The sequence below is a fragment of the Arthrobacter sp. TJ-238 genome, from assembly GCF_058269215.1.
On the sequence record NZ_JBZCNH010000001.1, the window covers coordinates 395,481 to 451,319 of the forward strand.

At 70.0% G+C, this 55,839-nt stretch carries 57 protein-coding genes and 1 tRNA gene (2 of these 58 running past the window's edge); 20 read left to right on the top strand and 38 right to left on the bottom strand.

Going from position 1 to position 55,839, the window contains the following annotated elements; all coding sequences use genetic code 11:
- Positions 1-628, bottom strand: partial view of a PucR family transcriptional regulator gene (locus tag AC4D2O_RS01875; RefSeq protein ID WP_490904889.1) — the 5' portion only. It extends 572 nt beyond the left edge of the window; 628 of the gene's 1,200 nt are visible here — the first part of the coding sequence; the start codon lies at positions 626-628; its stop codon lies off the left edge, out of view.
- Between the two features lie 98 nt (positions 629-726).
- Here AC4D2O_RS01875 and AC4D2O_RS01880 point away from each other — a divergent pair, with 98 nt between their 5' ends.
- Together AC4D2O_RS01880 and AC4D2O_RS01885 are read left to right on the top strand one after the other, a co-directional pair.
- Positions 727-1,839 carry a ferredoxin reductase gene (locus tag AC4D2O_RS01880; RefSeq protein ID WP_490904891.1) on the top strand — a complete coding sequence of 371 codons (1,113 nt, stop codon included), beginning with the start codon at positions 727-729 and terminating at the stop codon, positions 1,837-1,839.
- 21 nt (positions 1,840-1,860) lie between these two features.
- Positions 1,861-3,006, top strand: a complete 1,146-nt coding sequence (locus AC4D2O_RS01885; protein WP_490904893.1) for a fatty acid desaturase family protein — start codon at positions 1,861-1,863, stop codon at positions 3,004-3,006.
- A 61-nt stretch (positions 3,007-3,067) separates the two neighbouring features.
- On the opposite strand, the gene AC4D2O_RS01890 is transcribed toward AC4D2O_RS01885, so the two are convergent.
- Complete coding sequence (locus AC4D2O_RS01890; protein WP_490904895.1) at positions 3,068-3,568, bottom strand: SRPBCC family protein; 501 nt, start codon at positions 3,566-3,568, stop codon at positions 3,068-3,070.
- Between the two features lie 12 nt (positions 3,569-3,580).
- The gene (locus tag AC4D2O_RS01895) at positions 3,581-3,925 is read right to left on the bottom strand and encodes an ArsR/SmtB family transcription factor (RefSeq protein WP_490904897.1); all 345 of its coding nucleotides are present in this window, start codon (positions 3,923-3,925) and stop codon (positions 3,581-3,583) included.
- A gap of 191 nt (positions 3,926-4,116) precedes the next feature.
- On the opposite strand from AC4D2O_RS01895, the gene pta reads away from it, so the two are divergent.
- From pta to AC4D2O_RS01910, 3 genes are all read left to right on the top strand, one after another.
- Positions 4,117-6,195 (top strand): phosphate acetyltransferase, encoded by a 2,079-nt coding sequence (gene pta / locus AC4D2O_RS01900; protein ID WP_490904899.1) that lies wholly within the window; start codon positions 4,117-4,119, stop codon positions 6,193-6,195.
- A gap of 75 nt (positions 6,196-6,270) precedes the next feature.
- The gene (locus AC4D2O_RS01905; protein WP_490904901.1) at positions 6,271-7,386 is read left to right on the top strand and encodes an acetate/propionate family kinase; all 1,116 of its coding nucleotides are present in this window, start codon (positions 6,271-6,273) and stop codon (positions 7,384-7,386) included.
- Positions 7,387-7,411: 25 nt separating this feature from the next.
- Positions 7,412-7,750, top strand: a complete 339-nt coding sequence (locus AC4D2O_RS01910; RefSeq protein WP_490904902.1) for a YnfA family protein — start codon at positions 7,412-7,414, stop codon at positions 7,748-7,750.
- A 7-nt stretch (positions 7,751-7,757) separates the two neighbouring features.
- On the opposite strand, the gene AC4D2O_RS01915 is transcribed toward AC4D2O_RS01910, so the two are convergent.
- Together AC4D2O_RS01915 and AC4D2O_RS01920 are read right to left on the bottom strand one after the other, a co-directional pair.
- Positions 7,758-8,069 (bottom strand): AzlD domain-containing protein, encoded by a 312-nt coding sequence (locus AC4D2O_RS01915; RefSeq protein ID WP_490904904.1) that lies wholly within the window; start codon positions 8,067-8,069, stop codon positions 7,758-7,760.
- Positions 8,066-8,812, bottom strand: a complete 747-nt coding sequence (locus AC4D2O_RS01920) for an AzlC family ABC transporter permease (protein WP_490904905.1) — start codon at positions 8,810-8,812, stop codon at positions 8,066-8,068. Before AC4D2O_RS01920 ends, AC4D2O_RS01915 begins: the two co-directional genes overlap by 4 nt.
- 97 nt (positions 8,813-8,909) lie before the next feature.
- On the opposite strand from AC4D2O_RS01920, the gene AC4D2O_RS01925 reads away from it, so the two are divergent.
- Positions 8,910-10,100, top strand: coding sequence for a zinc-dependent alcohol dehydrogenase (locus AC4D2O_RS01925; RefSeq protein WP_490904906.1), 1,191 nt, complete (start codon positions 8,910-8,912; stop codon positions 10,098-10,100).
- Between the two features lie 94 nt (positions 10,101-10,194).
- Here AC4D2O_RS01925 and AC4D2O_RS01930 read toward each other — a convergent pair whose 3' ends face one another.
- Both AC4D2O_RS01930 and AC4D2O_RS01935 read right to left on the bottom strand, forming a co-directional pair.
- On the bottom strand, positions 10,195-12,027 hold the full coding sequence (locus AC4D2O_RS01930; protein WP_490905172.1) for a glycoside hydrolase family 15 protein: 1,833 nt from the start codon (positions 12,025-12,027) through the stop codon (positions 10,195-10,197).
- Positions 12,028-12,048: 21 nt separating this feature from the next.
- A complete protein-coding gene (locus AC4D2O_RS01935) occupies positions 12,049-12,915 on the bottom strand; it encodes a glycerophosphodiester phosphodiesterase (RefSeq protein WP_490904908.1) in 867 nt (288 codons plus the stop codon).
- 130 nt (positions 12,916-13,045) lie between these two features.
- Between AC4D2O_RS01935 and AC4D2O_RS01940 the strand changes: the two genes are divergently transcribed.
- Entirely contained in the window at positions 13,046-14,293 is a 1,248-nt protein-coding gene (locus tag AC4D2O_RS01940; RefSeq protein ID WP_490905173.1) for a DUF445 domain-containing protein, read from the top strand.
- Here the strand turns inward: AC4D2O_RS01940 and AC4D2O_RS01945 are convergent.
- Positions 14,290-15,078, bottom strand: a complete 789-nt coding sequence (locus tag AC4D2O_RS01945) for a hypothetical protein (protein ID WP_490904909.1) — start codon at positions 15,076-15,078, stop codon at positions 14,290-14,292. The two genes, AC4D2O_RS01940 and AC4D2O_RS01945, sit on opposite strands and share 4 nt — an antisense overlap.
- A 184-nt stretch (positions 15,079-15,262) precedes the next feature.
- Positions 15,263-15,532, bottom strand: coding sequence for a GlsB/YeaQ/YmgE family stress response membrane protein (locus AC4D2O_RS01950; protein WP_490904911.1), 270 nt, complete (start codon positions 15,530-15,532; stop codon positions 15,263-15,265).
- Between the two features lie 343 nt (positions 15,533-15,875).
- On the opposite strand from AC4D2O_RS01950, the gene AC4D2O_RS01955 reads away from it, so the two are divergent.
- From AC4D2O_RS01955 to AC4D2O_RS01975, 5 genes are all read left to right on the top strand, one after another.
- Entirely contained in the window at positions 15,876-16,130 is a 255-nt protein-coding gene (locus AC4D2O_RS01955) for a DUF6458 family protein (RefSeq protein WP_334208414.1), read from the top strand.
- A 198-nt stretch (positions 16,131-16,328) separates the two neighbouring features.
- The gene (locus AC4D2O_RS01960) at positions 16,329-17,096 is read left to right on the top strand and encodes a DeoR/GlpR family DNA-binding transcription regulator (RefSeq protein WP_490904913.1); all 768 of its coding nucleotides are present in this window, start codon (positions 16,329-16,331) and stop codon (positions 17,094-17,096) included.
- The gene (locus AC4D2O_RS01965) at positions 17,093-18,115 is read left to right on the top strand and encodes a 1-phosphofructokinase family hexose kinase (RefSeq protein ID WP_490904914.1); all 1,023 of its coding nucleotides are present in this window, start codon (positions 17,093-17,095) and stop codon (positions 18,113-18,115) included. The genes AC4D2O_RS01960 and AC4D2O_RS01965 overlap by 4 nt, the downstream gene beginning before the upstream one ends.
- On the top strand, positions 18,115-20,238 hold the full coding sequence (locus AC4D2O_RS01970; RefSeq protein ID WP_490904916.1) for a PTS fructose transporter subunit IIABC: 2,124 nt from the start codon (positions 18,115-18,117) through the stop codon (positions 20,236-20,238). The genes AC4D2O_RS01965 and AC4D2O_RS01970 overlap by 1 nt, the downstream gene beginning before the upstream one ends.
- Positions 20,239-20,290: 52 nt before the next feature.
- Complete coding sequence (locus AC4D2O_RS01975) at positions 20,291-20,569, top strand: HPr family phosphocarrier protein (RefSeq protein ID WP_104181094.1); 279 nt, start codon at positions 20,291-20,293, stop codon at positions 20,567-20,569.
- A 306-nt stretch (positions 20,570-20,875) separates the two neighbouring features.
- On the opposite strand, the gene AC4D2O_RS01980 is transcribed toward AC4D2O_RS01975, so the two are convergent.
- From AC4D2O_RS01980 to AC4D2O_RS02000, 5 genes are all read right to left on the bottom strand, one after another.
- Positions 20,876-21,598, bottom strand: coding sequence for a hypothetical protein (locus tag AC4D2O_RS01980; protein WP_490904917.1), 723 nt, complete (start codon positions 21,596-21,598; stop codon positions 20,876-20,878).
- Positions 21,595-22,329, bottom strand: coding sequence for a hypothetical protein (locus AC4D2O_RS01985; RefSeq protein ID WP_490904918.1), 735 nt, complete (start codon positions 22,327-22,329; stop codon positions 21,595-21,597). Before AC4D2O_RS01985 ends, AC4D2O_RS01980 begins: the two co-directional genes overlap by 4 nt.
- A 152-nt stretch (positions 22,330-22,481) precedes the next feature.
- Positions 22,482-22,742 (bottom strand): hypothetical protein, encoded by a 261-nt coding sequence (locus AC4D2O_RS01990; protein ID WP_490904919.1) that lies wholly within the window; start codon positions 22,740-22,742, stop codon positions 22,482-22,484.
- A 227-nt stretch (positions 22,743-22,969) separates the two neighbouring features.
- Entirely contained in the window at positions 22,970-24,244 is a 1,275-nt protein-coding gene (locus tag AC4D2O_RS01995; RefSeq protein WP_490905174.1) for an endonuclease/exonuclease/phosphatase family protein, read from the bottom strand.
- Positions 24,245-24,281: 37 nt separating this feature from the next.
- Complete coding sequence (locus tag AC4D2O_RS02000; protein WP_490904920.1) at positions 24,282-24,926, bottom strand: hypothetical protein; 645 nt, start codon at positions 24,924-24,926, stop codon at positions 24,282-24,284.
- A gap of 198 nt (positions 24,927-25,124) precedes the next feature.
- On the opposite strand from AC4D2O_RS02000, the gene AC4D2O_RS02005 reads away from it, so the two are divergent.
- Entirely contained in the window at positions 25,125-25,880 is a 756-nt protein-coding gene (locus AC4D2O_RS02005) for a ZIP family metal transporter (RefSeq protein ID WP_490904921.1), read from the top strand.
- A gap of 42 nt (positions 25,881-25,922) precedes the next feature.
- Here AC4D2O_RS02005 and AC4D2O_RS02010 read toward each other — a convergent pair.
- Positions 25,923-25,999 (bottom strand) — tRNA-Lys (locus AC4D2O_RS02010).
- Positions 26,000-26,145: 146 nt separating this feature from the next.
- Between AC4D2O_RS02010 and AC4D2O_RS02015 the strand changes: the two genes are divergently transcribed.
- From AC4D2O_RS02015 to AC4D2O_RS02025, 3 genes are all read left to right on the top strand, one after another.
- A complete protein-coding gene (locus AC4D2O_RS02015) occupies positions 26,146-26,793 on the top strand; it encodes a hypothetical protein (protein WP_334208404.1) in 648 nt (215 codons plus the stop codon).
- A gap of 224 nt (positions 26,794-27,017) precedes the next feature.
- Positions 27,018-27,635, top strand: a complete 618-nt coding sequence (locus AC4D2O_RS02020; RefSeq protein ID WP_490904922.1) for a DUF47 domain-containing protein — start codon at positions 27,018-27,020, stop codon at positions 27,633-27,635.
- Positions 27,636-28,646 (top strand): inorganic phosphate transporter, encoded by a 1,011-nt coding sequence (locus AC4D2O_RS02025; RefSeq protein ID WP_490904923.1) that lies wholly within the window; start codon positions 27,636-27,638, stop codon positions 28,644-28,646.
- 124 nt (positions 28,647-28,770) lie between these two features.
- Here the strand turns inward: AC4D2O_RS02025 and pstB are convergent, their stop codons facing one another.
- The 4 genes from pstB to AC4D2O_RS02045 all read right to left on the bottom strand — a co-directional run bounded on the left by pstB (position 28,771) and on the right by AC4D2O_RS02045 (position 32,880).
- Positions 28,771-29,550, bottom strand: coding sequence for a phosphate ABC transporter ATP-binding protein PstB (gene pstB, locus AC4D2O_RS02030; RefSeq protein ID WP_490904924.1), 780 nt, complete (start codon positions 29,548-29,550; stop codon positions 28,771-28,773).
- A 30-nt stretch (positions 29,551-29,580) separates the two neighbouring features.
- On the bottom strand, positions 29,581-30,687 hold the full coding sequence (pstA, locus tag AC4D2O_RS02035; RefSeq protein ID WP_490904925.1) for a phosphate ABC transporter permease PstA: 1,107 nt from the start codon (positions 30,685-30,687) through the stop codon (positions 29,581-29,583).
- Positions 30,687-31,592 (bottom strand): phosphate ABC transporter permease subunit PstC, encoded by a 906-nt coding sequence (gene pstC / locus AC4D2O_RS02040; RefSeq protein ID WP_490905175.1) that lies wholly within the window; start codon positions 31,590-31,592, stop codon positions 30,687-30,689. The genes pstA and pstC overlap by 1 nt, the downstream gene beginning before the upstream one ends.
- Before the next feature lie 169 nt (positions 31,593-31,761).
- The gene (locus AC4D2O_RS02045; protein ID WP_490904926.1) at positions 31,762-32,880 is read right to left on the bottom strand and encodes a phosphate ABC transporter substrate-binding protein PstS; all 1,119 of its coding nucleotides are present in this window, start codon (positions 32,878-32,880) and stop codon (positions 31,762-31,764) included.
- 223 nt (positions 32,881-33,103) lie between these two features.
- Between AC4D2O_RS02045 and AC4D2O_RS02050 the strand changes: the two genes are divergently transcribed.
- The 3 genes from AC4D2O_RS02050 to disA all read left to right on the top strand — a co-directional run bounded on the left by AC4D2O_RS02050 (position 33,104) and on the right by disA (position 36,989).
- A complete protein-coding gene (locus tag AC4D2O_RS02050) occupies positions 33,104-34,231 on the top strand; it encodes an FUSC family protein (protein WP_490904927.1) in 1,128 nt (375 codons plus the stop codon).
- 53 nt (positions 34,232-34,284) lie between these two features.
- A complete protein-coding gene (radA, locus tag AC4D2O_RS02055; protein ID WP_104048531.1) occupies positions 34,285-35,670 on the top strand; it encodes a DNA repair protein RadA in 1,386 nt (461 codons plus the stop codon).
- Positions 35,671-35,912: 242 nt separating this feature from the next.
- The gene (gene disA, locus AC4D2O_RS02060) at positions 35,913-36,989 is read left to right on the top strand and encodes a DNA integrity scanning diadenylate cyclase DisA (RefSeq protein ID WP_104048530.1); all 1,077 of its coding nucleotides are present in this window, start codon (positions 35,913-35,915) and stop codon (positions 36,987-36,989) included.
- A 44-nt stretch (positions 36,990-37,033) separates the two neighbouring features.
- On the opposite strand, the gene AC4D2O_RS02065 is transcribed toward disA, so the two are convergent.
- Positions 37,034-37,789, bottom strand: coding sequence for a hypothetical protein (locus AC4D2O_RS02065; protein ID WP_490904928.1), 756 nt, complete (start codon positions 37,787-37,789; stop codon positions 37,034-37,036).
- 69 nt (positions 37,790-37,858) lie between these two features.
- Between AC4D2O_RS02065 and AC4D2O_RS02070 the strand changes: the two genes are divergently transcribed.
- Positions 37,859-38,899, top strand: a complete 1,041-nt coding sequence (locus tag AC4D2O_RS02070; RefSeq protein ID WP_490904929.1) for an HhH-GPD family protein — start codon at positions 37,859-37,861, stop codon at positions 38,897-38,899.
- 46 nt (positions 38,900-38,945) lie between these two features.
- Here AC4D2O_RS02070 and dhaM read toward each other — a convergent pair whose 3' ends face one another.
- From dhaM to folP, 18 genes are all read right to left on the bottom strand, one after another.
- Positions 38,946-39,689: a dihydroxyacetone kinase phosphoryl donor subunit DhaM gene (gene dhaM / locus AC4D2O_RS02075; RefSeq protein WP_490904930.1), complete on the bottom strand. Its 744-nt coding sequence runs from the start codon at positions 39,687-39,689 to the stop codon at positions 38,946-38,948.
- Entirely contained in the window at positions 39,686-40,342 is a 657-nt protein-coding gene (gene dhaL, locus AC4D2O_RS02080) for a dihydroxyacetone kinase subunit DhaL (protein WP_490904931.1), read from the bottom strand. The genes dhaM and dhaL overlap by 4 nt, the downstream gene beginning before the upstream one ends.
- Entirely contained in the window at positions 40,339-41,340 is a 1,002-nt protein-coding gene (gene dhaK, locus AC4D2O_RS02085) for a dihydroxyacetone kinase subunit DhaK (protein ID WP_490904932.1), read from the bottom strand. Before dhaK ends, dhaL begins: the two co-directional genes overlap by 4 nt.
- 237 nt (positions 41,341-41,577) lie before the next feature.
- Positions 41,578-41,754: a CsbD family protein gene (locus AC4D2O_RS02090; RefSeq protein ID WP_490904933.1), complete on the bottom strand. Its 177-nt coding sequence runs from the start codon at positions 41,752-41,754 to the stop codon at positions 41,578-41,580.
- A gap of 122 nt (positions 41,755-41,876) precedes the next feature.
- A complete protein-coding gene (locus AC4D2O_RS02095; RefSeq protein WP_490904934.1) occupies positions 41,877-42,386 on the bottom strand; it encodes an amino-acid N-acetyltransferase in 510 nt (169 codons plus the stop codon).
- A 36-nt stretch (positions 42,387-42,422) separates the two neighbouring features.
- Entirely contained in the window at positions 42,423-44,447 is a 2,025-nt protein-coding gene (locus AC4D2O_RS02100) for a S9 family peptidase (protein ID WP_490904935.1), read from the bottom strand.
- A gap of 161 nt (positions 44,448-44,608) precedes the next feature.
- Positions 44,609-47,116, bottom strand: a complete 2,508-nt coding sequence (locus tag AC4D2O_RS02105) for an ATP-dependent Clp protease ATP-binding subunit (RefSeq protein WP_490904936.1) — start codon at positions 47,114-47,116, stop codon at positions 44,609-44,611.
- Between the two features lie 124 nt (positions 47,117-47,240).
- The gene (locus tag AC4D2O_RS02110) at positions 47,241-47,576 is read right to left on the bottom strand and encodes a histone-like nucleoid-structuring protein Lsr2 (RefSeq protein ID WP_490904937.1); all 336 of its coding nucleotides are present in this window, start codon (positions 47,574-47,576) and stop codon (positions 47,241-47,243) included.
- 79 nt (positions 47,577-47,655) lie between these two features.
- The gene (locus tag AC4D2O_RS02115) at positions 47,656-47,853 is read right to left on the bottom strand and encodes a hypothetical protein (protein ID WP_490904938.1); all 198 of its coding nucleotides are present in this window, start codon (positions 47,851-47,853) and stop codon (positions 47,656-47,658) included.
- A gap of 2 nt (positions 47,854-47,855) precedes the next feature.
- The gene (lysS, locus tag AC4D2O_RS02120) at positions 47,856-49,358 is read right to left on the bottom strand and encodes a lysine--tRNA ligase (protein ID WP_490904939.1); all 1,503 of its coding nucleotides are present in this window, start codon (positions 49,356-49,358) and stop codon (positions 47,856-47,858) included.
- Between the two features lie 53 nt (positions 49,359-49,411).
- On the bottom strand, positions 49,412-50,344 hold the full coding sequence (panC, locus tag AC4D2O_RS02125) for a pantoate--beta-alanine ligase (RefSeq protein ID WP_490904940.1): 933 nt from the start codon (positions 50,342-50,344) through the stop codon (positions 49,412-49,414).
- 86 nt (positions 50,345-50,430) lie between these two features.
- Positions 50,431-51,369: a Rossmann-like and DUF2520 domain-containing protein gene (locus AC4D2O_RS02130; RefSeq protein WP_490904941.1), complete on the bottom strand. Its 939-nt coding sequence runs from the start codon at positions 51,367-51,369 to the stop codon at positions 50,431-50,433.
- The gene (locus AC4D2O_RS02135) at positions 51,356-53,242 is read right to left on the bottom strand and encodes a PH domain-containing protein (RefSeq protein WP_490904942.1); all 1,887 of its coding nucleotides are present in this window, start codon (positions 53,240-53,242) and stop codon (positions 51,356-51,358) included. The genes AC4D2O_RS02130 and AC4D2O_RS02135 overlap by 14 nt, the downstream gene beginning before the upstream one ends.
- Positions 53,239-53,754, bottom strand: a complete 516-nt coding sequence (locus AC4D2O_RS02140) for a PH domain-containing protein (protein WP_490904943.1) — start codon at positions 53,752-53,754, stop codon at positions 53,239-53,241. Before AC4D2O_RS02140 ends, AC4D2O_RS02135 begins: the two co-directional genes overlap by 4 nt.
- The gene (locus AC4D2O_RS02145) at positions 53,747-54,232 is read right to left on the bottom strand and encodes a DUF3180 domain-containing protein (protein WP_490904944.1); all 486 of its coding nucleotides are present in this window, start codon (positions 54,230-54,232) and stop codon (positions 53,747-53,749) included. The genes AC4D2O_RS02140 and AC4D2O_RS02145 overlap by 8 nt, the downstream gene beginning before the upstream one ends.
- A 6-nt stretch (positions 54,233-54,238) precedes the next feature.
- Entirely contained in the window at positions 54,239-54,733 is a 495-nt protein-coding gene (folK, locus tag AC4D2O_RS02150) for a 2-amino-4-hydroxy-6-hydroxymethyldihydropteridine diphosphokinase (protein WP_490904945.1), read from the bottom strand.
- Entirely contained in the window at positions 54,730-55,137 is a 408-nt protein-coding gene (gene folB / locus AC4D2O_RS02155) for a dihydroneopterin aldolase (RefSeq protein WP_490904946.1), read from the bottom strand. The genes folK and folB overlap by 4 nt, the downstream gene beginning before the upstream one ends.
- Positions 55,134-55,839, bottom strand: partial view of a dihydropteroate synthase gene (folP, locus tag AC4D2O_RS02160; RefSeq protein ID WP_490904947.1) — the 3' portion only. Its footprint extends 206 nt past the window's final position; the window shows 706 of its 912 coding nt (coding positions 207-912); its start codon lies beyond the right edge, outside the window — the gene reads right to left on this strand; it ends in the stop codon at positions 55,134-55,136. The genes folB and folP overlap by 4 nt, the downstream gene beginning before the upstream one ends.

Genomic DNA, 55,839 nt, shown 5'->3' on the forward strand with positions numbered 1-55,839 from the left:
GGGTCACCACGGCTACCTGCGCAGGCACCGACCAGTCCGCGAGCGACGCCGCCTGCCGCAGCGCCGTCTCGTCCGCCCGGCCGAGCAGCAGCAGTTCCAGCAGTTCGGCGCGGCGCCGGTCCACGGCCCCGGCCCGCTCGGACTGCTCGAACGCGTAGGCCTCGGCGCTCACGGCGGAGAGTTCGTCGATGTAAGCCATGATCGACTCCCCGAGGTCCACCACGACGGCGGGGCCGAGGCCCTCCTCCATGGAGCGGCGTGACATCTCCCGGAACGTGACCCGTGCGCCCATCCGGTAGGCACCGAGCAGTGCATCCATGCTGCGTCCCTGCCGGACCTCGCCCCGGCCGAGGCCTGCAACGAGCTGGCGGCTCTGCTCCGACAGCGCGGGCAGGCTGGTGCCAGGCAGTTCGAGGAACCGCTCGAGGGCAGCGGCCACTCCGCGGCGCAGGCCGCGCCCGAAGTTCCCCTCGATGGGCCGGGCGTATGCGGGGACCAGTTGCGGCACCGCCTCGATGATGGCCTCGACGAGGTCCGGGGTGAGCGGCCTCAGCCGGTCGCTGACCTCAGGAGGGAGTGCGAGCCACGGCGGCTCCGGTGGCGCCGCCAGCATCTCGTCAGAACTCACGAAACCAACCCCAATCTATTTCGTCAAGATAATTCTTCTCCGTCAACTCTACGCTTGCAGCGCAGTGTTTTATCGGGAGAGGCTATATCGTTGGTTCAATGATCCGGTTTTCGAAGTTGGCGCGCGTAACCGCGGCGCTGACCACCCCGCTGACGGCGGAAGACTTCATGGCGCTCTTCAATCCCGTCTACTCCTCGCGCCAGCTCCGCGGCGTCGTGACGCGCGTGGTGCATGAGACCGCAGATTCCGCCACCATCTATTTCCGCCCCGGGAACGGCTGGCATGCGCACCAGGCCGGCCAGTGGGCGCGCATCGGCGTCGAGCTCGACGGCGTCCGCCAGTGGCGCTCCTACTCCCTGAGCAACGCGGCCGGGCATGACCCCGCCATCACCGTCAAGGACGCCGGAGCCGTGTCCCACGTGCTGGTCCGCGACACGAAGGCCGGCGACGTCCTGTTCCTCGCCCCGCCCCAGGGGGACTTCGTGCTCCCCGAGCACCCGCGCTCCCTGCTCATGCTCACCGCCGGCAGCGGCATCACGCCGGTCATGTCCATGATCCGCACGCTGATCCCGCGCAGGCCGGATGCCGACGTGGTGCTCATCAACTCCAACAGCACCCCTGAGAAGAGCGTGTTCCGTGAGGAGCTCGACGAACTCTCGGACCAGTTCCCCAACCTCACCGTCCGCCATTGGTTCACGAGCACTCGCGGCCGGCTGGAGTTCAAGGCCAAGGCCATCGCGGAACTCTGCCCCGACTGGCGCTCACGGGCCGCCTACGCGTGCGGGCCCGAAGGATTCCTCAACGACGCCGAGGACCTGTGGGAGCGCGAGGCCGCCCTGGAGCGATCGCGCACCGTGCCGGACGTCACCGCCGGAGCCGAGGCGCAGACCGCCCGCACCGGGACGCTCACGATCGAGCGGTTCAGCACCGACCTGACGGCGGGCGCCGGCCACGACGGCGGACTCGTCACTTTCGAACAGTCCGACCGGGAGGTGGAGGCCGACGGCGACACGCCTCTGCTCGACATCGGCGAGGACGCCGGTGTCCTCATGCCGAGCGGTTGCCGGATGGGCATCTGCCACAGCTGCCTGATCCCGCTGCGCGCCGGCCAGGTTCGCGACCTCCGCACCGGCGAACTGCACAACACCCCCGGCGAACTCATCCAGACCTGCGTCTCGGCTGCCGCCGGACCCGTGAACCTCGACCTTTAATCCCCCACCAGAGGAGTCCCCATGACCGACACCCTGACCCGCCCCGGTGCCCTCGCGGCCTCGGGCCACCCCCTGGTCCGCCCCGACGCCGCGAAGCACCTGACGGACGAGCAGGTCGAGGAGCTGGGCCGCGAGCTCGACGCCGTCCGCGACGACATCCTGGCCAAGCGCGGTGCTACCGACGCCGCGTACATCCGCCGCGTCATCAAGCTGCAGCGTTCCCTCGAGTTCGCCGGGCGCGGCACCCTCCTGTTCAGCAAGTACAAGCCGGCCTGGTTCGCCGGCACGGCCATGCTGAGCCTCGCCAAGATCCTCGAGAACATGGAGATCGGGCACAACGTGCTGCACGGCCAGTGGGACTGGATGCGCGATCCGGACATCCACTCCACCACCTGGGAGTGGGACTTCGTCACCCCGGCGCGCTCCTGGCAGCACACGCACAACGACCTGCACCACCGCTGGACCAACGTCATCGGCAAGGACAGGGACATCGGATACAACCTGCTCCGCATGGACCCCGACCAGCCGTGGAGGCCGTTCAACCTCGGCAACCCCCTGTACAACGCCATACTGGCGCCGGTCTTCGAGTGGGGCATCGCCCTGTACGACCTCGAGATCCCCGAGTACAAGGAGGGCCTCAAGTCCAAGGAGGCCATGAACCGCGACCTCAAGGCGGTGGGCGTCAAGGTGGTCAAGCAGTTCTCCAAGGACTACGCCGCCACGCCGGCCGTCGCGATGCTGACCGGTTCCGGCAAGCAGGCGCTGTACGGCACCCTTGCCGCCAACGCCATCCGCAACTTCTGGGCGCACGCCGTCATCTTCTGCGGCCACTTCCCCGACGGGACGGACACGTTCACGGAGGAGGAGGTCGACGGCGAGACGCGCGGTGACTGGTACGTCCGCCAGATGATCGGCTCGGCCAACATCTCCGGCTCGAAGCTCATGCACTTCCTCACAGGCAACCTGTCCCACCAGATCGAGCACCACTGCTTCCCGGACCTGCCGTCCAACCGGTACGCCGAGGTGGCGGTCAGGGTCCGCGAGATCTGCACCCGCTACAAGCTCCCCTACACCACGGGTCCCCTGCCCAAGCAGGTAGGCTCCACCTGGGCGAAGATCTTCAAGCTCGCCCTGCCGCCCCGCAAGGCGAGGACCGCGACGGTGTAGACCGCACAGGCACGAAGGCGCCGTCGTCCCTTTCGGGGACGGCGGCGCCTTCGTGTGTCCGTCAGGCGGCGGCGTCCTGCTCGGCGAGGACGGCGTCCACCTGCCCCAGGGCGCCCTTCAGCCCCTCCTCCATGCCCATCCCGACCATCTGGTCGAGCTGCTGGAGGGACTCGAACCCGGTCACCAGGGTCATGCGGGTACGGCCACCGAGTTCCTCGAGCGTGACGACGGCGTGTGTCCGGCCGAGCTCGTCCATCGGCTCACGGTTCTCGTTCGCGAAGCCGTCGTCGAACGAGAGGCGCGTGGGGGCGTCGATGCCGGTGATGGCCCACCAGCCGTGCGCCTTCTCGCCGTCGGGCCCGGTCATGTAGTACTCCGCGCGCCCGCCGACCGCGAAGTCATAGGTGTCGAACGTCGCGGGCCAGGTGGGCGGGCCCCACCACCGCTCGAGCTGCCGGGGATCCTCCCAGATCCGCCAGACCCGCCTCACGTCGGCGTCGAACTCGGCGACGATCCGGAAGTTGAGCTCCTGTGTGTCCTTGTCTGCGCTGATGACCGCCATGATGCTGCCTTCCTAGTTCCGATCCTCGTCTTCGGCGAGGATGTCCTCGATCCGGTCGACCCGCTGCCGCCAGATCCTCTCGTAGTCGTCGAGCAGGCGGCGGGCCCTCTGCACGCCGTCGACCTCTCCGCGCACGATCTGCTCCCGTCCGCGCTTCTCCTTGGTGACGAGTGATGCCCGCTCGAGCACTGCCACGTGCTTCTGCACGGCGGCGAAGCTCATGGCGTACTGCTCGGCGAGTCGGGACACCGAAGAATCGGCGACCAGGACGCGCGCCACGATGTCCCTCCGTGTCACGTCGGCGAGTGCCTGGAACAGGCGGCTCACCTCGTCCTCGTTCAACTTATCTACAACCATGTGGTTGTACGTTACGCCGGACGCAGGGAACCGTCAATGCCTCGGGGGCGTCCTCCGCGCCGGGACCGCAGGAACGACCGGGCACGGTGTCCCCAGGTGATCGTTGCTGCCGTCGCGACTCCGCGGCCGGGCGGAAGGTGAGCGTGACACCCGTTATGGCGGCCCTCCCGGGAGCCTGCAAGACTGGGCCCATGACCCGCGGAATCTATGTGAGCGCCATGACCAACGGCTCCGGCAAGGCCCTGATCTCCCTGGGCCTCGCCGACATGCTGCACCGGCACGCCGACCGCGTGGGCTTCTTCCGGCCCATCGTCGAGGGCAGCGACCCCGCCGAGGACCCGATGGTGGGCCTCATGCAGCGCGCCTTCAACCTCCCCGCGAGCCGCGCCCGCGGCGGCCTGACCCGGGCGGAGGCGCGCGCCCTGCTCGTGGCCGGCGACCGCGCCGAGATCGACGCGCGCTGCGTCGCGATCTACAGCGAGATCGCGGCGGAGTGCGACGTCGTCATCGTGGAGGGCACGGACCTCTCGGGCAACGACGCCGCGGTCGAGTTCGACCTCAACGCACGCCTCGCCAACAACCTCGGCGCCATGGTGCTCGCGGTCGTCAGCGCGAAGGACATGTCCGTGGACGAGGCCGCCGACGCCGTCGACGTGGCCCGCCGTGAACTCGACGCCGCCAAGGTGTCCCTCCTTGCGATGATGGTCAACCGTGCGGCGGACGACGCCGTCGCGGCCATCAGCGAGCACGTGCGACCGGGGAAGTCCGGGCGCCCCGTCTACGTGATCCCGGAGCTCGCCGAGATCTCCCAGCCCACCGTCGCCGAGGTGTCCCTCGCGCTCGGTGCCCGGCAGATCGCGGGCAACTCCAACCTCGAACGCGATGTTACGAGCATCCGCGTGGCCGCCATGAACGTGGGCAACTTCCTGCACCTGCTGAAGGACGGCGCCCTCGTGATCGTGCCCGGCGACCGTGCCGATGTGCACGTGGCGACCCTCGCGTCGTCGTTCTCCCCCGAGTTCCCCGTGCCGTCCGGCATGATGCTGACGGGCGGGCTCGCCCCCGAACCCAGCATCCTCGCCCTCCTCGCCCAGGCACCGTTCCCCGTCTTCGCGCTCGACGACGACACCTACACCGCGGCACGCCGCGTCAGCGAGGTGCGGGGGGAGATCGCGAGCGGACTGCGCCGCAAGGCCGCCGCAGCCCTCGGCGCCTGGTCGCGGCAGGTGGACGAGAACGAACTGCTCGAGCGCCTCGAACTCCCCCGACCCGTCAGCATGACCCCGCTGCGCTTCCTCCACGAGCTCATCCAGCGGGCACGGGCCGAGCGCCGGCACATCGTGCTCCCGGAGGGCGAGGACGTCCGCGTGCTGAAGGCCGCCGAGATCCTGCACCGCCGGGACGTCTGCGACCTCACGATCCTCGGCCCCGAGGCGAAGGTGCGGGAACTCGCTACCGGGCAGGGCATCGACCTCACCGGGATCACGCTGATCGATCCGGCCACCTCCGAGCTGCGCGACGAGTTCGCGGCCGAGTACGCCCGCCTCCGCGCGCACAAGAACGTCTCCATCGACCAGGCCGGCGAACGCATGCTTGAAGGGGCATACTTCGGGACCATGATGGTGCAGCTCGGGAGGGTGGACGGCATGGTCTCGGGGGCCGCCCACACCACGGCCAACACCATCCGTCCCGCGCTCGAATTCGTGAAGACGAAGGACGGCGCGAAAATCGTCTCCTCCGTGTTCCTCATGCTCCTCCAGGACCGCGTGCTCGTGTACGGGGACTGCGCCGTCAACCCGGACCCCGACGACGAGCAGCTGGCGGACATCGCCGTGGCCTCGGCGGAGACCGCGGCCCAGTTCGGCGTGGAACCGCGCATCGCCATGCTCTCCTACTCCACGGGCGAGTCGGGCACCGGTGGTGCTGTGGACGAGGTGCGCCGCGCCACGGAGATCGTCCGGCGGCAGCGGCCGGACCTCGCCGTGGAAGGACCCATCCAGTACGACGCGGCCGTCGACGCCTCGGTCGCGGCCTCCAAGCTCCCCGGCTCGACGGTGGCCGGGCAGGCGACGGTGTTCATCTTCCCGGACCTCAACACGGGCAACAACACCTACAAGGCCGTGCAGCAGTCGGCCGGCGCGGTCGCCGTCGGACCCGTGCTCCAGGGCCTCCGCAAACCGGTCAACGACCTCTCGCGCGGCTGCACCGTCGAGGACATCGTCAACACGGTCGCCATCACCGCCGTCCAGGCCCAGCAGCCCACCTCCTGACCACCTCCTGACCACCTCCTGACCACCTCCTGACCACCTCCTGACCGTCTCCCGCCTTCTCCCCGACAGGACCCCATGATCATCCTCGTCATCAATTCCGGTTCATCCTCGCTCAAGTACCAGGTCCGCGAGGGGGACGACGTCCTGGCGGAGGGGCTGGTGGAGCGCATCGGCGAGGCCGAGGTACCCGACCATGCGGCGGCCCTGGACCGCGTGGACGGCGAGGTCGCGGCGGCACTCGGAGACCGCACGATCGACGCCGTCGGGCACCGCGTGGTGCACGGCGGGGAACGCTTCAGCGAGCCCATGCTGATCGACAACGAGATCACCCGGGCCATCGAGCGCCTCAACCCGCTCGCACCCCTGCACAACCCCGCTGCCGTCACCGGTATCCGGGCCATCACCGAGAAGTGGCCGAGCATGCCGCAGGTGGCCGTGTTCGACACGGCGTTCCACCGGACCCTGCCCGAGCACGCCTGGCGGTACGCGGTTCCCGACGAGCTCTACCGGCGGTTCGGTATCCGCCGGTACGGCTTCCACGGCACGTCGCACGCCTACGTGGCGCGCGGCGCCGCGGGACTGCTCGGCGAGGACACCTTCACCGGGGTGATCGCGCACCTCGGCAACGGCGCCTCGGTCACGGCCGTGCGCGACGGCGAGAGCATCGACACGTCCATGGGCTTCACGCCCCTCGAGGGACTGGTCATGGGCACCCGGTCGGGCGACATCGACCCGTCGATCCTCCTGTTCCTGCTCCGCGAGGGCTACTCGGAGCAGGACCTGGACACGCTCCTCAACCGCAACAGCGGGCTCAGGGGCCTCGCCGGCACGAACGACATGCGCTCGGTGACCGAGGCCGCGGACGGCGGCGACCAGCGTTCGGGACTCGCCCTGGAGGTGGCCTCCTACCGCCTCGCGAAGTACGTGGGCGGGTACCACGTGGCGGTCGGCGGGGCACGCGCGCTCGTCTTCACCGCGGGTATCGGCGAGAACTCGGCCACCTTCCGCAGCGCCGTCGTTTCGAAGCTCGGTGCCCTCGGCCTCGAACTCGACGAGGAGAAGAACGGCGGACGCAGCAAGGAGGCCCGCTCCATCAGCACCGGGGCGTCGGCCTTTCCGGTCCTCGTGGTGCCCACCGACGAGGAGGCGGCGATCGCGGAGGCGACGGCCGCCGTCGTCGACGCCTCGTAGCGCACCGCTCGGGCAGACTGGAGCCATGACGATCCTCCGCATCGCCCTCCTGTTCGTGCTGGCCGCCGTCGCGGAGATCGGCGGGGCGTGGCTCATCTGGCAGGCCGTCCGTGAGGGGAGGCCCTGGTGGTGGGCGGGGCTGGGCATCATGGCGCTCGGCGCGTACGGGTTCGTGGCGACGCTGCAGCCGGACGCGCACTTCGGGCGGATCCTCGCCGCCTACGGCGGGATCTTCGTGGCGGGGTCGCTGGCCTGGGGGGTCCTCGTGGACGGCTTCCGGCCCGACCGCTGGGACGTGATCGGTTCGGCGGTCTGCCTGGTCGGCGTCGCGCTCATCATGTTCGTGCCGCGTCCGACGGCATGAGCCGCCCCTAAGCCGCCCCCAGCAGCCTCGCCAGGCCGGCTGCGAGCGCACCCACGGCGACGACGGCGAGGAACGGCGCCCGCAGCCACAGCGCGACGCCGGCGGCCACCAGGGCGACCACGCGGGCATCGACCACGAGCTGCTGACCCGACGCGAACGCATTGACGGCTGTCAGGGCGGCCAGCAGGCCGATGGTCAGGGACCCCGCGACGCGCAGCATCCGCGGGTTGTCGAGCAGCTTCGCGGGCACCAGGTAACCGGCGAACTTCGTGGCGACCGATACCGCGCACGCCAGCAGGATCCAGCCCCACAGGTTCATGCGTCGCCCCGCGGCGAGCGGGCAGGGCGGTCGGAGCCGGAAGGGTACGGCTCGACGTCGGGCTCCAGCCCTTCGGTGGCTGGCCCGAGACCCGCGAGCCCGAGGACCGCGGCCACGACGGCCGCGATGAGGATCGGGACTCCCGCGGGCACGAGCGGGACGGCGATGAGCGTCACCACTGCGCAGACGACGGCGATGGCGGCCGGTTCCTTCGTGCGGATCCGGGGCCAGAGCAGCCCGAGGAACGCGGCGACCGCCGCGCCGTCGAGCCCCCAGCGGGCGGGGTCGCCCATGGCGTTGCCCGCGAGCGCGCCGACGAGCGTGAAGAGGTTCCACAGCACGAACACGCCGATGCCGGCAGCCCAGAACCCGCGGCGCTGCTCGTCCGGGTCGGTCTGGCCCGTGGCCGTGGCCACGGACTCGTCGATGGTGAGGTGCGCGGCCGGCAGCTTCCGCCACCGGGTGGGGCGCAGCAGCACGTTGACCTGCATCCCGTAGACGCCGTTGCGGATGCCGAGCAGGGCGGCGGCGGACATCGCCGAGAACCCGCTCCCACCGCCGGCGATGACGCCGATGAATGCGAACTGCGACCCGCCGCTGAACAGGAGCAGGCTGAGCGCCACGGTCTGCAGCAGATCGAGGCCCGCGGCGACGGACAGCGCGCCGAACGAGAGCCCGTAGAGACCGGTCGCCACGGCGACCGAGAGGGCCACACGGACCGCCGGGGATTGGAGAAGCACCACCGGACAAGGCTAGGCGAGGCTGTCCTCGGCTTCCTATCTGTGACGAACCGGTGAATAGTAGGAAAGGAAAGCCTACTTACTACCCAGGGAGCAACACATGAAGGCAGTGACATGGCAGGGCAAGCGCAACATCAGCGTGGAGAACGTCCCCGACCCCACCATCCAGGAGCCGAGCGACGCGATCATCCGCATCACGTCGACCGCCATCTGCGGTTCCGACCTGCACCTCTACGAGGTCCTCGGCCCCTACATGCACAAGGGTGACATCCTCGGGCACGAGCCCATGGGCATTGTCGAGGAGGTCGGCGCGGGCGTGACCAACCTGAAGGTCGGCGACCGCGTCGTCGTGCCGTTCAACATCTCCTGCGGGTACTGCTTCATGTGCACCCGCGGGCTGCAGTCCCAGTGCGAGACCACCCAGGTGCACGAGAAGGGGTCCGGCGCGTCGCTCTTCGGCTTCTCGGAGCTGTACGGCTCCGTGCCCGGCGGGCAGGCCGAGTACCTGCGCGTGCCCTTCGCCGACTACGGGCCCGTCAAGGTCGGTACGGACCTGCCCGACGAGCGCTACCTCTACCTCTCGGACATCCTGCCCACGGCCTGGCAGGGCGTGCAGTACGCGGACGTCCCGGAGGGCGGCGTCCTCGCGGTCTACGGCCTCGGCCCCGTGGGCCAGTTCGCCGCGCGCATCGGCAAGTACCTCGGCCACCGGGTGATCGCCGTCGAGCCTGTCCCCGAGCGCCGCGCCATGGCCAAGCGCCACGGCATCGAGACCATCGACTTCACGAAGAACACCGCCGAGGAGCTCCGCAGCATGACCAACGGCCGCGGGCCGGACGCGATCGTGGACGCCGTCGGCATGGAGGCGCACGGTTCCCCCGTCGGTGCCTTCGCGCAGAACGCCGTCGGCATCCTGCCGGACAAGGTCGCCCAGAAGGTCATGGAGACCGGCGGCAGCGACCGCGTGGCGGTCCTCCACTCGGCGATGGACGCCGTCCGTCGCGGCGGCACGGTCTCCCTCAGCGGCGTGTACGGGGGATCAGCGACGCCCATGCCCCTGATGAGCATGTTCGACAAGCAGGTCCAGTTCCGCATGGGCCAGTGCAACGTGCGCCGCTGGACCGACGAGCTGCTGCCGGTCGTCGAGGAGCCCTCGGACCCGCTGGGCGTCACGGACCTCATGACGCACGAGGTCTCGATCGACGAGGCCCCGGCCGCCTACAAGAACTTCCAGAAGAAGACGGACGGCACCATCAAGGTGGTCCTGAAGCCGCAGGGCGTCACGGTCTAGCAGCAGCAACAGCCCCGGGACGACGGCGGGAGCCCGGCCATGCGGCCGGGCTCCCGGTGCGTCCGGCCGCGGTGACCGGCGGCTGCCACTCCCGCTACTCCCGCGCGATCAACTCGTGTGTAGTCGCCTCGCCGCGGGCCAACTGCAGCGCATCGGCAGCACGCACGAGGGCGAGGTGCGAGAAGGCCTGCGGGAAGTTGCCCGCCATGCGCCCGTTCTCGGCGTCGTACTCCTCCGAGAGCAGTCCCAGCTCGTTGGAATACCCGACGAGCTGGTCCATGAGGCGGGTCGCATCGTCGAGCCGGCCGCCGTGCGCGTACTGCTCCACGAGCCAGAAGGAGCACGCGAGGAACGGGTGCTCGCCGGGTTCCAGGCCGTCGTCGGACTCGCCCGTCCGGTACCGCAGCAGCAGGCCCTGGGGATTCAGCAGATGCTGCTCGATCCGCTCGACGGTGCCCAGCATCATCGGGTCGTCGTAGTCGATGAAACCCACCTGCGGGAGCTGCAGCAGGGAGGCGTCGACCTCCGTGCCGTCGTAGACCTGCGTGAACGAGTTGAGTTCCCGATCGAACCCGTGCTCGAGGATCTCGGTGCGCAGCCCGTCCCGCAGTCCGATCCAGTGATCCAGCGGACCCGGGAGGCCGTGGTCCCGCACTGCGCGGACGGCGCAGTCGAACGCCGCCCACATCATGACGCGGGAGTGCGTGAAGTACTGCAGGTCGCCACGCATCTCCCAGATGCCGTGGTCCCGGTCATCCAGGTGCTTCTCCGCGAAGCCCAGCAGGGCCCGCTGGAGCGGCCAGGAGAAGCTGTCCTCGGTGACGCCGTGGCCGCGCAGCTTCTCCAGAGCCACCATGACCTCGCCGACCACGTCCGCCTGGTACTGATCCACCGCGCCGTTGCCGACGCGCACGGGTACCGAGTCGGCGTAGCCCGGCAGATGGCCGAGCTCGCGTTCCGGCAGGTGGCGCTCCCCGGCGAGCCCGTACATGATCTGCAGGTCCTCGGGGTCACCCGCGACCGCCCGCAGCAGCCAGTTCCGCCACTCCAGTGCCTCCTCGGCGAAGCCGTGCGTCATCATCGCCTCGAGCGTCAGTGCGGCGTCGCGCAGCCAGCAGAACCGGTAGTCCCAGTTGCGTGCGCCGCCGAACTGCTCGGGCAGGGACGTCGTGGGAGCCGCGACGATCCCGCCTGTGTCCTCGTGGGTGAGCGCCCGCAGCACGAGCAGCGAGCGCCGCACGGCGTCGGTGTGCCAGCCGTCGTCGACACAGTTGGAGGCCCAGGCGCGCCAGTAGCTGATGGTGGAGTCGAGGGCGTCGTCGACGTCGAGCGGGGCAGGGGTGTCCCGGTGCGACGGGTACCAGAGCATCTCCAGGTCGACGACGGCGCCCTCCCTCACCTCGAAGGTGCCTTCGTGACGGTGGTCCGTGGCCCGCAGCCGGGGTCCGCGCAGCGCCAGCGCGTCCGGTCCCGCGATGGCGAGGAGCGTCGGGACGCCGTCCTGCGTGCCCTGGGTGACCCACGGGACCACGTCGCCGTAGCCGAACCGGATCTCCAGCTCCTGACGGATGGTGACCGTGCCCCGCAGGCCCTGGATACGGCGCACCACGTTCGCGCGGCGGTCGGTGAGCGGCATGAAGTCCGTGACGAGCACCTCGCCGTCGGCGGTCCTCCAGTGGGTCTGGAGGACGAAGGTCGAGTCGATGTAGCTGCGATCCACCACCTCGGCCGTCGGGTCCACGGGTGCGACGACCCACCGGCCGTGCCCCGGCGTACCCAGCAGGGCCGCGAACACCGAGTCGGAGTCGAAGCGGGGGAAGCAGAGCCAGTCCACGCTGCCGCGTCGTGAGACCAGTGCACCGGTATGGAGATCGGAGAGGAGCGCGTAATCCTCGATGGGCGATTGCATCTCTCCACTCAACCACAGCGGCCCGGGGAGTTCGTGCGCCTACTGCCTGTTGCCCTCGAGCGCGAGCCGGATGCGCGCCGGATAGTCGGAGGTCATCTCCTGCACGCCGAGGTCCGCGAGGAACAGGGCGTCCTCCTCGGAGTTCACCGTCCAGGCCCGCACACGCATGCCCTCCTGGATCCACCGCCGCACCCGCTCCGGGTGGTCGCGCACGTACTCGACGCCCGGCCCCGCGACGCCCACCTCATGCGCGTCGATCAGCTCCTCGCCCTCCTTCAGCGCACGCTGTAGCACAGCGATCAGCGCACCCTCGACGATCGAACCGAAGCGCAGGGCATCACGGACCTCCTGGGGTTCGACGTCCGCGACCAGCTGGCAGAGCATGTGGTGCGGGGCCGACTCCGCGAGCTGCCGCATGGAGTCGGGGTTGAAGCTCATGAAGCTGATCTCGATGCCGCCGAGCATCGAGGTCTCCGGGTCCCATCCCTCGTCCATGAGGAAGGCGATCAGGGCATCCTCCAGGCGCAGCCCGAAAGGGCTCGGGTGTTTCAGCTCGATGGCGAGGCGGATCGGGCGTCCGGCGTCGTGCAGCAGGTCCAGCAGGTCGGCGAGGGTGAGGAACTGCTCGTCCGCGCCGCCGAAGGCGGACGGGATGCCCACGCCCTTCCAGGCGGCGATGTCGAGCATCCGCAGCTCGGCCACGGTGTGGTCCGCGACGTCGCCGGATCCGTTCGTGGTGCGGTCCAGGGTGGTGTCGTGGATGCAGACCAGCTGCCCGTCCCGGCTGAGGTGTATGTCGCACTCAACACCGTCGACTCCGTCCGTGAGGGCCTGGAGGTAGGCAGCGCGCGTGTGCTCGGCGTAGGTGCCGCTGCTGCCGCGGTGGGCGAAGATCACAGGGGGCACGGGCGATGCCTTTCCGTCGTGGCTGGTGTGCCTATCACGGTACGTGAACCCACCAGCCGCGTTCCATCGGGCCACCGCGCTCCTCCGAGGCGGACGGCGGCCTCGCTAGACTCGGAGCGTGAATGCTCAGATGACCGGTGCCGACGCCGAGCGGGCCGACGCCCTCCGCCGCATGAAACTGCTGGCAACAGGGCTGCTCGCGGTGATGGCCGCCATCTTCCTGGTGGCCTTCGCCCTGCAGGACACGTACCCGTGGCTCGAATACGTGCGGGCTGCCGCCGAGGGCGGCATGGTGGGCGCCCTCGCGGACTGGTTCGCCGTCACGGCCCTCTTCAAGCATCCGATGGGGCTGAGGATCCCGCACACCGCGATCATCCCGCGCAAGAAGGACCAGATCGGGGAGTCGCTCGGACAGTTCGTGGAGGAGAACTTCCTGTCCGAGGACGTGGTGCGCGCGAAGCTCGACTCCGCGCGGATCGCCCAGAAGGCGGGTGCGTGGCTCGAGAAGCCCGAGAGCGCGGACCGCGTGGCCGTCGAGGGTGCGGCCCTGATCCGCGGCATGTTCACCGTGCTCAACGACGACGCCGTGCAGGGCGTGATCGAGTCCATGGTCCGCAAGCACCTGCTCGAGCCGCCGTGGGGCCCGCCGATCGGCAGCATCGCCGAGCGCGTGTTCGCCGAAGGGCACCACCACCGGCTCGTGGACCTCCTCGTGGACCGTGCAGGCGACTGGGTGGACGCCAATTACGCGGTGGTCACGCGCGTGGTGGCGCAGCGCTCCCCCACCTGGGTGCCGCGGCTCGTCGACGGCGTGGTCGGGGACCGCGTACATGCCGAACTGTCGAAGTTCATCCGTGCCGTGCAGGACGATCCGCGGCACGACGTGCGCCTCGCCATCGACAAGTACCTCCGGGACCTCGCACAGGACCTCCAGCACAAGCCCGAGACGATCGCGAAGGCGGAGGAGATCAAGGGGCAGCTGCTCGACGACCCGCGCGTCCGCGACCTCACCGCCCGCACCTGGGCCACCATCAAGAACGCCCTGCTCGAAGCCGTCAACGACCCGGAGAGCGAACTGACGTCCAAGTTCAAGACCGCCGTCCGGGACTTCGGCTCCCGCCTGACGAGCGACGCCGAGCTGGCCGGGAAGGTGAACCGCTGGATCGCCGACGGCGCCTCGTACGCGGTGCGCACCTATCGCAGCGAGATCGCCGGGGTCATCTCCGAGACCGTGGGCCGCTGGGACGCCGAGGAGACGTCCCGCAAGATCGAACTGCAGATCGGCAAGGACCTGCAGTTCATCAGGATCAACGGCACCGTGGTCGGCTCACTGGCCGGCCTGCTGATCTTCGCGCTCGCGAACGCGATCTTCGGTTAGGCCCTCTTCTGCCGCGACCCGGGATCGGGAAGCTGCAGCACCTCGGCCAGCTCGCCGGAGATGGTCTGCGGCAACGGCCCGAACGCCTCACGCGTGGTCTTGATGACGCCCTTGCCCATGAGGTGGTTGCCGGTGCCGCCGATCACCGCGCCGGCCCCGAACGGCAGGGCTCGCCCGAGCATGAAACCACCCTGCTTGGCCAGGATCTTCTTGAGGAAGCGCCGCTGGATGGATCCGGTGACGGTCTTCACGACCGAGCTCGGCGCCGACTTGTTCACGAGCTGTCCCCAGTACTGGGGCGCACCCTGCCCGGTGGAAGCGCCGAGGATGGAGCGGATCAGGGCGGTGCCCTCCTCGCCCATGAGGATGGCCATCACCATCGCGCGGGACCGCTCGGGGTCCTCGGTGTTGACACCGTGCAGCTCGGCGATGGATTCGGCGTACAGCGCCGTGGCCTCGAGGAACCCGACCGTCGCGGCGGCGGAGAGCCCGAGGGACGCCATGGTGCCGACGGCGGGGACGGCAGCGGTGGCGCCGACGGCGGCACCTGCCAGCGTCGTCGCGCGCAGGTAGTCGCGCTCGAGCAGACGTGCGAGTTCGGCGGGGGAGGCTCCCGGACTGCCGCGGCGCAGGCGGTTCAGGTTAGAGAGGATCAGCGGCCGCTGCACGTCGAGAGCCCGTTCGATGCCGCGGAGGATGGCGGGCTTCGGGTTACCGTCCTTGTCGAACAGCGTCCCATTGGCAGCCTTTACGGCTGGATTCTCCTTGTTTCGGCCAAACATCATGGTCCTTCCGCAGGTGGATCGGCATGCCCCTGACAACGAGTCTAGGTGTGGCGTGCCGTGTCGGGTGGGGGTTCTGCTGGTGGCGCATCGCCCCGGGAGGTCGATGGAACAGGAGAGGGCGCCACCGTGATCGGTGACGCCCTCCATCGGCTGTTCCCCAAGGTTCAGCCGGCACTGCGGAAAATCAGACGCGCGAGCCCTTGCGGCCGGTGATGAGGCCGTAGATGAAGAGGACGATCAGTGCGCCGATGACGGCGAACAGGATGGACATCAGCGAGAATGTGCCGCCGAGGTCGACGCCGAGGATGCTTCCGCCGATGAAGCCGCCCAGGAATGCGCCGACGACGCCGAGCAGCATGGTGACGATGATCCCGCCGCCCTGCTTACCGGGCATGATCAGCTTGGCGAGGGCGCCGGCGATAAGGCCGAGGATGAGGAATCCGATGAAACTCATGTGGTGCTCCTTGAGTGATGAGGCACCCATCCGGGGACGGGATGCTGTCGAGTAATACGGTGCATCGAAGTGCAACTGGCTGCAACTGTACTTCATCAGCATGCTTAGGGTGCAATCCTAGCACCGCACTAATCCTGCTTAGCAAGGCGTTGCGGTGAATCTTTCCCGAACTGTTGCGACATGATCCGACCCGGCGCGCTGCCGGTACAGCCGCGGTTTTGCAACGAATCAGCCGTATGATGAGCGCAAGCGGGCCGCCCCGGGAGTAAGCGGCGAAGACAGTGAAACCGCTGGGGAATTCTCTCGAATCTGCCACCTAAGCCACACCGGAGGAATATTTCAAATGCGTATCGGTTCATCGATTTTTCTTATTGCACTGGGGGCAATTCTTGCTTTCGCCATTCAGGCGCAGGTCAGCTTCGTGGACATCACGCTCGTGGGCTACATCCTGATGGCCGTCGGCGTGATCGGCCTCATCGCCTCCCTGCTGCTGGCCGCGCCACGCCGACAGAACCGGGTGTCGGAGTCGCGATCCCTCGTCGATCCCGCCACCGGGGAGACTGTCACGCGCCGCGAGACGCGCGACACGGGCCTCTAGCACCACGCACAGCACCAGGCACAGCACCAGCTGAGTCGACCGAAGGGCCGGAGCCATGCTCCGGCCCTTCGTCATCTGCGCTTGTTTTTGATCGTTCCCCTTTTGTGCTTGACGTCACACCCAAAGCGGGGCTAGAGTCACTCAAACAAAGATAAAGCCACATGCTGCGGCCCCGCAGCAGCAGACAACGGAGTCGCCATGTTCGCGGAAGAGCGCTACCGGCAGATCAGCAGCCTCGTCTCCGCCGATGGGCGCGTCACGGTGGCAGGCCTCTCGTCCCGCTTCGGCATCACCAAGGAGACCGTCCGCCGGGACCTCGCACTGCTCGAGAACGACGGCGTGCTGCGCCGGGTACACGGAGGCGCGATCGCCGGCAGCGGCGCCACCACCCACGAACCGAGCCTCATCAGCCGCTCGGGACAGCATTCCCCGGAGAAGAGGCGCATCGCCGAGGCCGCACTCGCCCTCGCCCCCGAGACCGGGGCCGTGGTCCTCGACGCCGGCAGCACCACGGGCGGCCTGGCCGACCTGCTCGTCGACGAGGCACGACCGGGGCTCGCCGTGGTGACCCACTCCGTCCCCATCGCGGCGCTCGTCTCCGGTGCGGGCCTGAGCGTCGAACTCGTGGGCGGTCGGGTGCGGGCCCTCACGAGCGCGGCCGTGGGAAGCAGCACCGTGGCGCACTTCGCCCGCCTGCGCGCCGACATCGCCTTCATCGGCGCCAATGGCATCAGCGCGGGCTTCGGCCTCAGCACGCCCGACGTCGACGAGGCAGCGGTGAAGACCGCCATCGTCCGCTCGGCCCGCCGCGTGGTGCTCCTCGCCGACGCGTCCAAGTTCGACGAGGAAACCCTGATCAGCTTCGCCCCCCTGGAGGAAATCGATGCACTCATCACCGACCGCGCACCGCGCAACGCCCTCGCAGCTGCCCTCGCCGACGCCGATGTGGAGGTGATCGTGGCATGATCCTGACCCTCACCGCGAACCCCAGCATCGATCGCACCGTCGCCGTCGGCGCGCCGCTCGCCCGCGGCGCCGTGCAGCGTGCCACGCACGTGGTGCAGGAGGCGGGCGGCAAGGGCGTGAACGTGAGTCGCGCGCTCGCCATGTCCGGCACCCGCACCCTCGCCGTCCTCCCGGGCGACGACGACGACCCCGTGCTCACAGGCCTGCGCTCCGTCTCCGTCCCGTTCCGCAACCTGCCGATCGGCGCGGCCCTCCGCATCAATACGGCCATCACCGAACCCGACGGCACCACGACGAAGATCAACGAGCCCGGCCCCGAGCTCTCCGCGGAGCACCTCGAGGACCTCCTCGCCGTCGTCGTCGCCGAGAGTGACGGCGCGGACTGGCTGGTCCTCGCCGGATCCCTGCCCCCGGGGATCCCCCCGACGTTCTACACCCGCGTCACCGCGGCCGTCCGTGCCACCTACGGATCAGCCGCGCCACGCGTGGCGATCGATTCCTCCGGCGAACCCCTCATCGAGGCGGCCGCCGGCGTCCCGGCGCCGGACCTGCTGAAACCCAATGCCGAGGAGCTCAGCGAACTCACCGGCATCGGTACCGGCGACGAGCTGGAGCAGGACTTCGAACTGGCCGCCAAGGCCTGCGCGGTGCTGATCACCGCGGGGGTCGGAGCGGTTCTGGCGACCCTTGGTTCCAAGGGCGCCCTGCTCGTGACGAACGCGGGAGCCTGGCATGCCGTGCACCCGCCCGTCACGGCGCGCTCCACGGTCGGCGCGGGAGACTCCGCGCTGGCCGGCTACCTGCTGGCGCACAGTGCAGGCGAACTCCCCGAGAACTGCCTGCGCCAGGCCGTCGCCCACGGATCGGCAGCCGCCGCCCTACCCGGCTCCACCGTTCCTTCCCTCGACCAGACGACGCCCGGCGTCGTCGTGGTCACCCCCCTCATGGTCACGCTGCCCGTGATCGAACCGAGCGCTACGGGGCCCGCCGCAGGGTCCCTCGCACAGGAGGAAGTCTGATGTCCGATCTCATCACTCCGGAGCTTGTGACTCTGGACAAGGACCTGGGGACCGAACGGTCCTCGGTGATCCGCTACCTCGCGGAACAGGTCGCCGCGCAGGGCCGCTCCACGGAGGTCGACGGCCTGTACGCCGACGCCCTCGCCCGTGAGAACAAGACCTCGACGGGTGTTCCCGGAGGCATCGCCATCCCGCACTGCCGCTCCACGGCGGTCTCCGAAGCCACCCTCGCCATGGCCCGCCTCGCGCCGCCCGTGGACTTCGGTGCGAAGGACGGCCCGGCGGACCTCGTCTTCTTCATCGCAGCACCCGACGGAGCCGACCAGGAGCACCTCAAGCTGCTGTCGAAGCTCGCGCGATCGCTGATCAAGAAGGACTTCACCGCCTCCCTGCGCGCCGCCCGGACGCCGGCCGACGTCGTCGCCCTCGTCAACGGCGCGCTGGGCCTCGGAGACACCCCGACGACGGCGCCGGAATCAGCCGGCGCCGGAGCCCACGCCGCCGGCGCGGCCGGTGCCGTCGGGACTGCCGGCGCCGGGACACGTGCCAGCGAGGCCGCCGCGACGCTCGGCACCTCGCCTGGCGGGACCGACACCACCGGACCCGCCGTCGAGCACGGCCCGTCCACGGACACCAAGGTGCGGCGCCTCGTCGCCGTCACCGCCTGCCCCACCGGGATCGCCCACACCTACATGGCGGCCGACTCCCTGGTCGCGGCAGCCAAGGAGCGCGGGATCGACCTCCAGGTCGAGACGCAGGGCTCCTCCGGCGCCACTCCCCTGGACCCGGCCGTCATCGCGGCGGCCGACGCCGTCATCTTCGCCGTCGACGTGGACGTCCGCGACAAGCAGCGCTTCGCGGGTCTCCCCGTGATCAGCGCGCCCGTCAAGCGCGGCATCGACGAGCCGGGTGAGATGGTCGAGGAGGCGGTCGCCGCTGCTCAGAACCCCAACGCCCGCAGGGTCGCCGGCACCGCCGGCGGCGAGCGGACGGACGACGAAAGCGGCCGGGACGGCATCGGCAGCACCCTCAAGCGCGCGCTCCTCACCGGCGTCAGCTACATGATCCCGTTCGTCGCAGGAGGCGGCCTTCTGATCGCCCTCGGCTTCCTGCTCGGCGGGTACCTCATCACCGAGACCGCCGATACCGTGGTCCTCGAGAACAGCCTCGTGAACCTGCCGGCCGGAGGGCTCGGTGAGTACCTCGGGGCCGTGGCCTTCAAGATCGGCCAGCTGTCCCTCGGCTTCCTGGTTCCCGCCCTCGCCGGCTACATCGCGTACGCGCTGGCCGACCGGCCGGGCATCGCACCCGGCTTCGTCGCCGGCGCCGTAGCGGGGTTCATGGGCGCGGGCTTCCTCGGCGGTATCGTCGGCGGCCTGCTCGCCGGGTACGTCGCCATGATGATCGGTCGACTCTCGGTGCCGCGTTGGCTGCGGAGCCTCATGCCCGTGGTGATCATCCCGCTCGTGGCGTCCATCGTGGCGTCCGGTCTGATGTTCCTCGTCCTCGGCGGCCCCATCGCCGCGATCACCGTGGGGCTCAACGACTGGCTGTCCGGCCTGACCGGCACGGCGGCCGTGGGACTCGGCGCCATCCTCGGCTTCATGATGGCCATCGACCTCGGCGGACCCGTCAACAAGGTCGCCTACTCCTTCGCCGTCGCCGGCCTCGGCGCCGGGTCACTCGACAATCCCGCCCCCCTGCAGATCATGGCCGCGGTGATGGCGGCCGGCATGGTCCCGCCGCTCGCCATGGCCCTGGCCACCCTGATCGACCGCAACCGCTTCACCCAGCCCGAGCGCGAGAACGGGAAGGCCGCCTGGCTGCTGGGCGCGGCCTTCATCTCCGAGGGCGCCATCCCGTTCGCGGCAGCGGATCCGCTGCGCGTCATCCCGGCGTCCATCCTGGGCTCCGCGGTCACCGGCGCGATCGTCATGGGGACCGGCGTCACCTCGCAGGCCCCCCACGGCGGACTCTTCGTCTTCTTCGCCATCGGGAACTTCGTGATGTTCCTGGTCGCGATCCTGGTGGGGACGGTCATCTCGGCACTGACCGTCATCGCCCTGAAGCGGTACGCCACCAGCAAGAAGAAGACCGCCGTCGCCGAGCCGGTTGCAGCCTGACCCCCGGTCCGGTTGGCTGTACCTGAACCCATCCACGAACAAGGAGCACATCATGGCAGAACGCAAGGCAACCGTCGCGAGTCGCGTGGGACTGCACGCCCGTCCGGCCTCCATCTTCGCGGAGGCCGCCGGTGAACTCCCCCTCGAGGTCACCATCGCCATGGACGGCGAGCCCGCCGAGGAGGCGATGGACGCCTCGAGCATCCTGTCCCTCATGAGTCTCGGCGCCTCGCACGGCGACGTGATCGTGCTGCGTGCCGAGGGCGACGGCGCCGAGGACGCACTCGAAGCGCTGGCACGCATCATCGAGACGGACCACGACGCCGAGTAGCTCCGACCAGGCCACTCCAGGAAAGGGCGCCATCCCCCGCGAGTTCGCGGCGGGTGGCGCCCTTCGGCGTCCGGGGCCGGTGCTGTCCGAGTGCTGTCCGAGTGCTTAAGAACAAATAGGTGGGTCCACCCGTTCTAATGGACACACCTATCTGCCGGGTAACAATCCGCTGACCCCCCACGGAAAGCGGCAGTTACATAATCATTATTTTTACACACGATCATGAAACCGTGAATGCACGAAGGACACGATTGTGTCTCGTTTATTGCGTAGGGTAAGTATCCGGACCGAGGGAGGTGCGGACGCCTAGGCGAGCCGGTTCGCGCCCGTCCGGCGCCTTCTGCCGAGGATGTGACTGAGCCAGATCAGGAACAGTCCCAGCACGGTGAGCAGGATGGCCGAGAACGGCAGGAGGTAGTCCCAGGCCATCAGGTCGACGGCGGTCAGCCGCAGCAGCACGAACACCACCACGAGCAAGAAGCCGCCGGCGAGGAGTGCGCACGCCACGCGGTGGATGGTGCGTGCCCGTCGATCGACCGCCGAGGCGATCGCGGGGATCACCAGGCAACCGGCCACGTAGCCGGGATAGAGGCGGCCCACCGTGGCGTACTGCTGAACCGTGTCCTGGTCCGCGAACGCGATCAGGGCTGTGGAACTGCCGGGCAGCTCGCTGGCCACGAAGAAGTACAGCGTCGCCGCGACGGTCACCGCGAGGACCGCGACGCCGAAGGGCCCGACGATGAGCCGGCGGGCGAGGGGGGAATCGAAGGCCGCCGCCATGCGGATGCCGAGCAGCACGAACACGGTGTACAGGGTGAGCCGGAGGATCAGGTTCGCGAGATTGACCGCTCCCAGGTAACCGTCGACGGCCTCGTAGATCGGCGCGATCGACAGGCCGACGGCGAGGGTCAGCAGCACCAGGGCGATGAAGACCGTCCGCCCGTGCCCCCTCCGCGCGCCGGGGACCCGCACCGCCGCGCCGAGAGCACACAGTCCGAGCGCGAGCCACTGGATGGTCGTGGTGGTCATCCGAGGTTCTCCCACATCGCGCGATCCTTGCCGTCGTCGAGCTCAGCCCGCCGGAGCTGCTTGCCGAGCACGTCCAGCCGGTCCCGTGCGAGGAAGACGAGGTCCAGATCGCTGAGGGCGCACAGTGCCCGGGCGCGGCCGTCCTCCGGCCACCCGCCCTCCGCCTGGGTGAGCAGCCCCGTCACCACGAGGCCGCTGGTCAGTGACACCCCCGCGAGGCGTGCGGCCTGCACCGCGATCTCCGGGGCGAGGCGGCCCGCCGTGAGCTGCGCGGAGAGGTTCTGCCGGGCCACGCCGGTGCTCAGCGCGAGCTGCTGACGGAGGTCCCCGGGATCGATCGCCTCGATCCACGCGCGGACCGAACTGCGGTGCGGGAACGGCGCGAGACGCAGCTGGACATCGGTGCAGGGGGGCTCGCTGTCCTCACTGCGGGCCACGAGGAGGCGCAGGATGTCGGTGTGCGAGACCTGGCTGACGAGTTCGGCGTCCGTGGGCAGCGTGGTGCCGCGCTCAAGATCCTCGAAGCCCTCGAACAGGGCGAGCGCGCCGACGGGCGACTGGTCGTACCCGCGGGCGACAGCGACGATGGTGGGCACCGACACCTTGCCGCGGACCAGCTGCTGGGCGAGGGTGGACCGTTTGATGCCGGCGATCCTGCAGAGATCGGCCAGCGTGTCCTGCGGAGCGATTCGGGAACGCCACAGCTGAAAAGCTTTGGCTGTGACGGCCATCATCACCTTTCGATTGGACTTTTCGGGCTCGCGTAGAAGTATACTGAGATTGCTGGCTCCGATTTCTGCGATTCCCCCATACGCAGAACTCGGAGCCAGCTCCAATTAAGCCGGTTATCACCGGCAGCCGGACGACCGGTATCGGAAAGTGCCTACCAGCGCACTTTCTTCTCCTTCTTTCCCTGCTTGCTGCTCTCGTGCGCCGCCTTGACATGCGCGGCCCCTGAGGCGGCCGTCGGATTGGCTGCGTGATTCTTCTTCGCGAGCGCGAGTTGTGCACGCGGGTCGTCCTGAAGCCTGCGGCCCTGCGGCTGCTTCGGCGGTGTGCCGTTCTCGACCGCGTTATCAGCGGGCTGGTTCCCTGCAGGCTGCGGGCCGGGCTGGGACTGCTTCTTCTGGGGTGTGCTGGTCATGGTGTTCCTTTCTGGTGGCTGCGCCCACGGAACGCGCCCGACCGGGCACTACGACGCGCGGGAAGACCTGCGACGGGAGTGCCGGGAAGGATCGGACAGCTTCAGCAGGCGCCCTTGGAGAATGTCATCGACAAGTGGCGCTGAGCACGGCGAAAGCCGGCTCGCTTACTGAAACAGGATCGTCCTCATGGACTCGACCGTACACCCGGGCCCGCGGCCCGACAAGGTCAGCGTTGCCGGGCGCCGTTCAGGATGACGTCGACGTGGACCAGCCTGTGGTCGCTGGTGGGGAAGGGGAAGATCCCCGTCAGCTCGGAACCCGGCGTGCCTGCTCGAGGCCAGAACACGCCGGAGCCGGTCACCTTCAGGTTGCGGGACGGCAGCACGTAGTCGACGCGGAGGTTCCCCCCGATCCTGTCCTCGAAGTCGGCGGTGTCGTATGCCGGATCGCCGTCGTGGTCGGCGTTCGCGCCCCCTTGCAGGGCGGATGCCTCGACGGCGCCCTGCGACGCAGGCAGGGGATCCTGGACGAGCCGGTTCTCCAGCAGCCGTCCGATCGAGCCCGGTAGGGAATCCCCGTCGAGCGGGTCGCTGTTCTGGTCGCCCATCACGACGAAGCGTTCGCCGCGGCGGAGGCCGCCTGACCCGCCGTCGTCGTCGTAGATGTAGGAGGCCCCGGCCCCACCCGTGACGTAGTCCGACCAGAAGCGGATCTCGTCGCTGTTGCGCCGGCCGTTGCGGTCCTCGGGGCCGTCGAAGACGGGAGGAGTGGGATGGCTGGCAAGGACGTGGACCGTCCGGCCGCCGATGCTCACGGGGACGTCCCAGTGGGATTTGCTGGAGAGCGGCAGGATGGCGAGCTCGTCCTCGGAGTACCAGTCGTCCCGCATGCCCGTGGCGGGATTGGCGGGCAGGAGTGCGCCTGGCATGTCCTTCCACAGGAAGTTCCGGAACGTCCGCACCGACTCCGTCTCGATGGGGTACCTGGAGTAGATGACCATCCCGTACTGGCCCTCGAACGCGCCGAAGCCGAGGGCGTCGTCCGGCCCGCCGACGCTGCCGTCGTTGTTCAGGTCGAACCCGCTGGGGACCCCCGTGTTGGACGGCGCGGTGTAGACGTACGGGTAGTCCAGGGGAGCCTTGCCGTTCTGGCTGACGCGGAGGTAGTTCTCGTTGAACAGGTCGGCGGCCCGGTTACCCGGGACGTAGTCGAACTCGTTGAGGAGGACGACGTCGGGCTGGTTGATCTGGATCACCTCGGCGATGGCCCGGGCCTGGGCGTTGCCCGGGGTGCCGAGGTCGCGGACCAGTTCGCCCGGTGCGAGCCTGTTGAGGCTCGCGTTGTAGGTCGCGAAGCGGACCTCCTGCCGGTTCCCCGACCTGCTGTCGAGGGCCGCGCTCCGGGAGTCGCCAGGGGGTGCCGCCAGGGCTGTCGGCGCGGCGGTGACGAGCAGGGAAGCGGCCAGCAGGCCTGCACAGCAGTGCGTCAGGACGCGCACGATGACCCTCCCCCAGTTGTTCGTCTCGGTAACTTAAAGCCTAGTCGTGGAAGGTTCCGTGGAACCGAATGGAAGGTAACGATTCAGGGTCAAGGGATGCCCGATGTCGTGCCGAGTGGTTCTTGCCGTCAGTGACGAGCCCATGTTCGGCGGCGCGGAACGCCTCCTCCAGCCGGTGGACCGCCGCTGCATAGCGGTCCAGGTCGGGGGCGGCGCCGTCGTCGCGCGCGGCGTCGGCCGCACGCAGGGCGCGGACCACCGGCCTCCCCACGGGGTGGCGGGGATCGTGCATGGCCGGGAAGCTGATCGCCCTGGCAGGGTCGAGGTCGTACTCCGCCCACCGTCGGACCACCTCGGCGTGGCGCCGTCGCAGCTCCGCCGACGCCGCCGTGCGTGCGGCCTCGGCGGCCTCGACGCTCCGCCGGTCGTGGCGACGCCACGTCCACGCGGCCACCGCACCCGCCGACACGAGGCCCACCACCAGGACTGCTGCCCCACCGCCGAGCGACCCGCCGACGATGCCCGCCGCCGCGAGGACGACCGTCCCGCCGAAGCCGACCCAGAAATAATCGTCCGCCCCACCGCCCCGGCGCGAGACCGCATCGAGACGCCAGCCGGTCAGGGCTGCGGCCACCGCCATCACGGCACATGCGGCCAGGCTTCCGGTCATGGCGACGGCGTCCATGGGCAACCTCTCTGCTCGGCCGCGTCACGCCCTCCGGCGCACGCGGCACCCAGTTCCTACTACCAGTGCAGACGAGCCGGGGCGGCTAGTCAATCCCCGGCCCGGCCGGGATCCACTCCGTTACCCGGACGTGTCGTGTGGCAGGCTGGGCCAGGTTTTTCGTCGTCGCGCCGCGGGGCGCGGGAACAGGAGCGACCGGTGCCACTGTGGCTGCAAGCATTCGCCTGGGGCGCCATTGCCGGCGGCGCGCTGCTCATCGGGTGCGCCATCGCCTGGAAGTGGAAGGTGCCGCCGCGCACCGTGTCCTTCGTGATGGCGTTCGGAGCCGGCGTGCTCATCTCGGCCCTCTCCTTCGAACTCGTAGCCGAGGCCCAGGAGATCGGAGGGCTCGTCCCCACGGCTCTCGGCTTCCTCGTCGGAGCGGTGACCTACGTAGGCGCCAACGCCGCCCTCGCGCGGAAGGGCGCGCAGCACCGCAAGCGCTCCGGCGGGCAGCAGCCCTCGGAGTCCGACACTGCCGGCAGCGGCAACGCGATCGCCCTCGGGGCGCTGCTCGACGGCATCCCGGAGTCCGTCGTCCTGGGACTCGGACTCGTGGCGGGAGGTTCCGTGAACCCTGCCGTGCTGGTGGCGATCTTCATCTCCAACGTGCCCGAAGGGCTGTCGAGTACCGCAGGCATGAAGAACGCGGGGCGGAGCTCGCGCTACGTGTTCGGGCTCTGGGGCGGGATCGCGCTGGTCTCCGGACTGGCCGCGCTCGTGGGGTACGCGCTACTGGACGGGGCTTCGGGCGTCACGGTCGCCTTCATCACGGCCATCGCCGCCGGCGCCATCCTCGCCATGGTCGCCGACACCATGATCCCCGAGGCCTTCGAGAAGCAGCGCATGCTGACCGGGCTCATCGCCGCCCTCGGCTTCCTCACGGCCTTCGTGGTCCACGAGGTGTCGGGGTAGCCCGGGAACGGGAAAGGACCCCGGGAGTCCCGGGGTCCTTCCTGGTGGGCCCTGTGGGGCTCGAACCCACGACCCACGGATTAAAAGTCCGTTGCTCTAGCCAACTGAGCTAAGGGCCCGCCACACCGCCCTGTCCGGAGCATCCGAGGAGGATCCGCCGGCGCGGAGCGATGACCCGCCTACTTTATCGCAATCGCTCCCACTCCGAGGACTGCCCCTGCGCCCCTCCTTCCGGCCCGATTTTCCGCAGGAGTATCCTCGTTCCATGGACGGCGACTACACCAACAAGAGCCCAAGGCCCCACAAGCCGAAGCCCTTCGCTCCGGCTGACTTCGAGGTCTTCGCCGGCGGGGTGGACCCCTCGCGGGTCTCCGAGGCCGCCCACATGGCGGCGCACGCCCTCGTGCACCACGGGCGCGACACCGACGATCCGGACGTCACGCGCCGCCTCGTCGAGCTCGCCGACCAGCAGGGGCTCGAGGCCATCGCGGAGATGTGGGCGGAGAGCCCGGCGCGGTCCCTGCCCGGGGCCCTGTGGCGTCTGTACGCGCTGCGGGCCGCCACGCAGCAGAACCCCGAGCGGATAGCCGCCTACTTCGCCTCGGGCAAGGAAGTGGCTCAGGTGTCGAAGGTCGTGGCCGGCGTCGCCGAACCCCCGGGGGCCACCGAGATGACCACGATGGCCAACACCATCCTCTCCGGGGCCTTCGAGGGCGACTTCGACGTGGCCCTCGAACGCTTCGCCGCCTTCTGTCGCGTCGTCGCGCTGGGGCAGGCCAATCACGCCGACGACGCCGAGCTCGCCAACGGCCCCCACGCCTCGAAGCTGACGCGCAATTCGCACCAGCTCATCAAGACCGCGGAGGACCTCGAGCACGCCGCAGCGTCCTGGCGGCGCGGGGAGCTCGACTGATCCATCCGCTCGGGCCTCCGATAGCCCGTGTTGACAGCGGCTCCGGGGAGGGCAAGACTTAACACGGCGTCGGACCGTGGAACCCCCGGGCTTCAACACTCAGCCGCTTCGAGCGGCCTTCCGCCGAGAGGCGCTCCCGGTTCGGCGCCACTACTTTGCCCTCCGGCACCCAGCGCCTTCGCGGCCTGCTTGCTGATACGTCCATATGCTGCGAGGAAGACTCCGTGAAATTACGCCTCTTCCCGCAGGAGAACGCTGGGCTCGAGCTGCTCGCCCGCATGGCGCAGCAACTCGTCCTCGGCGTCGGGACGATGTCCGCCATCCTCGGCGCCTCCACCCAGGAGTACGACCGCCTCTCCGAGGAACTGCACCAGCACGAATCGGTCTCGACGGACCTGCACTTCGCGCTCCTGACGTCCATGCGGACGTCCTTCATCAACCCCCTGCCCCGCGAGGACCTCTACGCGCTGTCCCGTCTGCTCAATGAGGCCATCGAGAAGCTCGACGGCGCGGGAGAGCTCATCGCGCTGTACAAGCTGAACAAGCTCAGCCGGCGGGCGGCCGACCAGCTCGAGGTCATCAACCGGCAGGCCGAGCTGACCGCGACCGCCATGCAGCGGCTCAACTCCATGGAGGATCTCGAGGAGTACTGGATCGAGATCCTGCGCCTGGCACGGCGTGCCGAGCGCACCCATCGCAGCTGGTGCGCGGAGCTCCTGAACGACCACAAGCCGCTCGTGTACGCGCGGCACCGTGACGTGGCGAACCAGCTCGTCGACGTCACCAAGGACATCCGGCGGGTTGCCACCCAGGTGGGCAGCATCCTCGTCAAGGAATCGTAGGTGGAGCCCTTCCTCCTCGGCACGGTGATCATCGCCGCGGGCGGTTTCGCGTTCCTCAACGGTTTCCACGACGTCTCGAACTCCGTCGCCACCGCGGTCCGGACGCGCGCCCTCACCCCGACCATCGCCGTCCTGCTCGCTGCACTGTTCAACCTCGTCGGCGCACTGCTCAGCACCTCGCTGGCCCTCTTCTTCACGGACGCCGGCTTCGGGCTTCCCCCCGGCACCACCGGGCTCGGCATCCTCCTCGCGGCGTTGCTGGCGGCCGGTGCCTGGGGTGTGTTCACCTGGTACCGCGGCAAGCCGTCGTCGTCCACCCATGCCCTGCTCGGCGGGGTCCTCGGCGCCGGCGGCGCGTCCCTGCTGACCGACGGGCCGGCGATGAGCGGTGCGGGCGAGGCGCTCCTGCTGCAGATCGTGCTGCCCCTCCTGCTCTCCCCGATCGTCGCCTACCTGCTGGCCTACGCCGCGGTGTTCCCGGCCACCTGGCTGCTGCGGCACCGCTCGCCCGGGGGCGTGAACCGGGGCAACCGGATGGCGCAGTCCGTCCTGGCCGGGGCGTTCGCCCTCGGGCACGGGCTCCAGGACGGGCAGCGGACCATGGCGATCATCCTGCTGGCTCTGGTCGGATCCGGCTACGCGACGGGCTCGGACATGCCGCTGTGGGTGCAGGTGTTCGCCGCCGTCCTCCTGAGCACGGGATCGCTCCTCGGCGGGTGGCGCATCACGCACACCCTCGGTCACCGGTTGGTGCACATCGACCCGCTGCGCGGCATGACGGCCCAGGGGGTGAGCTCGGCGATGCTGTTCATCGGTGCCATCTCGCTGCACTTCCCGCTCTCGAGCACGCACACCATGACCTCGGCGATCGTCGGGGCCGGCGCGAACCAGCGCTTCTCCTCCGTCCAGCGGCCGCAGGTGGCGCGCATCCTGGCCGTCTGGTTCGGAACGGCACCGGTGACGGCCCTGCTGGGCGCCGTCTTCCTCCTGGCCCTGAGCCCGCTGCTGTAGACGCCTTGTCCGATGGGCGGCACCCTTCGGTGTCAGCCTTCGGTGGGGCACGGATGCCGGAACGACGACGGCGGCCCCCCGTAGGGAGCCGCCGTCGTCGTCGTGCCGTGCCTGGGGCGTGTGCCTACCCGAAGCGACCGGAGACGTAGTCCTCCGTCGCCTTGATCGAGGGCTTGTTGAAGATCGTCGTGGTGTCGTCGTACTCGATGAGCTTGCCCGGCTTGCCGGTGCCGGCGATGTTGAAGAACGCCGTCTTGTCCGACACGCGCGCCGCCTGCTGCATGTTGTGCGTCACGATCACGACCGTGTACTCGGACTTGAGCTCGTTGATGAGATCCTCGATGGCAAGCGTGGAGATGGGGTCCAGCGCGGAGCAGGGCTCGTCCATCAGGATCACCTGGGGGGATACGGCGATGGCGCGGGCGATGCACAGGCGCTGCTGCTGGCCGCCGGACAGGCCGGATCCTGGCCGGGCCAGGCGGTCCTTGACCTCGTTCCACAGGTTGGCGCCGCTGAGTGACTTCTCCACGAGATCGTCCGCGTCCGACTTGCTCATGCGCTTGTTGTTGAGCTTCACGCCGGCCAGCACGTTGTCGCGGATGGACATGGTGGGGAACGGGTTGGGACGCTGGAAGACCATGCCGATCTGCCCGCGCACCGTCACGGGGTCCACGGCGCCGTCGTACAGGTTGTCGCCGTCGAGCAGCACCTCGCCCTCGACCCGCGCGCCGGGGATGACCTCGTGCATGCGGTTCAGGGTGCGGAGGAACGTGGACTTGCCGCAGCCGGAGGGACCGATGAACGCCGTCACGGAACGGGCTTCGATGTTGATGTTGACGTCCTCCACCGCAAGGAACTTGCTGTAGTAGACGTTGAGGTCCTTGACGTCGATTCGCTTGGACATTGCTTCCTTCGGGTGGGGTACCGCGGGCGCTTAGCGGCTGGTCTTGGGGGCGAACATGCGGGCGACGAACCGGGCGACCAGGTTCAGGAGCATCACCATGAGGATCAGCAGGAGCGCTGCGGCCCAGGCGCGCTGTGTACTCGGATCGGGCGCCGTCGGGGAGGTCGGCGTGAGGATCTGGTAGTAGATGAAGGTGGGGAGCGTGCTCATCCAGCCACTGAAGACGTTCCAGTTGATGGAGCTGGCGAATCCCGCCGTTACAAGGATAGGGGCGGTCTCGCCGATCACGCGGGCGATCGAGAGGGTTACGCCAGAGGCGATACCGGAGATCGCCGTCGGGATCACCACGTTCGTGATGGTGCGCCACTTGCGGACGCCTAGCGCGTAGGAGGCTTCGCGGAGTTCGTTCGGGACGATCTTCAGCATCTCCTCGGTGGAGCGGACCACCACGGGGATCATGAGGACGGACAGGGCGACGGCGGCGACGAACCCGGTGCGGGTGCCCGGTCCGAACAGGAGCGCGAACAGCGCGGCGGCGAACAGGCCGGCCACGATCGAGGGGATGCCGGTCATGACGTCCACGAAGAACGTGATCGCCTTGGTGAGGTTCTTGCCGGCACCGTACTCGACCAGGTAGATGGCGGTGAGCAGGCCGATGGGCACGGAGATGAGCGTCGCCCAGAGGGTGATCTGCAGCGTGCCGAGGACGGCGTGGTAGGCGCCGCCCAGCACGGGCGTGCCGTTCTCCACGGCCTGGTTGTCCACGGCTCCGGTGACGCCGTTCATCGACGTGAACAGGAAGTTGTAGTTGAGGCCGGGGACGCCCCGCTCGAGGACGGTCCAGAGGACCGAGACGAGGGGCAGCAGCGCGATCAGGAAGGCCCCGTACACGAGGAACGTCACGAGCCGGTCCTTGGCCTTGCGCTCGCCCTCGCCGACGGCGGTGACGATGGTGGCCGCGATGACGAAGACGACGGCGGAGATGACCGCCCAGCCGACGACGCTGAACCCGATCAGGGAGGAGAGCGCCGCACCGAGGATGACGGCGGCCGCGAGGACCACCCACACGGCGTAGGAGGGGAGGTGGCCGCGCGTGAGCTGGGACTGGCGACGCTGCAGGGTCTGGTTCGCTGCCATTAGTTAGCTCCCGAGAATTCTTTGTGCCGCGTGATGATGAAGCGGGCGATCATGTTGACGATCAGCGTGATGACGAAGAGCACGAGCCCCGCCGCGATCAGCTCGTTGAGGCGCAGGCCGAAGGCCTCCGGGAAGTTCAGGGCGATCTCGGCCGCGATCGTCTGGTTGCCCGTCTTGATGAGGCTCGCGACGAGAGCGCCCGGTGAGAGGACCAGGGCCACGGCCATGGTCTCGCCGAGGGCGCGCCCGAGGCCGAGCATGGTGGCGCTGATGATGCCGGGGCGTGCGAACGGCAGGACCGCCATGCGCACCATCTCCCAGCGCGTGGCGCCCATCGCGAGCGCCGCCTCCTCGTGGAGGTTGGGTGTCTGCAGGAAGATCTCCCTGCTGAGCGACGTGATGATGGGGATGACCATGACCGCGAGGACGATCCCGGCGGTGAGCATGGTCTTGCCGGTCTGGCTGGCGGGTCCCTCGAAGATCGGGATCCAGCCGAGGTTCTCTGCGAGCCACGTGTAGCCCTTGGCGAGCTGCGGCGCGAGGACGATATAGCCCCAGGCGCCGTAGATCACCGAGGGGATGGCCGCGAGCAGGTCGATGACGTACCCGAAGGCCCGTGCGAGGCGGCGCGGCGCGTAGTGCGAGATGAAGAGGGCGACCGCGATACCGATGGGCGTCGCGATGATCAGCGCGATGACCGCGGCGATGATGGTGCCGACCACGATCGGCAGGATGTACGCGGTGAAGCCGTTGCCGCCGGTGATCTCGGTGGAATCAGCCGTGAAGGCCGGTGCTGCCTGCACCAGCAGGAACACTGCGACGCTGAAGAGCACTGCCAGGATCAGGACACCGGCGGTGAGGGAGATTCCCGAGAAGATCTTGTCGCCTGCGCGGCCTCGATCCATCGTCGCTTTCAGCGAATTGGTTGACACGTCTCTGCCTTCCAGGGCGGTCGATTTCGAGTGCAGTGACGGCCCGGGATCGGACCGACGGGGCGTCACTGCTGATGCCAGCCGTGAACGGCGGACGGTCCCGCCCGGTCCTTATTAGACCAGACGGGACCGGGAGATCTCGCTAGGAGGCGACCTTGATCGATTCGATCGAGGCCTTGGCCTTCTCGCTGAGCGACGCGGACAGCGGGGCGTTGCCGGCGGAGGCCTCGGCCTCTGCCTGGCCTTCCTCGCTGATGACGTAGGAGCCGAACGCCTTCACGAGGTCGACGGTCTCCTGGCTGTCGTAGGAGGTGCAGTACAGGTGGTAGCTGACCAGGACGACGGGGTAGGCGCCGGACTCGGTGGTGTCGCGCTCGAGCTCGAGGGACATGTCGGTCTCGGGACGGCCCTCGACCGGGGTGGCGACCTCGACGGCCTTGGCGGCCGCGTCGGAGCTGAGTTCCGTGTACTCCTCGCCGACCTTGACCTTGGTCTTGCCGAGGTCTCCCACAGCGGAGGCGTCGGCGTAGGTGATGGCGCCGACGGTCGACGTGACCGTCTGGACGACACCAGAGGTACCCTTGGCGTTCTCGGACTGCAGTTCTGCGGGCCAGGCGCCGCTGACCTCGTAGGTCCAGTCCTCGGGAGCCGCGGCGGCGAGGTACTCGACGAAGTTCTCGGTGGTGCCGGACTCGTCCGAGCGGTGCACGACGGTGATCGGAGTGTCGGGGAGATCGACGCCCTCGTTCTGGGACGCGATGGCGGGATCGTTCCAGGTGGTGATCTTCTTGCCGAAGATCTGCGCGATGGTGGGGGCATCGAGGTTCAGCTCGGTGACGCCCTCGAGGTTGAAGGCGATCGCGATCGGCGAGATGTAGGCCGGGATGTTGATGGCGCCGTCGGGACCGCAGACCTCCATGGCCTGGGTCATCTCTTCGTCCTTGAGATAGGCGTCCGAGCCGGCGAACTGCGCGCCGCCGCTCAGGAAGGCCTTGCGGCCGGCACCTGATCCGTCCGGGGAGTACTGCACCATGGCGCCCTGGTTGGCGGACTCGAAACCGGCCTTCCAGGCCTCCATCGCAGAGTTCTGCGACGAGGCGCCGATGCCGGTCAGGGTCCCGGACACAGCGGTGCCGGCGGCGGAGGACGCGGGTCCCTCTGCAGCGGGCTCACCGGTGGCGTTGTCGGAACCACAAGCGGTCAGCGCCAGCGCGGCTACGGAGATAACTGCCGCAGCGCGGCCAAAGCGAAGAGCCTTCACGAAATTTTGCCCCTTCCAGGGATGTATTCATCGGTGCACGAGTGGCACTCGGTAGAGGTGTACGCGTTCTTGTACATCCTCGAAGCTAGGCAGTGCAGGTAACGAGACTGACCAAGCGACATTAACGGAAGGTGAACAGCGCAGGGCCATTGGCCTGTGTAGCCGGTTCGCACAGGTGAATGAGACGAACGTCTCGCTCCGGCGCACCTCCTAGACTGGGGGCATGCCGCCGCTCCAGGGAGTCTCCGCAACCCTCGCCTTCCTGCGCAAGCGTTCCCGCACAGGCCTCAAGCGGAGTTCCAACTCGGTGGTCCCGGCACTGCAGATGACGGTCTGCGCGGTGGGGGCGTACGCCTTCGCCGAGCAGGTCCTCGGCCACAGCGGGCCGCTGTTCGCAGCGACGTCGTCGATGATCTCGCTGGGTTTCTCCCGGGACCCGCGCATCCGGCGGGTGCTCGAGGTGGCGATCGGCTGCACACTCGGCATCGCCGTCGGCGATCTCCTGCTCACCCTCTTCGGTACGGGCCTGTGGCAGGCCGCCGTCGTGCTGTTCATCTCGATCCTGCTGGCCCGGTTCCTGGACAGCGGCACCATCTTCACCACGCAGCTCGGGCTCCAGTCCCTGCTCGTGGTGCTGCTCCCCGCCCCGGAGGGCGGCCCGTTCACACGGAGCGTCGACGCGATCGTGGGCGGCCTCTTCGCGCTCGTGATCACCGTACTCCTGCCCCGGGACCCGCGCCGCGAACCGAAGTCCAACGTGCGCGGGCTCCTGGGCGAGCTCTCCGGCGTGCTCCGCGAGGGCGCCTCGGCCCTCCGGCAGAGCGATTCCACCCTGGCGTGGCACGCGCTGGTCCGCGCCCGGAACTGCCAGTCCCAACTCGACACCCTGACGGGCGGCATGAAGGCCGCGCAGGAGGTGGCACGCATCTCGCCCGCGTACCGGCGCCATCGCGACGAGCTGGGAGACCTGCGCACCGCCATCGACCTGATCGACCTCGCAATCCGCAACAGCCGCGTGTTCTCGCGCCGCCTGACGTCGGCCATCAACCACGCGGCGCTGACCGACGAGGCGATCGAGGCCCTCAGCCAGTCGCTCGAGGACACGGCCGACGCCGTCGACGTGCTGAGCCGGGCCCTCTCGGCGGGCGATCCGGCCGAGCGGCGCCTGAACCTGCGGCAGGCGCGCAACGAACTCGCGGCCGTCGCCACGGACCTCCACCCGGAGACCCTCAACATCAGCCGCCTCGAGGGCGAGGGGCTCGTGCTCCTCCTGCGCCCGCTCGTCGTCGACCTCCTGAGCGCCACGGGCCTGTCCCACGAGGACGCCGCGGGCTACCTGCCCCGCCTCTGACCCGGTAGGACCGGGCGGGCCATGCTGTCGGTGTGCGCCGGTAGCCTGAAACCATGCCCACGAAGACCTCCGCCGCCGCACGCGCGAGCCGCAGCAACGCCCCGAACTACCGCTGCGCCGAGTGCGGCTGGACGACCGCGAAATGGGTGGGGCGGTGCGGCGAATGCCAGGCGTGGGGCACGGTCGAGGAGACGGGTCAGGTGGTCGCGCGGACCACGGCCGCGGCCGCCGTCACCACTCCGGCGCGGCGGATCGCCGACGTCGATGCCACCCTGTCCGGGTTCCAGCCGACGAAGATCGACGAGCTCGACCGCGTCCTCGGCGGCGGGCTGGTTCCGGGAGCCGTCATCCTGCTCGCCGGCGAGCCCGGGGTCGGCAAGTCGACGCTGCTGCTCGACGTCGCCGCGCGGGTGGCCCGGCTGGGCAAGGACGTCCTCTACGTCACGGGCGAGGAGTCGGCGGCCCAGGTGAAGCTGCGGGCGGACCGGATCGACGCCGTCGCCGACTCGCTGTACCTGAGCGCGGAGACGGACCTCGGCCAGGCGCTCGGCCAGGTGGAGTCGATCGACCCGGCGCTGCTGATCGTCGACTCCGTGCAGACCCTCAGCAGCGCTGCGGTGGACGGCAGCGCCGGCGGTGTCACGCAGGTCCGCGAGGTGGCGGCATCCCTCATCGGGGCGGCCAAGGCCCGCGGCATGACCACGCTCCTTGTCGGCCACGTCACGAAGGACGGCTCGATCGCCGGGCCGAGGCTCCTCGAGCATCTCGTCGACGTCGTCTGCCAGTTCGAGGGCGAGCGCCACTCGCGCCTGCGCCTGCTGCGTGCGGTGAAGAACCGGTACGGCCCCACCGACGAGGTGGGGTGCTTCGACCTGACGGACGGCGGCATCGAGGGACTCGCCGATCCCAGCGGGCTCTTCGTCTCGCGCACCAAGGACCCGGTGTCGGGAACCTGCATCACGGTGACGCTCGAGGGCCGGCGGCCGCTCCTCGCGGAGGTGCAGGCACTGCTGGCCGAATCCCCCAACTCGCAGCCGCGCCGGGCCACCAGCGGCCTGGACAGCTCGCGCGTCGCCATGCTGCTCGCGGTGCTGCAGAGCCGAGCCTCCGTCAGCCTGCACAAGGACGACAGCTATGTGGCGACGGTGGGTGGCGTGCGCCTGACCGAGCCCGCCACCGACCTCGCCGTCGCCCTGGCGATCGCGTCCGCCAAGACCGACCACCCCCTGCCCGCACGGCTCATCGCGTTCGGGGAGGTGGGGCTCGCCGGGGAGGTGCGCCCCGTCCCGGGCATCGGGCGGCGTATCCAGGAGGCGGAGCGGCTCGGGTTCACGCATGCGATCGTCCCGTCCTCACCCGGTGGCACCGGTCCCGTACCGAAGGGCTTCTCCGTGCGGGAGGTCTCCACCCTCGCCGAGGCGCTCGCCCTCCTCTTCTAGGAGAGCGACCGGGAAGCCACCGGGAAGACAGGGAGACCGCGACCGCCGCCGTCGGCGCGGTGCCGTCGACTCGGAGCGTTACCGATCTGCGACGGCGCCGATACGGAGGAATTCCTGCGCGCCAGTAGTATTATGTTCGGCTGCGCGGGTAATCCCGCAGCTCCTGACCGCTGTCCGACGCTCGACGGCGGCCGCCCGACTGCGCCGGGCCATCGACAGCGCGGGCGGCGAAAGGATAGGCCATGGTTCGTAGTCCGGAGGACTCGCTCAAAGCCACCCTCGCCAGAGTAGCCCCGGGGACCCAGCTGCGTGACGGGCTCGAGCGGATCCTGCGGGGTCGCACGGGCGCGCTGATCGTGCTCGGCTCCGACCGCACCGTGGATTCGATCTGCTCGGGCGGCTTCGACATCGGCATCGAATTCTCGCCTACGCGCCTGCGGGAACTGGCCAAGATGGACGGCGCCATCGTCTGCGACAAGGACGCGAGCCGGATCCTCCGCGCGGCCGTCCAGCTCGTACCCGACCACACCATCGAGACGCAGGAGTCCGGGACACGCCACCGCACGGCGGAGCGCGTGGCCAAGCAGACCAGCTTCCCCGTGATCAGCGTCAGCCAGTCCATGCAGATCATCGCCCTCTACATCGACGGACTCCGGTTCGTCCTCGAGGGTTCCGAGCCCGTGCTCGCCCGCGCGAACCAGGCCCTCGCGACGCTCGAGCGGTACCGTGCGCGCCTCGACCAGGTCACGAATTCGCTGTCCGCCCTGGAGATCGAGGCGATGGTGACCGTCCGCGATGTCGCTGTCACACTGCAGCGCCAGGAGATGGTGCGACGGATCTCCGAGGAGATCTCGCAGTACGTGCTGGAACTCGGCGTGGACGGCCGTCTGCTGTCCCTGCAGGTCGAGGAGCTCACCACGGGCCTCGGGCCGGGCAGCGAGATGGTGCTCCGTGACTACATGGACCTCGGCAGCAGCACGGCGCCGGTCGAGGAGCGGGTCGCGACCCTGCAGGGATTCAGCTCCACCGATCTCATCGACCTGGGGACCATCGCGAGCGTGCTGGGCTTCAATCCGTCACTGGACTCGCTGGAAGCCGTCATACAGCCCAAGGGTTTCCGCCTGCTGTCCGGCATCAAGGCGGTACCTCCCGCCGTCGCGAACCGGCTCGTGGAGCACTTCGACGGCCTGCAGAATCTCATGGCAGCGAACATCGAGGACCTCATGGCCGTGGACGGCATCGGCGAGCAGCGCGCCCGGACCGTACGCGAGGGCCTGTCCCGGATCGCCGAGACCAGCCTCCTCGACCGCTTCATGTGACGTCCACGGTCCCGGCGCGAGCCTGAAGCACGGCATGGTGAGCCCTACTCGAGCGTGAAGTCCACCGGGCTGCTGCTCCGGACGCCGAGCTTGGTGGTCACGGTGTACTGCCCCGCCCCGGGCTCCTCCGTGACGGCCGTGCAGCCCGGCATGCTGCGGTTGCGGGACCACTCGAACTCCGCCCGCTGCTCGGCGCCCGGCTCGATGGTGAGCTCGAGGTCCTGCGAGGCCTGCTGGCAGTCGATGGACGAGAACACGCGCTCGTCTCCGCTGGTCACCAGGAACTCCATCTGGGACGTGCCGACGTTCGCGGCGCAGGCCGTGTCGCCGACGTTGCGGACCACGAGGGCGAGCGTCACGATGTCGTCCGGTCCGTAGCCCTGCCGGTCGGTCTCCGCCCCGACCACCACGTCGTCGGGGTCGCATGCCTTCGAGGAGGCCGACGGCCTCGCCGAAGCGGCAGCTGTGGGGCTGGGTGGACGGGTCGCGGTCGGGCTGGGCGACGGGGTCGCGGAAGCACCGGGCGTCGGTGTCGCCGGGTCGGTCGCTGCGGCCGGGTCCTCGGTCGCGGGTGCCGCGGTGGTCTCCGGCGTCGGCGAACCGTCCGCGTTCGCATCCGCCCCACGCCCGAGGACGCCGGCGATGGCCAGGGCGCCGACTGCGAGGGCCACGACCACGAGGAGCGCCAGGATGGTCACGGACAGGCGGCGTCGACGGTAGACAGCAGGACTGGGCCGCCGCCTGCTGCCGGTGCGTCCGCTGCTGCCGTGGTCGTCGTCGTGCCCGCCCGTTGGTTCCATCCATCAAGGTTAGGGAGCGCTCCGCGCATTCCTCCGGCCACCACGCCGGTGGATAGAGTATTCACGACGATGATCCAGGAACACCCCCGAACCTCAGGCAGTGCGACGCACGGCGATCCGGCGCGCCCCGCCGGATCCGGAGGGAAGGAACGCCACGCGGCAGCACCACTGCCCGATCTCCACCTGCGGATCACCGACTGGTTCGCGGGGGCCGCACGGGAGCTGCCCTGGCGGGAACCCTCATGTTCCCCGTGGGGCATCCTCGTCAGCGAGGTGATGCTGCAGCAGACCCCCGTGGTGCGGGTCCTCCCGATCTGGCGCGACTGGCTGGAACGCTGGCCGTCCCCGGCCCACCTCGCCGCCGAACCCGCCGGTGCCGCCGTCCGCCACTGGGGCCGGCTCGGTTACCCGCGCCGCGCCCTCCGCCTGCACGCCGCGGCCACGGCCATGGTGGCCGAGCACCACGGTGAGGTGCCGCGCACCTACGAGGAGCTGCTGTCGCTGCCCGGGGTGGGCACCTACACCGCCGCGGCCGTGGCCGCCTTCGCCTTCGGCCGCCGCGAGACCGTCGTGGACACCAATATCCGCCGCGTCCACGCCCGGCTCTTCGGCGGCACCGCCCTCCCCGCGCCGGCGCTCACGGCCGCCGAGTCCCGACGGGCCGCCGAGCTGCTGCCCGATGACGACGCGCTGTCCGTGCGCTGGAACGCCGGCGTGATGGAACTCGGAGCAGTCGTCTGCACCGCCAGGAGCCCGCTGTGCGACGCGTGTCCCGTGCTGGACGCGTGCGCGTGGGTCGCCGCGGGACGGCCGGCGCCCGACTACGTGCCGAAGGGCCAGGCATGGGCGGGGACGGACCGGCAGGTCCGCGGGGCCATCGTCGCCGTGCTGCGCGAGGCCCACACCCCTGTGCCCCGATCCGTGCTCCTGGAGGCCCCGGTGGATCTCGTCATGGGCGCCGACGGGGTACGGATCCCGGTGGCGCCGGATCCGCTGTCCGCCCTGCACCGCCTGCGGGCTCCCGCCGAGCAGCTCGACCGCGCCCTCGCCGGCCTCCTCGCCGACGGCCTCGCGGAGGAGGCCGACGGCGGGCTCCGCCTGCCGGGCTAGGACGGGCGCCGGGACTCGTCTCCGCGGCCCCCGTCCCCCGAAGGGGTCAGGCCGGCTCGCCGAACCCCGACTCGACCGCCTGCCCGACGAAGTCGACCGCTGCCTGGGCGTCGGGGCCGCTCGCCTCGACGGTCACCGTCCTGCCCTGGCCGAGCCCGAGACTCATCAGCAGCATCACCGACTTGCCGTCCACGCCGTTCACCGTCACCTCGGCGTCGAGATCGGTGAGCCCGGTGGCGAGCGTGGCAGCGGGCCGGGCGTGCAGGCCCATCTGGTTGGGCAACGTCCACGACCCGCTCGCCGTCGCCCCCGCCGCCCTGTCGGTATCCGCGGATGCCGCCTGCCCCGGGGCGGCCGCGGCATGACTCACGAAGGGCTCGAGCTCCACGGGACGAATGGACACCACCGCCCGCTCCGCCGCCAGGGCCACCTCGTCGAGGGATGCGCCGCCCTGGGCCTGCACGGCGGCGGCGACGGCTCCCTCCACCAGGGCCGCCTGGGCGAGGCGGACTGACTCCCGCGCGTCGGGTTCGAGGAACTCGAGCACCATCTCGGCGGTCATGACCGCGGAGCCGAGATCGGTCAGGATCACCACGCCGTCCCCCGCCGATGCCCGCTCGAGGGCCGCCTGCACACGCTCGAAGCTGGTGCCGATGCGGGCGGGGCCGGCGCCGTCCTCCACTCCCCCGGCGGCGACGAGCAGGACGTCGGGCGCCATCTGGGCGGCCAGTTCGACGACGCCCTCGGCGATCTTCTCGCTGTGCGAGACGATCACGAGGCTGATGCTCACGCGATTTCTCCCCCGGCAGCCGCCGCGGCCGCCGTCAGGATCAGGGCGGTGGACACCGCGCCGGGGTCCTGGTGCCCGGCGCTGCGCTCACCGAGGTAGCTGGCCCGGCCCTTGCGTGCGATGAGGGGTTCTGTGGCCACCGCCCCGGCGTGGGCGGCGTTCGCCGCGGCGGCGAGAACCTCCGGAGGTGTAGCACCGGCGTGGGCGGCGGTCTCCGCAGACTCGGTGGCCGGGGTCCACGCGTCGACCATGGTCTTGTCGCCCACCTCCGCCTTGCCGCGGGCGACGATGCCGTCGCGCGCGGCCCGGATCATCCCGGCGGCGGCCTCGGCGTCGATCTCCGCCGCATCGCCGAGGGAGGCCGCGGCGCGCAGGAAGGCCGTGCCGTACAGCGGCCCGGCGGCTCCCCCGACGGTGGACATGAGCGTCATGGCGACCTGCTTGAGGACCGCCGCCGGCGTCGGCGGTGTCTCCCCGGCGTCGAGCTTCGTGACGGCGGCACTGAACCCGCGATCCAGGTTCTCCCCGTGGTCCGCGTCGCCGATGACCCTGTCGAGGTCGATCAGGAGGGCACGGTTCTCCGCGACCACGCGCGCGGTCTCGTGGATCCACCGCACGGCCCAGCCGGTGTCGAGGACCTCCGCCACGCTCATGCCCCCCAGCGCAGCGCGGCGGTGTGCACGGGCGAGTCCCAGAGTTCGAGCATCTCGTCGTCGGCCCGCAGGATCGTCAGTGAGGCGCCCTGCATCTCGAGCGCGGTGATGTAGTTGCCGACGAGGGAGCGCTCGATGCTCACGCCGAGTCCCTCCAGCAGCTGCGCGACCTTGCGGAACACGATGTACAGCTCACTGGCGGGCGTACCGCCCATCCCGTTGACCATCACGATGGTGCGGTCGCCGGAGGTGAGCTTGAGGTCGGTGGCGATGGGGTCGAGGAGCCGCTGAGTGATGCCGTCGGCGTCCTCCATGGCGATCTTGTGCCGGCCGGGCTCGCCGTGGATGCCGATACCGATCTCGATCTCGTCGTCCGAGAGCTCGAAGCTGGGCACGCCGGCGTGCGGTACGGTGCAGGCGGCGAGCGCCACACCCATGGAGCGGACGCCGTCGACCACGCGCTGGGCGACGGCCGTGACGCCGTCGAGGTCGTCGCCGCGTTCGGCGGCGGCCCCGGCGATGCGCTCGACGAGCACGGTCCCGCCGACGCCGCGCCGGCCTGCCGTGTACAGGGAGTCCTCGACGGCCACGTCGTCGTTGACGAGGACCGAGCGGACGGTGACGCCCTCGGCTTCGGCCATCTCCGCGGCCGTCTCGAAGTTGAGGACGTCGCCCGTGTAGTTCTTGACGATGTGCAGCACACCCGCGCCGCCGTCGACGGCCGTGGTGGCGGGGATGATCTGGTCGGGTGTGGGCGAGGTGAACACGGCGCCGGGCACGGCGGCGTCGAGCATGCCGCGTCCCACGAAGCCGGCGTGGAGCGGTTCATGGCCGCTTCCGCCCCCGGAGACCAGACCTACCTTGCCCTGGACGGGGGCGTCCCTGCGGGTGATGAAGAGGGGATCGGGGTGGACGGCCACGAGATCGGCATGCGCGATGCCGAATCCTTCGACCGACTCGTTGACCACGGCTCTGGGGTCGTTGATGAGCTTCTTCACGGCGGCTGCTCCTTGACTGCGAAGACTGCGAACGGACGGTTTGACAGACTGCAGCCCGCCTTCCATGGACCACGTCGGCCACTCGGAACACTACCGCCCGTTCCTGCGCCTGCCTATAGGCGGGGACCGCCCGGGCGGACCCCTCCGGAGCCCGTTGAACGCCTGAGGGAGGGGCCCGTCACGGGCGCCTCCCTCAGGTGGCCTGGCCGCTCGATCGAAAGGTGCGGCCGGGGCGGGTCAGTGGCCCTTGAACGCGTCCTTGACGTTCTCGCCGGCGTCCTTCAGTTTCGAGGTCGCCTGGTCCTTGTGGCCCTCGGCCTCGAGGCTCTCGTCTCCGCTCGCCTTGCCGAGGCCTTCCTTGACCTTGCCGCCCAGGCCTTCGCCCTTGTTCCCGATCTTGTCATCCAGTCCCATGAGTCGGACCTCCTTCAGCTCGGTGTACGGCCACCGGATCCGGTGGCGTGCCCGCATCCCGACGGGAATGCTAAGCAGTCTTACCTTATCCCCCCTGGTCCGGAGGAAGCCAGTCGTCCCGCTCAGAGTTCCCTGATCATCCGCGTGTTGCCGAGGGTGTTGGGCTTGACCCGGGCCAGGTCGAGGAACTCCGCGACACCCTCGTCGTGGGATCGCAGGAGTTCCGAGTAGATCCGCGGATCGACGGCGGACTGGTCCGCCATGACCTCGAAGCCGTGGCGGCGGAAGAAGTCCACCTCGAAGGTCAGGCAGAACACGCGGCTGACCCCGAAGCCGCGGGCTTCCTCGAGCAGTTCCTCGACGAGCGCATGTCCCACGCCGCGTCCCCGGGCAACGGGGGACGTGGCGAGGGTGCGCACCTCCGCGAGGTCCTCCCACATGATGTGCAGCGCCCCGCAGCCGAGCACCTCCCCGCCGTCGGCTTCCGCGATGCGGAACTCGGGCAGGCCCTCGTAGTAGGCCACCGTCTCCTTGGCCATCAGGATGCGCTCCTGGGCGAGCGGCTCGACGAGCGCCTTGATGGCGGGCACATCGGAGGTGCGGGCGCGGCGGATGGTGAAGGGTGCAGTCACCCGTTCCACTCTACCGAGCCGGTCCGACCGGCCTGCCTACAGCCCCAGTTCGGGGGGCAGCCCGCGTTCCTCCCCGAGGACGTGCGAGGCGAGGAACGCCTCGACCACGCCGTACCAGATGCGCGCGTGCTGGGGCTTGAGGATCCAGTGGTTCTCGTCAGGGAAGTAGAGGAATCGGTGCGGTGTGCGGCCCTCGTCGTCAGCCGCGAGCTTGGAGGCGGACAGCAGTTCGTACCACAGGCGCAGCCCCTCTCCGATCGGCACCCGGTAGTCCTTGTCGCCGTGGATGACGAGCATGGGCGTGCCGATCTCCGCCACGTGCAGGTGCGGCGAGTTCTCGCGCATCGCCTCGGGCGTCATCTCCCGCTGCCAGTAGTAGGCCGCGTCCGTCGTGGGAGCGAACTGGTCCAGCGCCCATAGGCTCGCATGGGTCACGATCGCGGAGAAGCGGTCCGTGTGGCCGGCGATCCAGTTCGCCATGTACCCGCCGAAGCTACCGCCCATCGCCGCCACACGCGTCGCGTCGATGTCGTCGCGCGCCACGAGGGTGTCGGCCGCGGCCATGAGGTCGGTGTAGGGGGCACTGCCCCACCGGCCCCACCCGCGGTCCACCATGTGCTGGCCGTAGCCCGTGGACAGCGCGGGATCGGGCAGCAGCACGGCGTAGCCGCGGGCCGCCATGATCCACGGCGACCAGCGCCACGTCCACGCGTTCCAGGAGCCGATGGGTCCGCCGTGGATCCACAGCAGCGCCGGGGCGGGAGCCTCGGCGGATGCGCCCTCTGGCAGGACGAGCCAGGACCTCACCGGCTGTCCGTCCTCGCCCACCGACTCGACGCGTTCCAGCGTGCCCGGCACCTCGGGGCGCTCCGCGGGGTTCGCGAGGCGCACGGTGGCGCCGGAGGAGAGATCGATGCGGACCACCTCGGCGGGGAACAGGTAGGAGCTGCGGACGGCGTAGGCGGTCGCCCCGTCCGGCGCCACGCTGACGTCGGAGTACGCGGCGGCGTCCTGCGTGACGCGGCGCACGGACCCGGTCCCGACGTCGATCACGAACACCGGCGCGCCGCCGTCGTCGTCCGCCGTGACCACGAGCGCGGAACCGTCGGGCAGCCACGCCGCGGGGTCGGGCCACCGGTCCCAGTCCTCGGCCAGGGGGGTGGGGTCGCCGCCGTCGAGCGGGAGCAGGAGCAGGCTGGTACGCGGCGCGAGGTCGGCGGTGGTGCGGCGGTTCCTGACCACGGCGAGGAAGCGGCCGTCGGGGCTCACGGGTCCCGGCGAGTAGTCGTTCTCGCGGTCGTCGAGCAGGACGGCGAGGTCCTTCGTCGCCAGGTCCACGCGGACGAGGACCGTCCGCTGGGATCCGTGGTCCTCGGGGACGGTGAGGGCGGTGAAGAGGGCCGATCCGTCGGGGGTCAGCACGGGGTGGGCGTCCCGGAGCCCGCCCCGGGGCGACGGGACGAGGTCCTCGAGCGGGTGGTCGCCGTCCCCGGCCGGGTCCTGCAGCGTGAAGTACCGGGGCTCGTCCGGGCCGAGGTCGGCGTCCCAGTAGCGGACGGGATACCCGGAATGGAGGATCGCGGCGACTCCGGACTCCGCGCGTGCCTTGCGCCGCTCGGCGTCGTCCTCCTCGCTCGCGGAGCCGGTGAGCGCGTTGCCGGTGACGACGACGACGTCGGCCGCGTCCGCCGTCGCGACGCCTGCCACGCCGCCTTCGCGCGTGAGAAGCAGGGATGCCTCGCCGCCGGTGGCCGGCAGCCGCCACAGCGCCGCGCGCTTCTCGCCCTCGGCGTCGTCCGGGTCGGGCCGCGCCGAGGTGAAGAGCAGGTCTCCGCCGGCGAGGAACGCGGCTCCCGACTCACCGGCCGCGCTGCGGGTCAGGCGCCGGGCGGGCCGCTCACCCGCCGGGTCCACCTCCCAGAGCGCCGTCCGGTACGCGGTCTTCTTCTGGTCCAGGGTGGCCACGGCGGTCACCAGGCGTGTGCCCTCCCTGTTGAGGACGAGTCCGCTGAGGCGTGGTAGGGCGACGAAGTCCTCGAGCGAGGAGAAGGGAGTGGTCATGCGTCATCTCTATCACCGCCTGTGGGGCGGATCACAGAGATTCACTACGGGAGGAATCTTGTTGCTGCGGGCACCGAATCCCTGCTGGAGACGCCTGTTAACGGAAGAACCCGCCCTGGTGTGCAGGGCGGGTTCTTCCGTTGACCGGTGCCGGACCGGTGCTACTCGGGGAGGACGGCCTCGAGCGCGGCCGGTGCGTCCTCGAGTTCCTTGGGCGCTCCGTGGCCGACGAAGGTGAAGCGTGCATCCACGCCCTCGCCCTCGACGTCCACGTCCACGCGCTCGCCCGACTTCAGTTCGCCGAAGAGGATCTTCTCCGACAGCTGGTCCTCGATCTCGCGCTGGATGGTGCGGCGCAGCGGCCGCGCACCCATCGCGGGGTCGTAACCGCGGGTGGCCAGGAGGACCTTGGCCGCGGGGGTGAGCTGGATCGTCATGCCCTTGTCCGCCATGCGGCGACTCAGGCGCTCGAGGAACAGGTCCACGATCTCGACGATCTCGTCCTGGGTGAGCTGCGGGAACACGACGGTGTCGTCGACGCGGTTGAGGAACTCGGGGCGGAAGTGCTGCTTGAGCTCCTCCGTGACCTTCGCCTTCATCCGGTTGTAGCTCGTCGTGGTGTCGGAGCCGGACTGGAAGCCCGTCATGACGCCCTTCGAGATGTCGCGGGTACCGAGGTTGGTGGTCATGATGATCACCGTGTTCTTGAAGTCCACCATGCGGCCCTGGCTGTCCGTGAGGCGCCCGTCCTCGAGGATCTGCAGGAGCGAGTTGAACAGGTCGGCGTGCGCCTTCTCCACCTCGTCGAACAGGACCACGGAGAACGGCTTGCGGCGGACCTTCTCGGTCAGCTGACCGCCCTCCTCGTAGCCCACGTAGCCCGGAGGGGCACCGAAGAGCCGCGAGACGGTGTGCTTCTCGGAGTACTCGGACATGTCCAGCGTGATGAGGGCGTCCTCCTCACCGAACAGGAACTCCGCGAGGGCCTTGGCGAGCTCGGTCTTGCCGACGCCCGTGGGTCCGGCGAAGATGAACGAGCCACCCGGGCGCTTCGGGTCCTTGAGGCCGGCACGCGTGCGGCGGATGGCCTGGGAGATGGCCTTGATCGCCTCGTTCTGCCCGATGACCCGCTTGTGCAGCTCGGCCTCCATGTTGAGCAGTCGCGAGGATTCGGCTTCGGTCAGCTTGAACACGGGGATACCGGTGGAGTTGGCGAGCACCTCGGCGATGAGTTCCTCATCCACCTCGGCGATGTCGTCGAGTCCGCCGGACTTCCAGCGGCGCTCCTTGTCGTTGCGCTCGTCATGGAGCTTCTGCTCCTTGTCGCGCAGCGATGCGGCACCCTCGAAGTCCTGGGAGTCGATGGCCGACTCCTTCTCGCGCTTGACGTCGGCGATGCGCTCGTCGATCTCCTTCAGCTCCGGCGGGGCGGTCATCCGGCGGATGCGCAGGCGCGCTCCCGCCTCGTCGATGAGGTCGATCGCCTTGTCCGGCAGGAACCGGTCCGAGATGTAGCGCTCGGCCAGGGTCGCAGCGCTGGACAGGGCGCCGTCGGTGATGGAGACGCGGTGGTGTGCCTCATAGCGGTCGCGCAGGCCCTTGAGGATCTCGATCGCGTGGGCCACGGAGGGCTCGGCGACCTGGATGGGCTGGAAGCGGCGCTCGAGGGCGGCGTCCTTCTCGATGTGCTTGCGGTACTCGTCGAGCGTGGTGGCACCGATGGTCTGGAGCTCGCCACGCGCGAGCATGGGCTTCAGGATCGACGCGGCGTCGATGGCGCCCTCGGCGGCACCCGCTCCGACGAGGGTGTGGATCTCGTCGATGAACAGGATGATGTCGCCGCGGGTGCGGATCTCCTTGAGGACCTTCTTCAGCCGCTCCTCGAAGTCACCGCGGTAGCGCGAACCGGCCACCAGGGATCCGAGGTCCAGCGTGTACAGCTGCTTGTCCTTGATGGTCTCCGGGACGTCGCCGCGCACGATCGCCTGGGCGAGGCCCTCGACGACGGCGGTCTTGCCGACGCCCGGCTCACCGATGAGGACGGGGTTGTTCTTGGTCCGGCGGGAGAGGACCTGCATGACGCGTTCCATCTCCTGCTCGCGCCCGATGACGGGATCGAGCTTGGACTCGCGCGCCGCCTGCGTGAGGTTGCGGCCGAACTGGTCCAGCACGACGGAACCGGCAGGGGTCCCCTCCTGCTGCGGGCCGCCGGCTGCTGCAGGCTCCTTGCCCTGGTAGCCGGACAGCAGCTGGATGACCTGCTGACGGACACGGTTGAGGTCCGCTCCGAGCTTCACGAGCACCTGCGCTGCGACACCCTCACCCTCGCGGATGAGACCGAGCAGGATGTGCTCGGTGCCGATGTAGTTGTGGCCGAGCTGGAGGGCCTCCCGGAGGGAGAGCTCCAGTACCTTCTTGGCCCGGGGGGTGAAGGGGATGTGACCGGACGGGGCCTGCTGGCCCTGCCCGATGATCTCCTGGACCTGCTCCCGCACGGCGCCCAGCGAGATGCTGAGCGACTCCAGGGCCTTGGCGGCTACACCCTCGCCCTCGTGGATGAGGCCAAGCAGGATGTGCTCGGTGCCGATGTAATTGTGGTTGAGCATGCGGGCCTCTTCCTGGGCCAGCACAACAACACGACGGGCACGATCAGTAAATCTCTCGAACATGAGGAACACACTCCTAGCTAACGCGTAATTCGATGCTACGGGGCCGGGGTGTGCTTTGGGCGCGTGTTCGCCACAGGCGAGATAACGCCGGAGGGGCTTCCGCTCCGGCGCCCGGTGGGGATGGTCAGCGCTGGGCGGCGCGGTACGCCTCGACGATCTCGCTGTTGACCCGCCCGCGGGAGGAGACGTCGTAGCCGTTCTCCCTGGCCCACTCGCGGATCTGCGCCGCCTCCTGGTTGCGCGAGGGCGCTGCTGCACCCGAGGCGCCCGAGCGCTGCTTCGAGGAGTTGCTGCGGCGCGCGGCACCCACGTAGTCACCGAGGGCGGCGCGGAGTTCCGCGGCGTGCGTTCCGGAGAGGTCGATCTCGTACTGCACGCCGTCCAGGCCGAAGCGCACGGTCTCATCGGCTTCGCCGCCGTCGATGTCGTCGATGAGGACTATCTTTACCTTCTGCGCCACAATGATCTCCTATTTGTTCCTCGATATCGGTGTCCCCGGATAATTATGGGCCACAATTGAATCGAGGTCAAAAAGGATTTCACCCCGGGTTTATTTCCGGATTTCCTTTTTCCTCGTCCGATGATGCACGCCGGCGCGCGTCCTCGGCGTCCTGCAATTCCTCCGCCCGCGCCATGGCCTCGCGTTCCGCGCGGTCCGCGTTGAATATGGCCTTGATCACAAAGTAGAAGAGGACGGCCAGGCAGAAGGACGGCAGGAGCACTGCCACGTATTCCACGGCTACTGACCCGCCTCGGGCTTGAGAATGGGGAAGAGTATCGACTCGCGAATTCCGGCGTTCGTGAAAAGCATCACGAGGCGGTCGATTCCGAGCCCGATGCCGCCCATGGGCGGAGCACCGTATTCGAGGGCCCGGAGGAAATCCTCGTCGAGCTGCATCGCCTCGTCGTCACCGGCGGCCGCCTGGCGCGACTGCTCCGTCAGACGCTCGCGCTGGATGACCGGATCGACGAGTTCGGAGAACGCGGTGCCACGTTCCATGCCGCCGATGATGAGGTCCCACGCCTCGATGAGGCGCGGGTCCTCCCGGTGGGGCCGTGCCAGTGGCTGGGCGGACGGCGGGTAGTCGTAGACGAAGGTCGGCTGCAGGAGGGTGGGCTCGACGATCTCGGAGAACAGCTCCAGGACCATCTTCTCCGCGCCCCAGGCCGGGTTCAGCGGCACCTCGTGCCGTTCGGCGACGGCCCGCAGCTCCTCCACCCCCGTCTCCGGCGTGATCTCCTGCCCCACGGCCGAGGACAGCCCCGGGTACACCGCGAGCCAGGCCCAGTCGCCGTCGAGGTCGATGGTGCCCTTGGCGGTCTCGATGGTGCGGGAGCCGAGGAGATCCGCGCAGGCGAGGATCATCTCCTTCATGCGCTCGGCCATCACGAACTGGTCGGCGTAGGCCTCGTAGCACTCGAGCATCGTGAACTCGGGGCTGTGCGTGGAGTCGACGCCCTCGTTGCGGAAGATCCGGCCGATCTCGTAGACGCGGTCGATCCCTCCGACCACGGCGCGCTTCAGGTACAGCTCGAGCGCGATCCGCAGGGTCATCTTCTGGTCGAACGCGTTCAGGTGCGTCTCGAACGGGCGGGCCGTCGCGCCGCCGTGGACGAGCTGGAGGACGGGGGTCTCCACCTCGATGTAATCGCGGCGGTTCAGCGTCTCCCGGAGTGTCCGGGTGATGGCGGCGCGGGTACGGACCATCTGGCGGGCCTCCTCACGCACCATCAGGTCGACATAGCGCTGGCGGACGCGCGTCTCCTCGTTCACGCCGGTGTGCAGCGTGGGCAGGGGGCGGAGAGCCTTGGACGCCATGGTCCAGGAGGCCGCCATCACGGACAGCTCGCCCCGGCGGGAGCTGATGACCTCGCCGCGCACCTGGACGTGGTCGCCGAGGTCCACGAGGGACTTCCACCCGGCGAGGCCGTCCTCGCCGATCTCGGCGAGGCTGAGCATGACCTGCAGGCGCGTGCCGTCGCCCTCCTGCAGCGTGGCGAAGCACAGTTTGCCCGAGTTGCGGATGAACACCACACGGCCCACGACGGCCACCTGGTGGCCGCTCGACTCGCCCGTGGAGAGGTCGGCGAACTGCTCCCGCACCGCGGCGAGCGAGTGGGTCCGCTCCGGCTTGACCGGGTAGGGCTCCATCCCGGCGTCGAGGAGGGCCGCGCGCTTCTGCAGGCGGAAGCGCATCTGCTCGTTGAGGTCGTCCGGGGAGAGGGTGTCGTCAGGGGTCACGGAAGACAAGTTTACGGCTCCCCGCCGGGCCCGCGGTGGGTGCACGGTGTGCGTCAGGCCACAGGGGGCAGGAAGGCGTTGTCGATGAGGCGCACGGCGCCCACCCGCGCGGCGACGACCGCGAGGGCCGGAGCGGTCCGCGCGTCGTCGTGACCGGCCGGCGCGAACGACGACGGGTCGACGATCTCGAGGTAGTCGAGGTCCACTCCGCGCTCGGCCAGGATCTCGGCGCGGGCCGCCGGGAGGTCCAGGGGTGCGCCGTCGCGCGCATCGGCACGGAGGGTCCCGAGCACGCGCGAGAGCACCAGCGCCGCGCGGCGCTCGTCCGCGGCGAGGAAGCGGTTGCGGCTGGAGAGGGCCAGCCCGTCGGCGTCCCGCACGATGGGCACGCCCTCGATGCGGACGGGCACGTTCAGGTCGAGCACCATGCGCCGGATCAGCGCGAGCTGCTGGGCGTCCTTCTCGCCGAAGTAGGCGCGGTAGTCGGCCCCGGTGCCGGGCAGTCCGAGGTTGAGGAGCTTGGCGACGACGGTGAGCATGCCGTCGAAGTGGCCGGGCCGGGATGCCCCCTCGAGCACCGCCCCCATCCGGCCGGCGCTCACGCGGACCAGCGGCTCTCCCCCGGGGTACATGTCCTCCACGGACGGGGCGAAGACGACGTCGGTGCCGCACCCGGCGAGCAGCCGCATGTCGTCGTCGAGCGTGCGCGGGTAGCGGTCGAGGTCCGCCTGGTCGCCGAACTGCAGAGGGTTCACGAAGACGGACACGACGACCACGTCGTTGGCCTCGCGGGCGGTGCGGGCGAGCGCCGCGTGGCCCTCGTGCAGGCCGCCCATGGTGGGCACGAGACCGAGCGACGGTCGGCGGGCCACTGCGCCACGCGGGGGCCGGGCGTCGTCGAGCAGGGCCGTGGTCGCGGCCCGCAGGTCGGCGGGCGTGGAGACGAGGAGCGGGGTGGCCGGGCGTGGGGTGCCGGTCGAGGTCACGGGAGGTCCTTCCGGGACGGAGGCGGTCTGGCGGGGTTGCGGCGGAGTTCGGGCGGGCGGGGTGGTCCGGAGAGGGCCCGGAGGTGTCAGGGACGCGGGGCGTCCGGCCCCCCGGGGGGTTCGTCGGCGACGGTGTCGGCGAGCACGGCGAGGATGGCCTGTCCCTGCGCGGGCGAGAGGATGCCGCGCTCGAGGGCGCGCAGGGCCGTGACGCGTGCCATGGCGAGGTACGCCTGCCGGGTGTCGGGGGCGTCGTGGGATTCCAGCGCCGCCCGGTGTGCGCGGACGGTCCCGGCGTCACCGCGGGCCACGGGGCCGGTCAGGGCGCTCTCGCCGGAGGACAGCGCGTTCTCGAGCGACGCCTTCATGAGCGGACCGAGCAGGCGGTCGGGGTGCTGCACCCCGACGTCGGCCAGGAGCTGCGCGGACTGGGCGGCGATCGTGACGAGGTGGTTCGAGGCGTGGGCGAGGGCCGCGTGGTACAGCGCCCGGGACTCCTCCTCGATGACCACGGGCTCGGCGCCCATCTCCACCACGAGCGCCTGCGCGATGGGCAGGACCGCGGCGGGGGCGGTGATGCCGAACATGCTGTCCGGCAGGCGCCCGAGGTCGAGGCTCAGCCCCGTGAAGGTCATGGCCGGGTGGATGGCCAGGGGGATGGCGCCCGCCGCACGGGCCGGGCCGAGCACGGAGGTGCCGTACCGGCCGGAGGTGTGCACCACGAGCTGCCCCGCCTGCCATGCACCCAGCCGCGCGAGTCCCTCCACCAGCTCTGGCAGGGCGTCGTCGGGCACGGTGAGCAGCACCAGTTCGGCGCGCTCGATGACGTCGGGGACCTCCAGCACCGGGACCCCGGGCAGCAGGTTCTCGGCGCGCTCCCGGCTCGCGTCGGAGACCGCGGAGACGCCGACGACGGCGTGGCCGGCCGACCGCAGGGCAGCACCCAGGACGGCGCCGACCCTGCCGGCACCCACCACGCCGACGCCGAGCCGTCCGGGGCGCCTCGACGCATCATTGCGGGCCATCGGCGGACACCTCACGTTCCGAGGGTGCCGGGACGTAACGCGGCACGTCGGGCATGACCCCGCGCACCTGCTCCGCGGCGGGCCCGGCGGCGGCCCCGGCGGCTGTCCCGAGGGCTCCGGGGGTCCCGGTGGGGCCGGTCCGGTCGGTCGGATCGGGGCCGACGGCGCTGGAGGCGTGTCCGGCGCGGTGGGCGGGGGCCTCGGCGTCATCGGGCGCGCCGGTGCCGGCCTCGCTGTCGGCCGGCGGCGCGGCGAGCGCGGCAGGGATCGTGGCGCCCTGCCGGACATCGTCCGGGGCGCTGGCCGGAGCGCTGTCCGGAGCGCTGTCCGGAACGCTGTCCGGAACGCTGTCGGGACCGCCGGCCCGAACGGCGGCCGCGGGGACGGGCTTCATCCACTGCTCGGGGCCGCTGCGCCGCCGCGCCTCCGCGGCGCGCGCCGCCTGGCCGTGGAAGAGCTGCCAGGCGGTGGCGGAGTCGGCGAGGACCGCGCGGGCGTTGACCGGGCCGGGGGTGGTCTGGAGCTGCAGGTCGGAGACGCCGACGCGTCGGCTCACTGGCCCCTGGTGGAGGGAGATCGACTGGGTGCACTCGTGCGGCACGACGACGAGCTGGCGCCACAGCACGCCGGAGCGCAGGAGCAGCGCCGTCCGCGTGACGGCGAAGCCGTTGCGGCGCCATGCGAGCGGTGCGAGCCACCGGGCGCGGCGCGGCGTGGTCACGAACCCCTCGCCGCCGTCCCTGCCCACCACGCCCGCGGTGAAGACCTCCACGGGGCGCTCCGTCCCGGGGTCGGGCAGGACCAGTGCCAGGATCTGCAGCACCTCGTCCCTGGTGCCGACCGGCAGCAGGGTGGCGCGGGCCTGGCCCTCGCTGGAGGCCGAGGCGCCGTACCCCGCCACGTTCACGGTGATCCGGTACCAGCCCTTGAAGCGCCAGAGCGGCGGCTGCACGATGCCGAGCGCCTGTACCCGGCCCGGGGGGACGGTCTGCGCCCTCGTGTCGAGCAGGCCGTAGCGTATCCGGATGCCGTCCGGGGAGGTGGCGGCCCGGAAGTTGTAGCCGGTGTTGAGGGCGGACCAGTAGCCGCCGATCACGCCGATGAGGATGGGGATGAAGGACGTCGCGATGAACGGCGTGTCGAACACGACGCCGAGGGTGACGATCACGGCGGCCGCCGCCACCAGCGCTACGGTCATCCCGGACAGGACGGCCGCGCCGATCACGCGGCCGGGCGGGATCGCCACCACCTCGCGCTCGGGCGCCTCGGCGACCTGCTCGGGGTGGTCGGGGTCCGCGGACACGCCTGCGGCCCGCGCGAGGATCGTGGCGCGGAGCTTCTGGGCGTCGTCGAGCTTCAGGAAGGCGAGCCGGACGGCGGACTCGCCGGCGTCGGCCACCTCGAACTTGAGTTCGGCCAGGCCGAAGATCCGGGCGAGGAACGGCTGGACGATATCGATCGCCTGCACCCTGTCCAGCCGCGCCTGGCGCTGCTGGCGGAACACGACGCCGGAGTGCACACGCACGTGGTCGGCGGTCACCTGGTAGCGCGTGAAGTACCAGGAGACGAGGAAGGCGCCGGCGACGAGGAGGACGACGGCGAGCAGCACCCCGCCGGCGAGCAGGACGCCGACACCCTCGGGGAGGGGGCCACGCCCGCGCGTCTCGGCGGAGAACATTCCCTCGAACCAGTCCCGCCCCACGAAGTAGAGGATGGCGACGAGCACGATCCAGCCCCGCACGAGCGGCGAGATCACGTGGACGCGCTGCCAGGCGTCGTCGCCGGCGCCCTTCGCGCAGCCCGTGCCGACGGTGCCGCCCGCACCGTCGGGGGGCGCCGGCAGCGCCCCGGAGGATCCGCCCTCGGGGATCACAGCCCCGCCAGCCTGGCTTCTCCCCGCGCGGAGAGCTGCTCGCGCAGGCGCGAACCCTCCTCGGCCGGCAGCCCGGGGATGAGGGCGTTGGTGGCGGGCGCCGCGGTGTGCAGCTTGAGCGTGCAGATCCCGTAGGCACGCTCCAGAGGGCCGACGGCGACGTCGACGTACTGCATGCGGCCGTACGGCACCACCAGCGTGCGCTGGAAGAAGAGGCCCTGGCGCACCAGGAGGTCGTCGTCGCGCTCCGCGTAGCCGATCGCCGCGACCTGTCGCGGCAGCAGGACACCGCGCCAGACGGCCGTGACCAGCACGGCGGCGGGCAACCCCCAGGCGATCCAGAGGGGCGGGAAGGAGTCCCAGATCCCCGTGAGGCGCAGGGCCAGGGGGATGCTCGCCAGGACGAGCCAGACCAGCGACCCGATGAGCCACCCGATCACCCTCACGCGCAGGTACTTCGGCGACACCCTGGACCACTCGAGCCCGGACGGATCGATCGGTTCCCTACGCATACTCCCCCTCGCTGGAGCCCGCGGCGCCCGAGCCGTCGTCGTCGGGCGGCAGCCGGCAGAAGTCCTCGACAACCAATCCCACCATAATCATGATGATCCCGCCCGCCATCAGGGCGGCCGACCCCCAGAGGGGTGCCGTGGTGGAGCGTACCGAGAGAAGCGCCACCTGATCCACGAAGATGCCCGCGTGCCAGCCGAGACTCAGTGCTCCGGCATAGGCGCACGCCTGCGCGAGGACGAGCGTGCGCGTGGCGAGGATCGGGTCGAGCGGGCGGTCGTGATCGCCGTTGCGCCAGCGGAGCACGCGCCGACCGAACACGAGGGTGATCCCGATGATGACCGCCGTCGTGACGAGCGACGTCAGGGGCAGGGTGGGCGTGCCGAAGCCGTTCCGCGTCGCCAGCCAGTTGACCAGCCACCCGGTGAAGCCGGCCACCAGCCCCACCAGGGCCAGCCAGCGGAACCGAAGTGTGCTCACAGCGTCCTAGACTCCCTCGAAGGGCACCAGGCCCGCAAGGTCCTCGGCTTCCGCAGCGAGTTCCGCCACCGGCCGGCCGTTCAGCACGGCCCCGGAGTCCATCCACGCCCAGGGCTGCAGGACGAACGCGCGCGACGCCGCACGCGGGTGCGGGACGGTCAGCGTCTCGTCGTCCGATGTCCACGACCCGTAGGTGATGATGTCGACGTCGAGGGTCCGCGGCCCCCAGCGCACCGTGCGCGTGCGGTGGTGCCGTTCCTCCACGGCCTGGCAGTGCTCGAGGAGCTCGTACGGACCAAGATCCGTCTCCACCTCGATGACCATGTTCAGGTAGTCGGGCTGCTCGGGTCCGCCCACGGGCTTGGTCCACACCACGGGCGAGACGGCGTGCAGGCGCACGCGGTCCGACTCCACGAGGTCCGCGACCGCGCGGACCAGCGTGTCGTTGCTGGTGCCGAGATTGCTGCCGAGGGCGAGCACGGACCGGATGGTGCCGCTCATGCCCGGCTCCTGCGCAGGGTGACGGCCACGTCACCGAACGGCACCTCGATGGGCGCCTGCGGCTTGTGGACGGTGACGTCGACGGCCGCGACCGGGAAGGACCGGAGGACGGACGCCGCGATGGTCTCCGCGAGGGCCTCGATGAGGTCGAACGGCTCGCCCTCGATGATCCCGTGCACGAGTCCGGCGACCTCGCCGTAGTGGGCGGTCCGCGTCAGATCGTCGCTCGTCCCGGCGGGCTGCAGGTCCAGGTGCAGGACGACGTCGACGACGAAGGGCTGCCCGTCGCGGCGCTCGTGGTCGAAGACGCCGTGGTAGCCGGTGGCGGCGATACCCTTCAGCACCACGGTGTCGAGGTCTCCGGAGGGAGAGCCGGGGCGGGCTGGGGCGGCCTGGACCGTCACGGGCGCGGACCGGCGGCGGCGGCGACCTTGACGGCGTCGAGCGTCGCGGCCGGGTCGTGGACGCGCACGCCCCAGGCGCCCGCGGCGGCGGCGAGGGTGGCGACGGCGAGCGAGGCGTGTCCGCGCTCGTCCGGTGTGGCGGCCTTCCCGGCGGAGGTCAGCAGTGTGCCCAGGAAGCGCTTGCGGGACGCGCCGACCAGCACGCGGTGCCCCATGCCGGTGAAGGTGTCCAGGTGACGGAGGAGGGCCCAGTTGTGCTCGTCGGTCTTGGCGAAGCCCAGTCCCGGATCGAGGATGATCCGCTCCGCTGCGACACCGGCCTCGAGGAGGCGGTCGCGCAACGCGGCGAGCTCGGCGGCCACCTCCGCGACGACGTCGTCGTACTCCGCCAGGCCGTCCATGGTGGCCGCGGTACCCCGGCGGTGGGTGAGGACGTACGGGACGCCGCGCTCGGCGACCAGGGCGGGCATCGCCGGGTCGAGTTCGGCGCCGGAGATGTCGTTGATGATGGCGGCACCCGCGTCGAGGGCCTGTCGGGCCGTCTCGGCGTGCATGGTGTCGATGCTGACGAGGGCGCCGGCCTTGACGAGCGCCGCGACGACGGGCAGCACCCGGGCCAGTTCCTCCTCGACGGGTACCTCGCGGGCGTTGGGCCGTGTGGACTCGCCGCCGACGTCGATGATGTCCGCACCGCCGTAGTGC

Bases quoted from the DNA above. Each gene is read 5' to 3' on its own strand.
- pta (WP_490904899.1), top strand. From the start codon at position 4,117: ATGACCCGCGGAATCTATGTGAGCGCCATGACCAACGGCTCCGGCAAG.
- AC4D2O_RS01990 (WP_490904919.1), bottom strand. From the start codon at position 22,742: ATGACCAGCACACCCCAGAAGAAGCAGTCCCAGCCCGGCCCGCAGCCT.
- AC4D2O_RS01915 (WP_490904904.1), bottom strand. From the start codon at position 8,069: ATGAACCTGTGGGGCTGGATCCTGCTGGCGTGCGCGGTATCGGTCGCC.
- AC4D2O_RS01880 (WP_490904891.1), top strand. From the start codon at position 727: ATGATCCGGTTTTCGAAGTTGGCGCGCGTAACCGCGGCGCTGACCACC.
- AC4D2O_RS02065 (WP_490904928.1), bottom strand. From the start codon at position 37,789: ATGGAACCAACGGGCGGGCACGACGACGACCACGGCAGCAGCGGACGC.
- dhaL (WP_490904931.1), bottom strand. From the start codon at position 40,342: ATGAGCGTGGCGGAGGTCCTCGACACCGGCTGGGCCGTGCGGTGGATC.
- AC4D2O_RS01955 (WP_334208414.1), top strand. From the start codon at position 15,876: ATGCGTATCGGTTCATCGATTTTTCTTATTGCACTGGGGGCAATTCTT.
- AC4D2O_RS02130 (WP_490904941.1), bottom strand. From the start codon at position 51,369: ATGGCCCGCAATGATGCGTCGAGGCGCCCCGGACGGCTCGGCGTCGGC.
- AC4D2O_RS02090 (WP_490904933.1), bottom strand. From the start codon at position 41,754: ATGGGACTGGATGACAAGATCGGGAACAAGGGCGAAGGCCTGGGCGGC.
- AC4D2O_RS02070 (WP_490904929.1), top strand. From the start codon at position 37,859: ATGATCCAGGAACACCCCCGAACCTCAGGCAGTGCGACGCACGGCGAT.
- AC4D2O_RS01980 (WP_490904917.1), bottom strand. From the start codon at position 21,598: ATGACCACCACGACCATCCAGTGGCTCGCGCTCGGACTGTGTGCTCTC.
- AC4D2O_RS01940 (WP_490905173.1), top strand. From the start codon at position 13,046: ATGACCGGTGCCGACGCCGAGCGGGCCGACGCCCTCCGCCGCATGAAA.
- AC4D2O_RS01890 (WP_490904895.1), bottom strand. From the start codon at position 3,568: ATGGCGGTCATCAGCGCAGACAAGGACACACAGGAGCTCAACTTCCGG.
- AC4D2O_RS02050 (WP_490904927.1), top strand. From the start codon at position 33,104: ATGCCGCCGCTCCAGGGAGTCTCCGCAACCCTCGCCTTCCTGCGCAAG.
- radA (WP_104048531.1), top strand. From the start codon at position 34,285: ATGCCCACGAAGACCTCCGCCGCCGCACGCGCGAGCCGCAGCAACGCC.
- AC4D2O_RS01970 (WP_490904916.1), top strand. From the start codon at position 18,115: ATGTCCGATCTCATCACTCCGGAGCTTGTGACTCTGGACAAGGACCTG.
- AC4D2O_RS01885 (WP_490904893.1), top strand. From the start codon at position 1,861: ATGACCGACACCCTGACCCGCCCCGGTGCCCTCGCGGCCTCGGGCCAC.
- AC4D2O_RS02105 (WP_490904936.1), bottom strand. From the start codon at position 47,116: ATGTTCGAGAGATTTACTGATCGTGCCCGTCGTGTTGTTGTGCTGGCC.
- AC4D2O_RS01895 (WP_490904897.1), bottom strand. From the start codon at position 3,925: ATGGTTGTAGATAAGTTGAACGAGGACGAGGTGAGCCGCCTGTTCCAG.
- pstA (WP_490904925.1), bottom strand. From the start codon at position 30,687: ATGGCAGCGAACCAGACCCTGCAGCGTCGCCAGTCCCAGCTCACGCGC.
- AC4D2O_RS02100 (WP_490904935.1), bottom strand. From the start codon at position 44,447: ATGACCACTCCCTTCTCCTCGCTCGAGGACTTCGTCGCCCTACCACGC.
- AC4D2O_RS01965 (WP_490904914.1), top strand. From the start codon at position 17,093: ATGATCCTGACCCTCACCGCGAACCCCAGCATCGATCGCACCGTCGCC.
- pstB (WP_490904924.1), bottom strand. From the start codon at position 29,550: ATGTCCAAGCGAATCGACGTCAAGGACCTCAACGTCTACTACAGCAAG.
- AC4D2O_RS01950 (WP_490904911.1), bottom strand. From the start codon at position 15,532: ATGAGTTTCATCGGATTCCTCATCCTCGGCCTTATCGCCGGCGCCCTC.
- AC4D2O_RS01910 (WP_490904902.1), top strand. From the start codon at position 7,412: ATGACGATCCTCCGCATCGCCCTCCTGTTCGTGCTGGCCGCCGTCGCG.
- AC4D2O_RS01975 (WP_104181094.1), top strand. From the start codon at position 20,291: ATGGCAGAACGCAAGGCAACCGTCGCGAGTCGCGTGGGACTGCACGCC.
- disA (WP_104048530.1), top strand. From the start codon at position 35,913: ATGGTTCGTAGTCCGGAGGACTCGCTCAAAGCCACCCTCGCCAGAGTA.
- AC4D2O_RS01945 (WP_490904909.1), bottom strand. From the start codon at position 15,078: ATGATGTTTGGCCGAAACAAGGAGAATCCAGCCGTAAAGGCTGCCAAT.
- AC4D2O_RS01960 (WP_490904913.1), top strand. From the start codon at position 16,329: ATGTTCGCGGAAGAGCGCTACCGGCAGATCAGCAGCCTCGTCTCCGCC.
- AC4D2O_RS01985 (WP_490904918.1), bottom strand. From the start codon at position 22,329: ATGGCCGTCACAGCCAAAGCTTTTCAGCTGTGGCGTTCCCGAATCGCT.
- AC4D2O_RS02000 (WP_490904920.1), bottom strand. From the start codon at position 24,926: ATGGACGCCGTCGCCATGACCGGAAGCCTGGCCGCATGTGCCGTGATG.
- AC4D2O_RS02140 (WP_490904943.1), bottom strand. From the start codon at position 53,754: ATGCGTAGGGAACCGATCGATCCGTCCGGGCTCGAGTGGTCCAGGGTG.
- AC4D2O_RS02015 (WP_334208404.1), top strand. From the start codon at position 26,146: ATGGACGGCGACTACACCAACAAGAGCCCAAGGCCCCACAAGCCGAAG.
- AC4D2O_RS01905 (WP_490904901.1), top strand. From the start codon at position 6,271: ATGATCATCCTCGTCATCAATTCCGGTTCATCCTCGCTCAAGTACCAG.
- folK (WP_490904945.1), bottom strand. From the start codon at position 54,733: ATGAGCGGCACCATCCGGTCCGTGCTCGCCCTCGGCAGCAATCTCGGC.
- AC4D2O_RS01925 (WP_490904906.1), top strand. From the start codon at position 8,910: ATGAAGGCAGTGACATGGCAGGGCAAGCGCAACATCAGCGTGGAGAAC.
- pstC (WP_490905175.1), bottom strand. From the start codon at position 31,592: ATGGATCGAGGCCGCGCAGGCGACAAGATCTTCTCGGGAATCTCCCTC.